The sequence below is a fragment of the Halorubrum sp. C191 genome (assembly GCF_002727095.1).
Classification (GTDB): domain Archaea; phylum Halobacteriota; class Halobacteria; order Halobacteriales; family Haloferacaceae; genus Halorubrum; species Halorubrum ezzemoulense.
Map to the genome: position 1 here is coordinate 1 of NZ_NHNZ01000179.1, position 41366 is coordinate 41366.

At 58.4% G+C, this 41366-nt stretch carries 46 protein-coding genes and 4 pseudogenes; 33 read left to right on the forward strand and 17 right to left on the reverse strand.

Features of this window, described 5'->3' with window-relative positions; all coding sequences use genetic code 11:
• A partial coding sequence (locus tag Z052_RS16410; RefSeq protein ID WP_206746949.1) for a hypothetical protein occupies positions 1-929 on the forward strand: 929 nt, incomplete at its 5' end.
• 274 nt (positions 930-1203) lie between these two features.
• Here the strand turns inward: Z052_RS16410 and Z052_RS16415 are convergent.
• The 5 genes from Z052_RS16415 to Z052_RS16435 form a co-directional block, all read right to left on the reverse strand.
• The gene (locus tag Z052_RS16415) at positions 1204-4128 is read right to left on the reverse strand and encodes a PAS domain-containing protein (RefSeq protein WP_158228713.1); all 2925 of its coding nucleotides are present in this window, start codon (positions 4126-4128) and stop codon (positions 1204-1206) included.
• Positions 4115-4714, reverse strand: a complete 600-nt coding sequence (locus tag Z052_RS20300) for a HalOD1 output domain-containing protein (RefSeq protein ID WP_158228714.1) — start codon at positions 4712-4714, stop codon at positions 4115-4117. The genes Z052_RS16415 and Z052_RS20300 overlap by 14 nt, the downstream gene beginning before the upstream one ends.
• A gap of 395 nt (positions 4715-5109) precedes the next feature.
• Positions 5110-6144, reverse strand: a complete 1035-nt coding sequence (locus tag Z052_RS16420; RefSeq protein WP_094519616.1) for a transcription initiation factor IIB family protein — start codon at positions 6142-6144, stop codon at positions 5110-5112.
• A 591-nt stretch (positions 6145-6735) separates the two neighbouring features.
• Positions 6736-8166 (reverse strand): Fe-S cluster assembly protein SufB, encoded by a 1431-nt coding sequence (sufB, locus tag Z052_RS16430; RefSeq protein ID WP_094519618.1) that lies wholly within the window; start codon positions 8164-8166, stop codon positions 6736-6738.
• 174 nt (positions 8167-8340) lie between these two features.
• Positions 8341-8637, reverse strand: coding sequence for a hypothetical protein (locus Z052_RS16435; protein ID WP_094519619.1), 297 nt, complete (start codon positions 8635-8637; stop codon positions 8341-8343).
• A 182-nt stretch (positions 8638-8819) separates the two neighbouring features.
• Here Z052_RS16435 and Z052_RS16440 point away from each other — a divergent pair, with 182 nt between their 5' ends.
• Positions 8820-9620, forward strand: coding sequence for a sulfite exporter TauE/SafE family protein (locus tag Z052_RS16440; protein WP_094519620.1), 801 nt, complete (start codon positions 8820-8822; stop codon positions 9618-9620).
• Between the two features lie 105 nt (positions 9621-9725).
• Here the strand turns inward: Z052_RS16440 and Z052_RS16445 are convergent, their stop codons facing one another.
• Together Z052_RS16445 and Z052_RS16450 are read right to left on the reverse strand one after the other, a co-directional pair.
• On the reverse strand, positions 9726-10412 hold the full coding sequence (locus tag Z052_RS16445) for an SCO family protein (protein WP_094519621.1): 687 nt from the start codon (positions 10410-10412) through the stop codon (positions 9726-9728).
• Between the two features lie 96 nt (positions 10413-10508).
• A complete protein-coding gene (locus Z052_RS16450; protein WP_094519622.1) occupies positions 10509-11012 on the reverse strand; it encodes a helix-turn-helix domain-containing protein in 504 nt (167 codons plus the stop codon).
• Positions 11013-11126: 114 nt separating this feature from the next.
• Between Z052_RS16450 and Z052_RS16455 the strand changes: the two genes are divergently transcribed.
• From Z052_RS16455 to Z052_RS16515, 13 genes and pseudogenes are all read left to right on the forward strand, one after another.
• A complete protein-coding gene (locus tag Z052_RS16455; RefSeq protein ID WP_094519623.1) occupies positions 11127-11486 on the forward strand; it encodes a hypothetical protein in 360 nt (119 codons plus the stop codon).
• A gap of 188 nt (positions 11487-11674) precedes the next feature.
• On the forward strand, positions 11675-12304 hold the full coding sequence (locus Z052_RS16460; RefSeq protein WP_094519624.1) for a nitrous oxide reductase accessory protein NosL: 630 nt from the start codon (positions 11675-11677) through the stop codon (positions 12302-12304).
• 119 nt (positions 12305-12423) lie between these two features.
• Positions 12424-12909, forward strand: a complete 486-nt coding sequence (locus Z052_RS16465; RefSeq protein WP_094519625.1) for a DoxX family protein — start codon at positions 12424-12426, stop codon at positions 12907-12909.
• A gap of 151 nt (positions 12910-13060) precedes the next feature.
• Positions 13061-13489 (forward strand): CopG family ribbon-helix-helix protein, encoded by a 429-nt coding sequence (locus Z052_RS16470; protein WP_094519626.1) that lies wholly within the window; start codon positions 13061-13063, stop codon positions 13487-13489.
• A 133-nt stretch (positions 13490-13622) separates the two neighbouring features.
• Positions 13623-14645, forward strand: coding sequence for an ABC transporter substrate-binding protein (locus Z052_RS16475; RefSeq protein WP_094519627.1), 1023 nt, complete (start codon positions 13623-13625; stop codon positions 14643-14645).
• The gene (locus Z052_RS16480; protein WP_008847095.1) at positions 14645-15487 is read left to right on the forward strand and encodes an ABC transporter permease; all 843 of its coding nucleotides are present in this window, start codon (positions 14645-14647) and stop codon (positions 15485-15487) included. Before Z052_RS16475 ends, Z052_RS16480 begins: the two co-directional genes overlap by 1 nt.
• On the forward strand, positions 15478-16266 hold the full coding sequence (locus tag Z052_RS16485) for an ABC transporter ATP-binding protein (protein WP_094580074.1): 789 nt from the start codon (positions 15478-15480) through the stop codon (positions 16264-16266). Before Z052_RS16480 ends, Z052_RS16485 begins: the two co-directional genes overlap by 10 nt.
• A gap of 98 nt (positions 16267-16364) precedes the next feature.
• Complete coding sequence (locus Z052_RS16490; RefSeq protein ID WP_049911851.1) at positions 16365-16775, forward strand: CopG family ribbon-helix-helix protein; 411 nt, start codon at positions 16365-16367, stop codon at positions 16773-16775.
• 136 nt (positions 16776-16911) lie between these two features.
• Positions 16912-17592 carry an energy-coupling factor ABC transporter permease gene (locus Z052_RS16495; protein WP_094519629.1) on the forward strand — a complete coding sequence of 227 codons (681 nt, stop codon included), beginning with the start codon at positions 16912-16914 and terminating at the stop codon, positions 17590-17592.
• Positions 17592-17915, forward strand: coding sequence for a cobalamin transport operon protein (locus Z052_RS16500; RefSeq protein ID WP_094519630.1), 324 nt, complete (start codon positions 17592-17594; stop codon positions 17913-17915). The genes Z052_RS16495 and Z052_RS16500 overlap by 1 nt, the downstream gene beginning before the upstream one ends.
• A gap of 2 nt (positions 17916-17917) precedes the next feature.
• The gene (locus Z052_RS16505) at positions 17918-18733 is read left to right on the forward strand and encodes an energy-coupling factor transporter transmembrane protein EcfT (protein ID WP_094580075.1); all 816 of its coding nucleotides are present in this window, start codon (positions 17918-17920) and stop codon (positions 18731-18733) included.
• Positions 18730-19617 (forward strand): energy-coupling factor ABC transporter ATP-binding protein, encoded by an 888-nt coding sequence (locus Z052_RS16510; RefSeq protein WP_094519632.1) that lies wholly within the window; start codon positions 18730-18732, stop codon positions 19615-19617. Before Z052_RS16505 ends, Z052_RS16510 begins: the two co-directional genes overlap by 4 nt.
• Positions 19618-19752: 135 nt before the next feature.
• Positions 19753-20001, forward strand: a pseudogene (locus Z052_RS16515) (CopG family ribbon-helix-helix protein); the annotation flags it as partial.
• A gap of 60 nt (positions 20002-20061) precedes the next feature.
• Here Z052_RS16515 and Z052_RS16520 read toward each other — a convergent pair.
• Positions 20062-21297 (reverse strand): RNA-guided endonuclease TnpB family protein, encoded by a 1236-nt coding sequence (locus Z052_RS16520; RefSeq protein ID WP_094519633.1) that lies wholly within the window; start codon positions 21295-21297, stop codon positions 20062-20064.
• A complete protein-coding gene (tnpA, locus tag Z052_RS16525; RefSeq protein WP_094519634.1) occupies positions 21294-21683 on the reverse strand; it encodes an IS200/IS605 family transposase in 390 nt (129 codons plus the stop codon). Before tnpA ends, Z052_RS16520 begins: the two co-directional genes overlap by 4 nt.
• 141 nt (positions 21684-21824) lie before the next feature.
• Between tnpA and Z052_RS16530 the strand changes: the two are divergent.
• A pseudogene (locus tag Z052_RS16530) lies at positions 21825-21977 on the forward strand (CopG family ribbon-helix-helix protein); the annotation flags it as partial.
• Positions 21978-21984: 7 nt separating this feature from the next.
• Here Z052_RS16530 and Z052_RS16535 read toward each other — a convergent pair.
• Positions 21985-22416: a CopG family ribbon-helix-helix protein gene (locus Z052_RS16535; RefSeq protein WP_094519635.1), complete on the reverse strand. Its 432-nt coding sequence runs from the start codon at positions 22414-22416 to the stop codon at positions 21985-21987.
• A gap of 97 nt (positions 22417-22513) precedes the next feature.
• On the opposite strand from Z052_RS16535, the gene Z052_RS16540 reads away from it, so the two are divergent.
• Genes Z052_RS16540 through Z052_RS16560 form a run of 5 tightly spaced genes read left to right on the forward strand, consistent with a single transcriptional unit; the run spans position 22514 to position 26690 of the window.
• Positions 22514-23731: a GTP-binding protein gene (locus Z052_RS16540; protein ID WP_094519636.1), complete on the forward strand. Its 1218-nt coding sequence runs from the start codon at positions 22514-22516 to the stop codon at positions 23729-23731.
• Entirely contained in the window at positions 23731-25062 is a 1332-nt protein-coding gene (locus Z052_RS16545; RefSeq protein ID WP_094553548.1) for a GTP-binding protein, read from the forward strand. The genes Z052_RS16540 and Z052_RS16545 overlap by 1 nt, the downstream gene beginning before the upstream one ends.
• Complete coding sequence (locus tag Z052_RS16550) at positions 25059-25631, forward strand: molybdenum cofactor biosynthesis protein B (RefSeq protein ID WP_094519638.1); 573 nt, start codon at positions 25059-25061, stop codon at positions 25629-25631. Before Z052_RS16545 ends, Z052_RS16550 begins: the two co-directional genes overlap by 4 nt.
• Positions 25632-26021 carry an iron-sulfur cluster assembly scaffold protein gene (locus tag Z052_RS16555; RefSeq protein WP_094519639.1) on the forward strand — a complete coding sequence of 130 codons (390 nt, stop codon included), beginning with the start codon at positions 25632-25634 and terminating at the stop codon, positions 26019-26021.
• A 3-nt stretch (positions 26022-26024) separates the two neighbouring features.
• Complete coding sequence (locus Z052_RS16560; protein ID WP_094519640.1) at positions 26025-26690, forward strand: cobalt-factor II C(20)-methyltransferase; 666 nt, start codon at positions 26025-26027, stop codon at positions 26688-26690.
• A gap of 47 nt (positions 26691-26737) precedes the next feature.
• Here Z052_RS16560 and Z052_RS21270 read toward each other — a convergent pair whose 3' ends face one another.
• Positions 26738-26872 (reverse strand): hypothetical protein, encoded by a 135-nt coding sequence (locus tag Z052_RS21270; RefSeq protein WP_275094164.1) that lies wholly within the window; start codon positions 26870-26872, stop codon positions 26738-26740.
• Between the two features lie 219 nt (positions 26873-27091).
• Between Z052_RS21270 and Z052_RS16565 the strand changes: the two genes are divergently transcribed.
• The 6 genes from Z052_RS16565 to Z052_RS16590 are packed head-to-tail and all read left to right on the forward strand — an operon-like array spanning position 27092 to position 32383.
• Positions 27092-28663, forward strand: a complete 1572-nt coding sequence (locus Z052_RS16565; RefSeq protein WP_094519641.1) for a metal ABC transporter substrate-binding protein — start codon at positions 27092-27094, stop codon at positions 28661-28663.
• Positions 28660-28881: a hypothetical protein gene (locus Z052_RS16570; protein ID WP_080510588.1), complete on the forward strand. Its 222-nt coding sequence runs from the start codon at positions 28660-28662 to the stop codon at positions 28879-28881. The genes Z052_RS16565 and Z052_RS16570 overlap by 4 nt, the downstream gene beginning before the upstream one ends.
• Positions 28878-29654 carry a metal ABC transporter ATP-binding protein gene (locus Z052_RS16575; protein WP_094580078.1) on the forward strand — a complete coding sequence of 259 codons (777 nt, stop codon included), beginning with the start codon at positions 28878-28880 and terminating at the stop codon, positions 29652-29654. The genes Z052_RS16570 and Z052_RS16575 overlap by 4 nt, the downstream gene beginning before the upstream one ends.
• Positions 29651-30709, forward strand: a complete 1059-nt coding sequence (locus Z052_RS16580; RefSeq protein WP_094519643.1) for a metal ABC transporter permease — start codon at positions 29651-29653, stop codon at positions 30707-30709. The genes Z052_RS16575 and Z052_RS16580 overlap by 4 nt, the downstream gene beginning before the upstream one ends.
• Positions 30706-31998, forward strand: a complete 1293-nt coding sequence (locus Z052_RS16585) for an FAD/NAD(P)-binding protein (RefSeq protein WP_241897974.1) — start codon at positions 30706-30708, stop codon at positions 31996-31998. Before Z052_RS16580 ends, Z052_RS16585 begins: the two co-directional genes overlap by 4 nt.
• Before the next feature lies 1 nt (position 31999).
• Entirely contained in the window at positions 32000-32383 is a 384-nt protein-coding gene (locus Z052_RS16590; RefSeq protein WP_094519644.1) for a hypothetical protein, read from the forward strand.
• Positions 32384-32836: 453 nt separating this feature from the next.
• On the opposite strand, the gene tsaA is transcribed toward Z052_RS16590, so the two are convergent.
• Entirely contained in the window at positions 32837-33328 is a 492-nt protein-coding gene (tsaA, locus tag Z052_RS16595) for a tRNA (N6-threonylcarbamoyladenosine(37)-N6)-methyltransferase TrmO (RefSeq protein WP_094519645.1), read from the reverse strand.
• A gap of 201 nt (positions 33329-33529) precedes the next feature.
• Between tsaA and Z052_RS16600 the strand changes: the two genes are divergently transcribed.
• A complete protein-coding gene (locus Z052_RS16600) occupies positions 33530-33937 on the forward strand; it encodes a hypothetical protein (protein ID WP_053770069.1) in 408 nt (135 codons plus the stop codon).
• 87 nt (positions 33938-34024) lie between these two features.
• On the opposite strand, the gene Z052_RS21425 is transcribed toward Z052_RS16600, so the two are convergent.
• The 3 genes from Z052_RS21425 to Z052_RS16610 all read right to left on the reverse strand — a co-directional run bounded on the left by Z052_RS21425 (position 34025) and on the right by Z052_RS16610 (position 35871).
• The gene (locus Z052_RS21425) at positions 34025-34177 is read right to left on the reverse strand and encodes a C2H2-type zinc finger protein (RefSeq protein WP_008439973.1); all 153 of its coding nucleotides are present in this window, start codon (positions 34175-34177) and stop codon (positions 34025-34027) included.
• Between the two features lie 138 nt (positions 34178-34315).
• A complete protein-coding gene (locus tag Z052_RS16605) occupies positions 34316-34582 on the reverse strand; it encodes a hypothetical protein (RefSeq protein ID WP_094519646.1) in 267 nt (88 codons plus the stop codon).
• Positions 34583-34584: 2 nt separating this feature from the next.
• Positions 34585-35871 carry a GTP-binding protein gene (locus Z052_RS16610; RefSeq protein ID WP_094519647.1) on the reverse strand — a complete coding sequence of 429 codons (1287 nt, stop codon included), beginning with the start codon at positions 35869-35871 and terminating at the stop codon, positions 34585-34587.
• Positions 35872-35935: 64 nt separating this feature from the next.
• Between Z052_RS16610 and Z052_RS16615 the strand changes: the two are divergent.
• From Z052_RS16615 to Z052_RS16635, 5 genes and pseudogenes are all read left to right on the forward strand, one after another.
• A pseudogene (locus Z052_RS16615) lies at positions 35936-36235 on the forward strand (NAD(P)-binding domain-containing protein); the annotation flags it as partial.
• Between the two features lie 35 nt (positions 36236-36270).
• Positions 36271-36447, forward strand: a pseudogene (locus Z052_RS16620) (30S ribosomal protein S14); the annotation flags it as partial.
• Positions 36448-36517: 70 nt separating this feature from the next.
• Positions 36518-37333 (forward strand): IS5 family transposase, encoded by an 816-nt coding sequence (locus Z052_RS16625; protein ID WP_099289261.1) that lies wholly within the window; start codon positions 36518-36520, stop codon positions 37331-37333.
• A gap of 267 nt (positions 37334-37600) precedes the next feature.
• Entirely contained in the window at positions 37601-38296 is a 696-nt protein-coding gene (locus Z052_RS16630; protein WP_176450690.1) for a nucleotidyltransferase domain-containing protein, read from the forward strand.
• Positions 38289-38798, forward strand: coding sequence for a DNA-binding protein (locus Z052_RS16635; protein ID WP_176450691.1), 510 nt, complete (start codon positions 38289-38291; stop codon positions 38796-38798). The genes Z052_RS16630 and Z052_RS16635 overlap by 8 nt, the downstream gene beginning before the upstream one ends.
• Positions 38799-39637: 839 nt before the next feature.
• On the opposite strand, the gene Z052_RS16640 is transcribed toward Z052_RS16635, so the two are convergent.
• On the reverse strand, positions 39638-40666 hold the full coding sequence (locus Z052_RS16640; RefSeq protein ID WP_094520704.1) for a Cdc6/Cdc18 family protein: 1029 nt from the start codon (positions 40664-40666) through the stop codon (positions 39638-39640).
• A gap of 278 nt (positions 40667-40944) precedes the next feature.
• Entirely contained in the window at positions 40945-41238 is a 294-nt protein-coding gene (locus Z052_RS16645; RefSeq protein WP_094580718.1) for a hypothetical protein, read from the reverse strand.
• Between the last annotated feature and the right edge of the window lie 128 nt (positions 41239-41366).

Sequence of the window (41366 nt, forward strand, 5' to 3'; positions counted from 1 at the left end):
GTACTTATGGCCGTGAGTATGAGTTGACTATGATGGTGTACGAGTATCTGAACCGGTCCACTGACCCCGCCGCGACTACGACGAGTGAAAATCGTTCGTCATGGGTCGACTCTTCCGTCTACGTCGACGACTACGGGAACAAGCTAGTCGACCGGCTTCTCGCAGCGGAAAGGCACCCCGGTGAGACCTTCGAAACCGTTTTACACCCGTCTCCAGAGACGATCATACCGGCTTTCATCGCCGATGTCGCGGTCCGCTACGACGACATCGTTGGATTTGCTGCGCCAAGCTCCCAATTATATGATGACCTGTTTTACGCCATGTACGCAGCAATGACCGAGATAGGCGCGGTGTTGACGACGAAGTACCCACGCCATAAGGTTCGCTCGCGGCTCTCAACGATGGACCCACTCGTCATTGATTCCACCCCTGGTGCCGAGACCGACGGCGGTGTTGACGTCGCGACTACCGACGCCGGACCGGTTCGGTGCGGTGACCTCACTTCACTTGGGGTCGCCGCCGAACGTGCGACGACGCAGCTCGCGACGGGTGATCGAACGGGAACGTTCGCGATCGCGACGTTGACGCAACTGCTAGCGCATCACGACCCGACTGCGCTTGACAGGTTCCTCCACGAACTGGTTGGCCAGTGGCGAAATCAGGACGTCGGCGGGCTCATCCACCTGCCACCAGCGAGCGATATCGACGGTTCCAGCTGGTTTGGGTCGGCACACTTCGATTACGTTGTTGAGATGCGAACCGGCGACGGCCAGATCGAGGCGCGAGTGTGTGGGAAGCGAGATGTTGCCCCCACATGGCAGGTGGTTGGCTCCGCGCTGTGCTCGGATAGTGAAGCATCGGCCCAAGCAGTGGAGCGACAGCCTTCCGGGATAGTCGATGAAGACGGCGGCGAGTCTACCCCGGAGTGAATACGGTGATATTACCCGACGAAGCCGCGCCACACTCCCGCCTCGATTGGTGGGTTTCGGATCGTTGACCCTCGTTGTGAGATTGCGCTTTGTTTATCGGCCTTTCTACACTTCTCGCGGTTTGTACACTACACCTACTAGGATATCTGCTCGGGTGCGACTAAACCCAGATTGCGGTTTGCTGACGACGTCGGAACGCGAAGCACGACTTCGGTACCTGTGTCGGTCACGTCGACGTCGATCTCTCCGCCGAGTACGGAGACTAACATCCGAATTAGCCAGATCCCGAGCCCACGAGACCGTGCTGTAACGGCGTCTCTTCGCCGGTGACGAGTACTTCCCGCTCGATATCTGGCATGCCAGGCCCGTCGTCGGTCACGACGATCTGGAGCCAGCCGTTGTCGACCTGTCTCACCGATACGTTGACGTACGGGTCTTCTCGGTCTCCTGCGGCCACCGCGTTCTTTATCACCTCGGTAAGTGGGTGTGTAAGCCATCGTGAGACAGTCTCGTCGGTCGCGTCGACAGAGACGGCGATCGTTGCGTCCGAGTAGTCATCCCGTACCGCCGTTGCGGCCGTTTCAGTGACCTCAGCGATGTTAACGGTCGACTCGTCGTGTGGTATCTCCCGTATCGCGCGATCAATCACCTGCATTTTGTTCGTAAGTCGTTCCCACCCGTCGAATATACGCGTCAGTCGGCGGAGATGATCCTGACGACAGTCAGCGTCCGGTTCTTCGGCGAGTATCGTCGTCCATCCCACGAGCTTGTTTAAATCGTTGCGGACGTTGTGTCGGACGACCTTCTGGAACACCTGTAAATGCTGTCGCTGTCGCGTCTTCACGGTGATATCTTTCCCCTCAACGGCGATCAGCGTGATTTCACCAGCGGCGTTACGAATCGGCTTGAACCACACCTCGATGCGTGCGAGACCATCTGGACCCTGTAGTTCTCCTTCGGTCTGGACGAGTTCACCGCCACCCGCGCGGTTGACCGCCTCACAAACCGTGAGTCCGTGGTTCGGGTCAAGGTCCAGCCACGGGAATTTGTCGATTGGTTCACCAACTATTGTCGACCGATCAACACCGATGCGTGCCACCAGCGTGTCGTTCACGTCAGTCACGATTTTGTTGGGGCGGACTAACGCGGTAAACTGGTGCGGGCTGTTAAACACTGCCTCCAGTCGCCGAGTGTACTTCTCGCGTTCAGAGATATCGATGAACAGCACATCGGTACCTACAACCTCGTCGTCGATGGTGCGCGGGATCGCCCGTAACAGACATGGGACCGTATCACCGTCCGTCGTCACGAGCATGCGTTCTGCGACGGTGAGATCGCCGCTAAGCGCGCGTTCGTAGCCGTCTGACTGGAGCGAATCAGTCGAGCTATCGTCATAAAACTCACTGAGCGGCTGTCCAACCACCGCCTCGCGCTCGTACCCCAGCGCGTCGGAAAACGACTGGTCACAGGCCTCAATGACTGCTTCGCCGCCAACGGCCCGAGTTTGAACGAACAGCAGCGGGCCCTGATCAAACAGTTTCGATGCCCATTTTACACGCTCGGAGCGCTTCGTCGCGTCTCGCCCCATCGCCAGCACACTGGCAGAGCTATTACCCGCATCACTCGCAACGGTGTGTAGATCTATCCACGTGACTTCGCTGTCATCCGCCCCGATTCGTATCGTCTCAGTAGCCGGGTCGCCGGTCTCGATCGGGCGCCGCAGGGCGTCAGCGGCACGCTCGCGATCCTCCGGGTAAACTATTGCTTGCCACTCGTCTATCGTTGTCGGGCTCGCTCCGACCGCCTCTCGTAAAGTGGCGTCCAACGTGACTGTGTTGGTACTGAAGTCCCACTCACCGATGCCCGTCTCCGTCCCGCTGAGAACGAGTTCTAGCCGCTCAGTCTGGTTTCTGAGCTCTCTGATCCGCCGTCGTTGCTCGGTAATATCGTGTTGAACCCCGATGTAGTTTGTCACGATTCCGTTTCCGTCTCGAACCGGCGTCACGGAGAGCTTCGCCCAGTACGGTTCACCCTCCGCGGTGTAGTTTCTCAGCTTAGTTGTTATCGGTCGCTCGGTTTCGATCGCCGTACGGATTCGCTTTGTCGTCTCCGAATCTGATCCGGGGCCCTGGAGGAATCTCGGGTTTCGGCCGAGAGCCTCTGACCGCTCGTACCCGGTTAGCTGTACAAACTCCTCGTTGACGTACACCAACGGGTTTCCCGGTTGGGTCAGATCCGTAATCTGGATGCTGATCCCTGCTTCGTCCAGCGCCCGCTCTTTTAATGAGAGCTCACGTTCCCGCGCTTCACGGTCGGTCACGTCACGTACCGTACAGACCATTCGGGACGGGGCGACCATCGTCAGGGACAGCTCCGCCGGGAACGTCGTTCCATCGGGCCGACTTCCCGTTACTCGCCCCTGCCAGTGACCATCACGTTCGAGCGCGTCGAAAGCTTCCCTCTCGATCCGTGCCGCTTCATCCGCAGCGTATAGCTCTCGCCAACTTCGACCGAGCAACTCCTGTTTGCTGTCGAATCCGTACATATCGACGTGCGTCTGATCGATATAGACGTACGCCTCGTCATCGAGGATGGCGACGCCATCGGCGGCGTCCTCAATCGCTTGTTGAAACGCACCGATGCGAATCTCCGAGTCGATCTCGCTTGTCGGGTCACGGGTCTGGGAGCTAATACGGTCGAGTGCCGCGGCGAGTAACCCCGCTACTCGCCCGAGAAGCTCACAGACACCGGCCTCGTCCAACACGGTCGTGAGATCGTGGTGATTCCAGCCAACCGATAGCACACGCTCGGAATCGATCGGAACGAAAAGTTCCTGACGCGGAAGCCAGCAGTGATCATCCGGTGCGATTGGTCCGGCCACCCCGTCGGTTCGAACCGGCGCATCAGCCGTGAAACATCGCTTGATTAGGGCTGCGTCGGGTGAAGGGGTTTGAACCGATTGGCCCGTATTGCGTTCGGAACTGAACAACGGTGGGGACGGCTGTGCCGGCGAGTAGGCATTCTCAAGGTTGCTAGCATGCTCGTTGCGGTTCCGCCACACGGCAATCGCTGTGTCCCCCAGTGTGGTACGGATCGCAGTCAGCGTCCGATCAATAGCGCCGCCTACTGTCTCCTCCCGGTTGAGATCGACGCCGAGGTTGAACAGTGCGTCATCGGTCACCTCGTCACAACTGGTCATCTGTCTGTGTTGCCAGCGGTTCAGTCGAAGACGACTGCGCGGTGAGGTCGTCAATCGATGTCTGAATGGCCCAGAGTTGCTCCACCACTGCCCAGAGCGGATCGCCGAGTTCAGTATCCGAAGTGTTGCTAGCGGCGGTCCAGACGTATTCTTCGGCCTCGGCGAACGCCGCTGCCGCCGCTTCGAGAGCCGCTTCGGTCGATTGCTGTGCGCGTGCGTCGGCCGACAGTCTATGGTGCGCTGGCCGTGTGCGGAACGCGTCTGCGTCGACGACCTCGATCCATCCGTCATGTGTCACAGTCACGAATACATCGTCGTATCGAAACGAAAGGGTCCCTTCTTCAATACGCGTTGTTGAACTATCCGGACCACCAAACAGGAGGTTGATTGTGTCGGCGTCGATATATTTGTCGAGACGCCGGAGATTTTTCGCATCTGTATCTTTAAACTTGGAGACAGCAGTGAATACAGCGTCGAGTGCTGACCGAGTAGTCGTTGGATCAAACCGAGTAACTGACGAGTCCGAGTTCATAGGTCTGTCAATATACATAAATAGTGGATCAATATATTTCGTCTCGCGGACCACTCCGCCTCTCATGGCCCATACCGGATATATACGTGTGCGCGACTCTCGACAGACATCCGCTGGTACACTTCATAAGACGACCGCTATTATCGAACCAGTCACAGATCGACTGGCTTGGAGCGGAAACCCGCGTGACTCGATGGTCCCTTCGAGCCACGCGTTTTGCCTCTGACAGATTCCCCACTTCGTCGATAGCGTCAACCTAGTCTAAAGGTCGACAGGTTTCAATCAGTCGAAGAAAAATTATTTTCTTTGGCGGAACAGTCCGGCATCGAACAAAAGAATCGAATATTTGGGGTAAGAGGCTGTGCTGAATCGCCATACAGCAGCAAGCTTGTATGTGGGTTAGCCAGATACGCCTCTGAGTTCGGGGGCAGCGTTGTCATTTACTGTGTCTACTCATCCTCCGTATCTGTTGCGGCCAAAATCTCAGGATACCGGTTCCGTATCGTCATCTCGCTCACGTCCGCAGCACGAGCGATATCTGCTTGTCGGAGCGACTCCTCGCATCGTTTAGCGGCCGCGTACAGTGCTCCTGCGGCGATACCTACCGGATGTTTTCCGCTGTGTACGCCGTTTTCAACCGCGGCTCCGGCGAGATGTCGTGCCTCCCGCTCCGTTGCGTCCGTACACTCTACGTCCGACGCGATCCGTCCGATGAACGAGCGGGGGTCTGTCGGAGCAATTTCCAATCCGAGTTCACGTGAGACGTGTCGATATGCCCGCTCGACGCGAATTTGTTCGACGCGGCTCACTGTTGAAACCTCGTCGATAGAGCGCGGGACGTCATCCATGCGACTCGCCGCGTACAGCACCGCAGTGGCGACGCTTTCAACGGCTCGACCCGGAAGGAGTCCGTCCGCAAGTGCGCGACGGTAGATGACGCCTGCCGTCTCTCGGGTGCTTTCGGGCACGCCGAGCGCGGAAGCCATGCGGTCGATCTCACCGAGCGCATGCATGAGATTCCTATCCGCCGATGAGCGTCGTCGGAAGCGCTCATCCCATCGTCGAAGGCGACGCATCTGTTGTCGCCGTTCTCCCGACAGCGCGTTCCCCTTCGCGTCGGTGTCTTGCCACCCGATCACCGTCGATAACCCCTTATCGTGTAAGAGGTTCGTGCTCGATGGCCCGACGCGAGAGTCCTGATCGCCGGTGCCGTCCGGCGTGTACAGTTTGATGTTCGTATCAAGCGTCGCGTCTGAAACGACGAGTCCACAGTCGTCACAGACCGCATCAACGTCATCATCGGCTCGACGAAGTCGTCCGTGACACTCCGGACAAGTAGTCTGACTGTGCCGTTCGTCCCCATTCTCCACCGAAACTGCGTCGGTAACAGACTGTCCGTCGCCAGTTTCGCTCGATGAGGGCGCATCAGTACCGTTTTTGCGGGAAACTGTGTCCGGTCGCTCTTCGTTAGTGCGCTTGTTCATCAAGTCGAATCACCTCTCGTGACCGGGGCAGAACAGACGCGTTCGACTGTGTGCCTGGCCAGTACCGTTCATTGTGGGCTCTGAGCCGGCGTCGAGTCGCTGATCCTGATACCGTGCGCGGTGACTCTCGTAGCAACGGCAGATGGAACTGACCACACTGTCTCGGTGGGTACTGTCACTCCGTCGATCGCGAGACAGACGAGTTTCCCTCGTCCCCGCCGCGCCGCAATGACAAATTCAAACCGGCGTGATCGGTTGTCAGTCGCCGTCACGTGGACCGTTGAGAGCCCGTTCGCGCTCTCCCATGTTGTTGTGTCGACGACGCTGAGGTCGCCTGCAGGAGTGACAGCGGTCGAGCCGCAGGCTGGACAGGACCCTTCGTGCGGGGCCGTTCCGAGGTACCCGTAATCGGTCTCACACGCAAAGCAGTGTTCCATGGTCTGAGACTAGTATCGATCCACGATCGTCTCTGCGATGTGTGCCCGACCGGAACATGCTGGACAGGCAACTACGTCACCACCGTCTAACCCGAACACGGTCACAAACTGTTGTGAGACGTGTGCTCCGCAGTGGGCGCACTCCGGCATCAGATCACCCCAGCGAACCCTCCATCTCGAGCTCGACGAGCCGGTTGAGCTCGACGGCGTACTCGATCGGCAGCTCCTCCGTGATGGGCTCGATGAAGCCCGAAACGATCATCTGTTTGGCGTCGTCGTCGTCGAGACCGCGCGACTGGAGGTAGAAGATGTCCTCGTCGCCGATCTTCCCAACGGTGGCCTCGTGGGCGACGTCGACCTTCGACTCGTTGATCTCCATGTACGGCATCGTGTCCGACGTCGACTCGTTGTCGAACATCAGCGCGTCACACTCCACGGCGGTTGAGGAGTTCTCGGCGCCGTCCGCGATGTGGACGAGGCCCCGGTAGTTGGTGCGGCCGCCGTCCTTCGCGATCGACTTCGACTCGACCGTGGACTTCGTGTCCGGCGCGTTGTGGTACACCTTCGCGCCGGTGTCGATGTCCTGGCCCTCGCCCGCGAAGGCGATAGTGATGTGATTGTCCGAGGCGCCGCGGCCCTTCAGGATCGTCGAGGGGTACAGCATCGTCGCCTTCGACCCCATCGAGCCGGAGATCCACTCCATGCGCCCGCCCTTGTCGGCGATGGCGCGCTTCGTGTTCAGGTTGTACGTGTTCTTCGACCAGTTCTGCACGGTCGAGTACTGAACGTGTGCGTCCTCGTCGACGAACACTTCGACGCCGCCGCAGTGGAGGTTGAACTTCGAGTACTTCGGGGCGGAACAGCCCTCGATGTAGTGAACTTCCGAGCCCTCCTCGGCGATGATGAGCGTGTGCTCGAACTGACCCATCCCCTCGGAGTTCATCCGGAAGTACGCCTGCACGGGCATGTCGACGGTGGTGTTTTCGGGGACGTAGACGAACGAGCCGCCCGACCAGATGGCGCCGTGAAGAGCGGCGAACTTGTTGTCGCTCGGGGGGACGCACTTCGTCATGAAGTGCTCCCGGACGAGCTCCTCGTGCTCTTGGACGGCCTCATCCATATTACAGAAGATGACGCCCTTCTCCTCCCACCGCTCCTGCATGTTCTGGTAGACGACCTCCGATTCGTACTGCGCGCCGACACCAGAGAGCGCGTTCTTTTCGGCTTCCGGGATGCCCAGCTTGTCGAAGGTGTCCTTGATGTCGTCCGGGAGTTCCGTCCAGTCGTCGACGCCCGCCCGCACGTCGACGTCCGGCCGAATGTAGGGAACGATATCGTCGACGTCGACCTCACTCAGGTCCGGCTGGCCGGGCCAGTCGGTGGGCATCGGCATCTCTTGAAACTGTTCGAGCGCTCGCAGGCGGCGCTCCAACATCCACTCCGGTTCGTCTTTGTCCTCCGAGATGACGCGGACCGTCTCCTCGGTGAGACCCTTCTCGGTCTGGAAGGCAGACTTCTCCTCCTTCTTGAACTCGAAACGGGCCTCGGTATTTGTCTCTTTAAGATCGTCTTGTTTTGAACTCATCAAAGTATTCTTCAGAGACTACGAATATAAGTGTGGTGCGCTGGAACACTCGTTAGTAACTTATAATAGTTTCTTTAACGAAAATGAATAACTTTGTGTAGTTTAATTCGGTTTCTCTACTCGGTAGAATTTAATATGTGGCAAGAGGACTATTCGGTAGAAACAGGGTCACCGTCACTCGTTACCGAGAATGACTTGACAGCACTCGATCGCTGCTTCAATGTGGCGGTCGGCGACCACGTCGCCCGTTTCGTCAGCCGACTCAAGCAGTGTAGCAACTTGCCGAACCCGTTTCTGTCTGGTTTGCGTGTCAAGATCATCACTGGCAGCATCGCGGGCGACGGCTTCAGCCTCTCCGAGCCATCGGTTCGTCACTGGCGGGACTGGGCGATCTGCGGTCGCAGTCAGATGGACTGCCAGTGCGTCGACCGCAGCCCGCGGCTCGGTTGGGATGTCGATTTCGTCCGTCATTGTTGGTATGTTGGCGCCCACTCTGAAGAATTGTTGCGCCAAGCCCCACTCCAGATGCTTTCGAACGTCTCCAGCCAAGTGCGACCTCTTGTTTGCCTATAGTAGCACGTCCTCGGTATCTGTCCGGGCTCGTTCGAGAGATACACCAGACGACACAAACCCGTACGCAACCGAGGACAACTATGATCGAGTCGCTCCTCCGGATTGATGTCGTCCTCTTCGTTCTCATCGGCGTGCTCGGCGGCGCACACTGTATCGGGATGTGCGGTCCACTTGTGACGATGTACTCGAAGCAGATGAACCCGCAGCCAGATGGCGGGACGGTGACAGCCAACGACGGGCGTGCCGGTCATCTCACGACCTACGAGGTTCGTCAGCACTTCCTGTTCAACGTCGGCCGAGCGACGACATACGCAATTCTCGGGGCCGTCTTCGGCGCGCTCGGAAGTGTCGTGTTCGTCACCGCTGACCAGCTGACACCGATCGCCGACCTCCTGCGAGGTGTTGTCGGTCTTGCCGTCGGAGGGTTCATTGTGGCGACGGGCGTTCGATATGTGATTGGAGGAAGCGGAGGCGATATTCGAATACCCGGCGTCCAGCGCGTTACGTCGTGGCTCGCAACGAGAGTCCATCGGCACGTCAACAGCCCGAGTATTGTCGGGCTCGGAGCCGTCCACGCGTTTCTTCCCTGCCCGATGCTGTATCCCGCGTATCTGTTCGCCTTCGCGAGCGGCTCCCCGACCACCGGTGGAATCGCTCTCGGTGCCCTCGGTATCGGGACGATTCCAGCCGTCTTCCTCTATGGGACGATTATCCAGTCGATCGACGTTGCCCACCGGCGACGCGTTCATCGGCTGCTCGGTGTGGTGTTCGTCGTGCTGGGGTACGTGCTGTTCGCGCACGGGCTGATGGCGCTCGGTGTTCACCTCCCACATCCGATGTTCCCGCATTACCAGCCCCTCGGGGGTGCGATGGGGCACTAACCGAGTACTGGTCACATTTCGCTGGCTCGATACAAGCGACGGGCTCCAATCAACAACTACGATGCGGAAAATGACAGTAGCTGGCCTCCCAGAGCCCAAGAACTGTCACGCGGTGGCCACTCGTTCGAGGTCGTCGACGAGCCGGTCGATGTCGGTTCGCGGGCCCCGTGGGTACGCCCGCTCGATGATCCCTTGCTTATTGGCAAGAATGATGAGCCCGTAGTGCGGGAAACGGTACTCTAGATTCTCGATGTCATCTGCTGGTTGCTTCTCGATCTTCAGACCGAAGTGCTCGTCGTGTATCTCTTGGGCCCGCTCGTAGGTCTCTGTCCGGAGGAAGTGCCAGTTACCCGCGTCGAGGTCAACCCCTTGCTGGCCGGCGTACTCACGGAGGGCCTCGGCGGTGTCCCGCTCGGGATCAAACGTGATGGGGAGAAACGCGACTTGGTCGCTGTACCCCGCCTCAGCAGCGGCCTCCTGTCCGCGACGAAGCCGGAGAATGAGTGCGGGACACACCCCATCCGGACAGTTGGTGTAAAATGATGTCCACAGCACCGCGCGCTCGCCCTCGAACTGGGCCGTCGATATCTCCTCACCGTGGATCGGGTCGGGGACAGTGAACTCGGGCATGTTGTCACCGTAGCTCGGGAATGACGCCTCGCTGAGGTCTTGCTCCGGCGGTCCGAGAATAGTTCCTTCGGCGCCACTACTACCAAGGACACCAAGACAACCGGCAGTGCCGGCGGTGACTCCCGCGACGCCGACCGTTTTACAGAAAATCCGTCGGTCCATACGTTTGCGTATCGGTCCCGCGGCTTTGAGGTATCTGGTGTGACCTTCGAATGCGCCACTTGCGTCCGATCTGGACGAGTCCAGCCAGTCAGCGCCTCATTCAAAGAGGTTGTCGACAGTCCGGATGAACCGGTCGACGAGCCGGTCTGGTAGCGAGGGCGACACCACATCAAGCAACTCAGCTGTGTGTTCCGGGCGGGTTAGCGTGATTGTCATCGGACGGTCGTCGGACTTCGTCACGATTCCAGCGTCGCCGAGAGTCGAGACGTGCCATGAGACCGTGCTTCGTGAGAGATCCAATTCTGTGGCAAGTGTTTCTGGACGACGAGGGCCGTCCGCATGGAGTCGCAACACGATCTCGCGGGCGGTCTCGCGTCGAAGGAACGCGAGCGCGTGTCGTTCCCACTGGTCGAAGGTGGGATCGAAGTAGTGAGCCCGACCAGCGATCCGCTCGACGATCAACTCCCCGTCGTTCACTAGTCGTCGGAGATGATACTGCGCCTGTCCGGTGGCGATGTCCAGATCGCGTTCCACCTGGTTGAAGTGGACACCAGGTGTCTCGCGGACGTGTCGTCGCACCCGATCTCTGATCGTCGCCATCGTGAGTATTCGCCTGTAATCGGCTGAGAGATAAAACCTGTCGGGGGCTTTCCTCCCATGAGAACGTTTCGCCCCGTGTCTTCTTATCACTCCCAACGCATACTGGCCAGTGTCGTGATCGCGTCGTTCATCGTTCGGGCCGTCTTCTCGGCTCTCGTGCCATTGACCGTTCAGGGGTCGCCCGTACTGCTGGCCGTCATCGCGTGTGCCGGAATCGGAACCAGCGCGCTCTTCGTCGTGAGCCTCGTCGCGTATCGACGCCGCCAGACCGGCCAGTACCGACTGATCAGCGCCGCGGTTGGGGTGCTTGTTCTACGGTCACTGATTGGCGCTGGGACTGTTCTGGGAGCTGTTCCGATGCCGGTTCACCACTTCGTCGAACACAGCCTCGACTTCCTGATCGCTGCGATGATCCTCTACGCCGTGTACGCTCACGCCCCAGGTTCGCTTGGTGAGGAGGTCACAAGCGACTAGCTTGGCTGGGTCCTAGCCAGCTTGACACCAGTACATACCAATCAGCGCCAGACATCGTCCACTCCAGACCGATCTGTACGCTCGTTGATCCGGAGCGAACGCCTCCTGTGAGTGGTTTATGTCCTCTGGCAAACGCCGTTCGACAGTCACACCAGAATCGTATTGACTCTATATGAAGAACTATAGCTATGAAATCTGAACCTGACTCGCATTTGGTATCGCGTCGACAGGTCGTTCATACAGTCGGCTTGGGAGCCGTAATTGGAACGGCTGGCTGCGTTGGAGGATCCTCTGGCTCAAGTCCTGAACCGGTGGATTTGTCGGGTCAAAAGACTGACTACCAAGGTGGAATGGTCATTGGAGACCATGGAGGCCCTAATGGGCAGGTGTTCTACGCCGATACAGAACCCGAACCCAGACAGGGCCCCGTCCAAGGCTCCGAAGGAACTGAGAACCTTGCTTGGTTTCACACGCTCGCACATGGTCTCTTCCCGTACCATCTTAACCTGGTAGCTGACGGCGCGGAGGCGACCGCGGTATACGTCACGGACTACTCCCGTGTTGATTGGGAGATCCCTGAAGACACTGAGCGAAAGAAGATACCAGCACCGACCGCCCCCGATACATTCGCCGATGCCACGGGCCTCACATACGTCATCGAATCGGATGTAATGGGTGGAATGGGGCCAGATCTCATGCCGTTCTCGGAACCCAGCGAAGCTGAATCGTTCGCTGATAATTACGGTGGACGGACGATCGGGTACGACGACATCGATCGGTCACTCGTTGATGGAATCCAGATGACTGGGATGAACTAATTGACTTTTCTCATAGTGGAGATAATGAGAACCACACAGGTTCTACTCAAAGAATCTGACACGGTTGATCAGGAGCTAGAAGCCTTTTGTCCGGCAAAATCGTAGCTATTACACACGCGATGGCAACCTCAGAAAACGAATCGAAAGACACGCTAACAGTGTATCAAGAGCGGTTAGACGCACTCGACGCGACACTGGCATCGAAAATGGACCGTTGGAGTGTTCCAGCGTTGCGAACCGCTGTCGGAGTGGTGTTCATCTGGTTCGGCGCACTCAAGATACTCGGCGTCTCGCCGGCCGGTGACCTCGTCGCCTCTACGGTGTACGTTCTTCCGCCTGAGTTTTTCGTCCCGGTACTTGGCGTGTGGGAGGTGATCATCGGGATCTGTCTGCTCTATCCACCGCTTACGCGTGTTGGATTGCTGCTGTTGGCACTCCAACTTCCGGGTACGTTCCTCCCGATGGTACTGCTCCCTGAAGTTGTCTATACCACGTTCCCGTACGGGTTAACGGTCGAGGGTCAGTATATTGTAAAGAATCTCGTAATCATTGCCGGCGCACTCGTTCTGGGAAGTACCGTCAGGGACGAATCTGTGTCGGCGTGAGTCAGAAAATTAACTGCTCGTGCTGAACTGCGAATTTTGAGCCAGAGCTGATGATGTCGAGACGTCCTGCTTCTCTATCAGAGGAACCTCGATCGGCGACCAGCGAATAAAAATAATAAATCTTAATATATTCTACCGGCTAAGTTGCTATATGAGCGTAGTAAGCGTCTCAATGCCTGAGGAATTGCTTGAGCGGATTGATCAGTTTGCCGACGACCACGGATACACTGGTCGGAGTGAGGTCCTTCGGGAGGCGAGTCGGAACCTCATGGGTGAATTCGAGGACAAGAAACTCGAAGGGCGCGAACTGATGGGAGTGGTCACCGTGTTATTCGACTACGAAACGACGACTGTAGAAGAGAAAATGATGCACCTTCGCCACGAATACGAGGACATCGTCGCTTCGAATTTCCATAGTCACGTTGGCGGACATCACTGTATGGAACTGTTTGTGCTCGAAGGGTCTCTCGAAGAGATCTCGGCGTTTGTTGGAAAGATTCGAGCGACTAAGGACACTCTCACAATTGATTACTCCGTATCTCCAGTAGATGATTTCAGCCCGCTGGCCGATCTGAGCTGATTCTGCTTTTCCTCCCTCGCTGAATTCACCCCCATCAATACCAATATCTCCGAACCCCATCCAGCAAAAGTATTAATCTCATTTAGAAGAATCACAGGTATTATTATGATTACTTTTAGTGTTAACAACACTGATGATTCACATCTCGCGCCGAAGACTACTCCAGACGGGCGCAACCACGATTGCTGCGACGGGAGTCGCTGGCTGTCTCGGTCAGGGAGGTGGGTCCCTCGATTCCGTCACGGTCGCGTACGTCCCTATTTACCCGAACATGCAACACTACGTGATGGAACAAGAGGGGTACTACGAGGACGTTCCGACGGATGTCACGATAGAGCGGTTCAGCTCCGGCCCCAGTGTTGTCAAGGCATTCGCGAGTGGGAACGTCGACGTTGCGCTCTTCGGGATCACTCCCGCAATGGTCCTTGTTGACAAAGGGACCAACGCTGGCATCCTCGCCGCGAACTCGAGATCCGGCTTCAAGATCATGGGGACAACCGAGCTCGTCGATCTCTACGAACAGGAGGGCCCAGCCGTGTTCGAGCGCTTCGAGGAAGAGCGCGGCCGCAAGGTCCGGTTCGGTGCCCCACCGGACGGGAGCGTCCCCGACATCGTCCTCAGATACTGGATCCAGGAGGACATAGATGTCGGGGAGATGGAGTCTGCGATCAACAAGTCGAAAGTACCGCCAGCGAAGGCGGTTCAGACGATTCAGTCGGGTGACATCGACGCGACGATCATCCAAGAGCCGTTTGCGACGGTCATCGGCCAAGCTGACGGGTTCGGGGAACTCGCCTGGTCCGGGAACATCCTGGACAACCACCCCGTCACGGTGCTGTTCGCGAACCAGCGAGTGCTCGACGACGATGAGGTCGCCCAATCGCTCGTCGAACAGCACGTCGCGGCGACCGAGTTCACGGGGAACTCCCCGGATGCCGCCGCCAGCCACGCTGCCTCGGTCATCGGCTCCGGCGTGAGTGAAGACCTCGCGACGGCCGCCGTGGATTCGAAGGCGTCGGAGTTCATCTCGGATCCCCACGCGATCACTGATCAGGCCGCGACGATGGGAGAGTTCGTCGCCAACGTCGGCAACATTGAGGAGTCAGTCGCGACCGAGGACCTGTTCGCGTTCGACCCCTACGACGCAATACAGTAATGAGCACGCAGACCGACACCAGTTCGAACGCGCTGACGGCCAAAACCTTCGAGGGGGACCTGCGGCGGTATCTTCGCGGCCTCGGCGGTCTCCTCGTGTTCCTGCTCGTCTGGTGGGTTGGCGCGATGACGACCCAGCCGTCGTATCTGGTGCCGGGCCCCCTCGATTCGGTGCGCGCGTTTATCGACCTGTTCGCGACCTCGACGGCGATTGTGGTCCCCATTCTGGGATCGAGTCTCGTACTCCCAACCGGGCTTGCACATCTCGCGCAGACGCTGTTCCACTACGTTCCCGGGCTCCTTCTCGGTGCGACCTGTGGGATCGGTCTCGGACTGGCGATGGGCTGGAACGGTGCGTTCGACGACTGGCTGCGGCCGCTCGTCCGGGTCCTGCGACCGATCCCGCCGCTGGCGTGGATCGTCTTCGCGATCGTCTGGTTCGGTATCCACCACACCGGTGCGGCGTTCATCGTCTTCGTCGGTGCATTTTGGATCAACTTCTACGGCGCGTATGGCGGCGTCGAGGGCGTTTCGACCGAACTGACCGACGCCGCGTCGACGCTCGGTGTCGAGCGCGACCTCTCGATGTTGAAACTCGTCGCGCTCCCGAGTGCGGCTCCCCAAGTGCTGACCGGATTCCGGACGAGCATCGGTCGCTGCTGGATGATCGTCGTCGGTGCCGAGCTGTTCGGCGCACCAGGCGTCGGCTACGAGATCATCAACGCCTCGAACAACCTCGCGATGGCGACCAGCGTCGCGTACATGTTCCTGATCAGCTTGGCGTTCCTCTGTATGGACGTCGGGTTCCGCCTGCTCGAACGGAGGGTCCTTGCATGGCGCTGAGTACGGACTCGTCCACCGACCGGGACTCCCGTGAGAAGATCACTATCCAGAACGTCAGCCGCTCGTACGAGTCGACGCAGGCGCTCGATGACGTCTCGTTCTCGGTGTCGGAGGGCGAGTTTTGCTGTGTCGTCGGTCCCTCGGGGTGTGGGAAGACGACGCTGTTGCGAGCGATCGCCGGGCTCGACGATCCCGATGGTGGTTCGATACTGGTCGGTGGAGACCCGGTTACCGGTCCTGGGCTGGACAGGGGAATGGTCTTTCAGGAGTACGCGCTGTTCCCGTGGCGAACCGTCCGCGGAAATATCCGGTTTGGCCTTGACCGGCCCGCCTGTGACTGTCCCGACTGCGAGGGACGAGTCGGGGAGTTAATCGACCTGGTAGGGCTCGACGGCTTCGAAGACGCGTACCCGAAGGAGCTGTCCGGTGGCATGAAACAGCGCGTCGGTATCGCTCGCGCGCTCGCCCCCGATCCGGAGATCCTCTTGATGGACGAACCGTTCGGTAGTGTCGACGCTCAAACGCGCGACCGCTTACACGCGGAACTGCTCGACATCTGGACGCAGACCGGACAGACCGTCGTGTTCGTCACCCACGACATCGACGAGGCAGTGACCCTCGCTGACCGCGTGATCGTCATGAATGCCGACCCGGGAACCGTACAATCAACGTTCTCCATTGATCTAGAACACCCACGTGAACGGACCGCCCGCGACTTCGTGGACCACGTCGCACAGATTAGGGATGAACTCGGGAGTCCTGTCGACACTAACCACTAACACGCTCCCACAGCAAGATTATTAATTTATTTTCTTTAGACCGCCATCTCTATTATGTTAGAATTAAATTTTAACATATGCCTATCGTGAGCTCCTCGATGACGGAGCGACTCCGAGAAGATCTCGATACGTTTGCGGAAGAACACGGCTACACCGGCCGGAGCGAGGTGATTCGTGAGGCCTGTCAATCACTGCTTGAGGAGTATCAAGAGAGCGACTACGAGGACCGGCGCGTATTGGCAACGGTCACTGCGGTATTTGGATACGACGAACCAGAGATTGAACGCCGAATGATGGATATTCGCCATGAGTTCGAAGGGGCCATCCGGTCGAACTCGCATAACTGCCTCCGAGAGAACGCCGGCTGTGTCGAGACGTTCGTCGTCGAAGCCGCGTATCAAGACGTTCTCCATTTTATCGGCACCGTTCGAGGAGCGGACGAGTCTGTCTCGGTGGAATACACTGTCGTGCCCGTCGACCGAAACGGCACAGAAGCGAGCGATACGTAGGCTCGGCATCGCTGTCACCGGCACGGGCACCCACATTTTGAATTAACCTACAGGCCAACCTTACATTCATCTTATTATATTATCTAGCTCGGTACAGCAAAGTTATTATATCTACATCTACAATTGCCAAACAGACATGCCGCACATTCACCTTGGAGAAGGGTCATTCCCCCTCTGGGCGCTCGTGCTGTGGACGCTGATCGGTGCTGGACTAATCTCCACTGTGGTCTATCGGATACGGAAGGGTGGAATAAAGACACACCAGATCGCACTCGCAGGTATTGGCGCGGCTGCGAGCTTTGCCGTCTTCCAGCTTAACATTCCTGTATGGGGCGGAATTCACATGAATCTCACCGGGCTCGTGGGTATCATCGCCGGACCGCTTCTCGGCGCGCTCGTCGCGCTGGTCGTCAACATCTTTTCGGCGGCGCTCGGACACGGAGCGGTCGGCCTAATCGGGGCGAACACGCTGATCAACGCCAGCGAAGCGATTGTCGCCTACTACGCGTTCAAGACGCTGATGGGGATGGAGTGGGACGTCTTCCCCGCCAGCGCGAGTGCCGCGACACTCGGCCTCTCAGTGGGGTCGTTCCTGATGGGGGCAATCATCGTCATCAGCGGGGTTAACGGGAGCGCGCTCCCGCGTGGTGACCTGCTAATCGCCGTTGGTGGACTCTCCGCTCTCAACCTCGGTGTCGCAGTCGTTGAGGGGCTGCTTACGGGACTTATCGTCCAGTTCTTGGCTTCTGTCCGCCCCGACCTCGTCGGACTTACTGACCGTGACACTCGCGATGAGCCCTCGGGGGTGACAGCCTGATGCAGCGCTGGAAGCAGTACGGTAGCATGGCTGCCGTCTTTTCGGTGTTCCTCGCCGTTGGCTACTGGGGGTTCACTGCGACTGGTGGTGCCGTTCCATGGGCAAAGCGGGCCTCGCAAGCGCTTCAACGCGGCGTCCAAGACGGCGGTGGCTCGCTCGTGAATCTTGGACGTGGTATCATCGTTGCCGGTCCCATCCGGAAGGGCGGACTGATGGTCGAATTCGGCGGAATTGTTCTCGCCTTCGCCCTCTTGGGTCTCGGGCTGTACGTCTACGTCGACCGTTACGGCGGCTTCGGTGATGACGAACGACCGACACGGTAACCGTGACAACGCTCTCGAATCACGTCCCTGATCCCCGGCTCATTACGGCGTTCGCCGAGCGGCGAGACGGACCGTTACATCGAATCAACCCGTGGACGAAGGTCGGCGTCGTCGGTGTGCTCGTTCTCGCCGTCACGGTGTTCGACCGCCTCGCGCTCTTGGCCGGTCTGTACGGAACCGTACTAGTGATCTACGGACTCGCGGACCTGCCATTTCGGCGGCTCATCGGCTGGTACACGCTCCCGATGCTGTTCATCATCTCGGTCGCCGGACCGCTTGCGTTTCTCGAACCGGGGACGCCGATCGGGGGCGCAGTCCCGACGCCCTTCGGCGGTTTCTCGGTCACGTGGGAGGGCCTCACCCTCTTTTTGGAGCTCAGTTGTCGGTCACTCACGGTCGTCACGTTCGCGCTGACGGCGTCGATGACGACCAAATACACCGATGTCGCGTACATGCTCGGGCGACTGCTCCCGCGACCGATCGACCAGATCGCCCTGCTCACCTATCGGTTCACGTTCGTTATGCTCGAAACGCTTGAGGACTTGGTGAAAGCCGCGCTCTCCCGCGGAGCGAACTTCTCGGAATTCTGGTCGAATAAACGGCTGTACGCCCGGATCCTCGGCATGACGATGCTGTCGGCGATCGAGCAGTCCGAACGACTCGTCAAGTCGATGGAAGCCCGCGGATACGACGGCGACCTCACGCTGTACGGGGACGTCCCGCGACCGCCCGCTCGTGAGCTCATCGTTATCGCCGCTTGCTACGCCGGCGTCGTCGCCTACGCCCTGGTCGGCGTCTACGAGGTGATTCCAGTATGAGTACGAATCATTCTGAAGACCGGCGGCCCCTGGTCGATTTACAGTGTGAAGCCCACACGTACCCGGACGGGACGGTTGGTATGCACGAGGTCGACTTCTCCGTGTATTCCGATGAGGTCGTGGCCCTCGTCGGTGGCAACGGCGCCGGAAAGTCGACGCTCCTCGAACATCTGAACGCTACCCTCATTCCCGATGACGGCGAGCTCGTCGTCGACGGCACCCCGATCACCGAGGACAACAAGCCACACGCGCGAAAAGAGGTCGGGTTCGTCTTCCAAGACGCCGATACGCAACTCGTCGCGCCCACAGTCCTTGACGACGTGATGTTCGGCCTTCAGAACTACGGGGTCCCCGGAGACGAAGCGAGGGAACGCGCTCGTGAAGCGCTGGCGACTGTCGACGCGAGCCATCTTGAAGACCGAATCCCACACTACCTGAGCGGCGGGGAGAAACGGCTCGCTGGCCTCGCCGGTGTGCTCGTCCTCGAACCAAGTGTGGTCGTGCTCGACGAACCGCTCGCGGGGCTCGATCCCGATCGGTCCCAGCTGGTCGCGGAGCGGATCGAGCAAATTCACGAGGACGGTATCAGTGTCGTCCTGTCGACGCACGACCTCGAATTCGCCGCCGAAGTCGCGGACCGCGTCTGCGTGATGGCCGAAGGCAACATCATCGGAGGCGGAACACCCCGAGAGGTTTTCTACGACGACGCCCTGTTGGCGGACGCGAACCTTCACCCACCGAGCGCGGTTCGTGTGGCTCGTGACGCGGAGCTGGGGGCGACGGCACAGCCGGTGACCGAATCGGACCTCGTGTCGCTCCTGACAGAAGCTGGGAATTCAAATACCGCACCGAAACCCTCCACAGACGGACACAGACATGACTGACCGCCTTCTTCGGCATCTCTTACGACTTCTTGATGAGACTCAGTCGAGTGGTCGGAGCCTACGTGAGCGATATCCTACGACTCGGGAGTACTGTGATATTCGAAGATAAATCACCGATAAAATAGAGAACAAATCATGCGCACAAGCTTCAACATTCCCGATGACCTCCTGTCCGAGTTCGATGAAACGTGGCAAGCAGAAGGATTAAAATCGCGTTCGCGTGGCGCCCGCGAAGCGATGCAAGAGTACATTGAGGCACACACCAGATTGGAAGATATCGAAGGCGACGTCGTCGTCGTCATGGCCTTCGATTACGAACACGAAGCGGTTATCGAAGACATCCACGACGTACAACACCAGTTTCAGGACGTCTTGACCTCCTCCCGCGCCTAAAGTCACGGGAATCCCATCATGGGATTTCAGGCCGAGCGCGGCCCTAAGGTTTCAAGACGCATACGTTCCAAGCGTCTCTTGCTGGGTGTCAGCATCGGCTTGGCTGTCTTGTGGGACGGTCAAACGTCCCCCTTCCTCAGCCGAGTCATCGCCACTCGTGTATTCTCTTGAGTGACTCTCTCCGCTGAGGTAGCGGTCTGCAATATTGAGCGCGGCATTAACGTCTGCTTGGTACTCTGAAACCCAACACTCCGAGTTGGAACACGTGAACATCGCCTGCTTCGGACGGTAGCCCTGTTCTCCGCAACAGTGGCACGTCTTCGAGGTGTACGCGGGATTCACCGTCTCCACACGAATCCCTTTCTCAGCCGCTTTGTAGCGAATCTGGGCGTGCATCTTGGCGAATCCCCATCCGTGGAGGCGGCGGTTCATGAACGCGCCGTAGTTCATGTTCTCACGGATGTGCGTCAAATCTTCCAGAACCAGTACGGGGTTCTCGATTTGGTCGGCGTAGGCGGTTACCTCCGATGTGACCGTGTGGAGGATGTGATCGATGTGTCGCCACAACTCGTCGCCGTAGGACTCTGCGATACGTTCGCTTCCGCGTTGCTGAAGGCGTCGAGTCGACGTAAAATACGTCTCACGGAGTTGTCGGACTCGCTTGCCTTCGTCGTTCCAGAGGTTGGGTGCAGTCGGGGAGCCGCGCTCGTCACGGTGACACACCGTTAACAAAGAGGCTTCCCCGATGTCTACCCCAATCGGCGTTTCCGCCGAACTGGCTTCTCGTTCCTCTACGTCTCGCGTAGCGACGATGTGGAAGTACCACTCACCGTCGCGGTTGAACAGCCGACATTCACCCATTTTCGCGTCTCCCGCGTGCAACGCTTCCAACCACTCCCGTTGTTCGGGGTTCGGTTGGGCGGGCAACCAGAGGTGGTAGTCGTCGTGGTGCGGGATTTTGACGTACCACTCAATTGCATTCTGTGGTTTGTGGTCGAGCTTCGGGCCTTCGTTCGTGAACCGAACAGGGTGGTCGTCGTGAAGCTCTTTCGCGTCGTAGCTTCCCCCACAGAGTTGCGGGACGTACTTCTTGAGCGCGTTCTTCGCGTAGCCGCTCAGGTCGTAGTTGACCACTACGTCGTTGGCCGCAGACTGTGTGGTGCAGTTGGCGTTGAACGCGGCTTCAAGCGCGTCTTGGTACGCTTTTTTCGTCTCACAGAGTTTGCGGTGCTTGTGGACGTTCGGTTCCACAAGCTTGAGTTCCAGCGTCTCGGTGAGTTCGGTCACTGTTCGTCCTCCTCGTGGCGCTGTATGTACTTCTCGACAGTCTCGCTCGAAACGTGTCCCGCTGTTCCTGCGTAGTAGCCGCGTGCCCACTTGATTTTCTCTCCGTCGTGGTCGGCGTGTCGGTGATTGTATTTCCGCGAACTGATGCCTTTGAACCAGTTGGCGAGAAGTGACGGGGCGTGTTTCGGCGGGCTACTGACGAACAGGTGGATGTGGTCGGGTTGGACGGTCAGGTCAATAATCTCCAACCCTTTCTCGTCGGCTATTTCGTGGAGGATGTCTCGCACACGGGTTGCAACGTCACCGACGAGTACCGATTGGCGGCACTTCGGTATCCACACTATGTGGTAGTTGAGGTTGTAGGTTGCGTGCCGTGTGGTCTTCATCCGTATTACACACTATGCCTCTGTGGTGAGTTAAAAATATCGTACACGGTGGGAAATCCAGCCGTGCTATCGTCGGTGGAGATGTACGCTATTGTCCGCTTGACCCGCGCCTGAAGACGCGGGTATGCGCTCGCACTATGTATCACGACCACGAATCATATCCATGAAGGAGAGTGGTGTCTCGAGACGCTCTTTTGTAACGGGCCAGCCTCGCGCGTCCGGACTCTCACCTATCGCTTGCGCGATTTCGATACGGTGAGTCGTGTTAAACTGATGCTCCTCGCTGAGCACTGAGCGGTGCTCAAGACTTGGTGCGCTGATCGATGTGAGCATCGCCCAGTGAGGCGATTGAGTAATCCACCGCTTGGACATTCGGCACTGCTCGAACGCTGTTGACGAATCCAGATAGTGCTTCTGTGGCCCCCTGTAAAACGTACAACTCCATACAGTACTGGTCTTTGACGTGTGTGTGGGTAGTTGCGGAGACGATAGCATCGTACTCGTGGCGTACTCTCGTGAGACGCTCTTGGACGGCAGGTTGACAGTACTCGAAGACGACCGTTACCGTACACATCTGCTTTTGTCCCTCGATACGTTGCTCTTGAAACTCTTCGAATAACGTGCGTGTGCCTTCGCGAACGACTTCGCTTCGGCCACTGTACCCGTGTTCTTCGGCGAACTCGTCGATGCGTTCCAGCAACGCCTCGGGCATCGAGATGCTAACAACGCTCATATATTAAAGTTTTATTCATTCTTATTAGTTTCTGTTATGACGATAGAGTATAAGCATAATAATTAGTATTTTAGTGTAGCAGATTCATAACCAGAGTATGCCGTCCAACAACGACCCGATCCCGGTAACAATTCTCAGCGGAAGCCTCGGAGCTGGCAAGACGACGACGCTCAACCACATTCTTAGTAGCGAACAGGAACTCAACGCCGCCGTTTTAGTAAACGATATGGGCGAAGTGAACGTCGACGCCGACCTCGTCGAACGCGAGTCGGATCTCACCCAGAACGACGATGAAATCATCGAGATGTCGAACGGGTGTATCTGCTGTCGGCTTCGCGGGGACATGCTTGACGAGGTAGGCCGATTGGCTGAAGAGCGAGACTTCGAGTACCTCCTCGTGGAGTCGTCTGGGATCAGCGAACCGATTCCGGTCGCACAGACGTTTGCTCGCGGGTTCGAAGACGCGGATTTCGACCCTACGGGGGTCTACGAACTCGATACAATGGTCAGCGTCGTTGACGCGCACAGCTTCTGGAAGGGGTTTGATTCCGGTCAGGCCCTCACGGATGAATCCATCGATCCACAAGGGAACCGCGTCCCCGAGGAGGCGCTGATGGATCAGATCGAGTTCTGCGACGTCCTCTTGTTGAACAAGTGCGATCTCGTCCCCGATGATGAACTTGAAGAGATGGAGGCAGTGTTACGGGCACTCCAACCGCGAGCAAATATTGTCCGAACCGAACACGGAGCAATAGACCCCAGAGAGATCCTGAATACGGGTCGGTTCGATTTCGATCGCGCAAGTCAGTCTGCCGGATGGAAGCGTGAACTCCAGCACGGCCATCACCACGAGTCGGCCGCCAACGAACACGGGGTCACTTCGTTTGTCTTCGAATCCCGCCGACCGTTCCACCCCGAGCGGATCGCTCGCTTCTTCGCCGACCTCCCCGACGGTATCATTCGCGCGAAGGGCTTCTTCTGGTCCGCCGGTCGCGAAGACATCGCGATGGGTCTCGACAAAGCGGGCCAGTCGGTTCGGGCCGGTCCGAAAGGGACGTGGATCGCCACGCTCCCAAAGGCCCAACAGGAGCGCTACTTCGCCGCCCGCCCCGGCATCAAAGAGGACTGGGACGACCAGTGGGGCGACCGGGGATCAGAGCTCGTGTTCATCGGCCGCGAATTCGATCAGGAGACACTAGTCGAGCGACTGGAAGACTGTGTCCTCTCAGACGCAGAAATGGAGGAGGACTGGAACGAGTATCCGGATCCTTTCACCGCCGACGAACAGCGCGAACTCGCACTGGCTGACGACTGATGGCCGTCGACGAGCAACCCCCGGTCACAATCCTGAGTGGCGGTCTCGGCGCCGGAAAGACGACCCTGCTGAACCACCTCCTTACCGTCGGCGGCGAGGAGTACGATATCGCCGTTCTCGTCAACGACGTCGGCGAAGTAAACGTCGACGCCAACCTCATCGAGAACGGCTCTGAGCTCTCGCTGGAAGACGGCGGCGTCACGGAACTGTCGAACGGCTGTATCTGTTGCGGCCTCCAGAACGAACTGGACCAGGAGTTGCTGCGTCTGGCCTTCGACGAGGAGTTCGATTATTTAGTCATCGAAGCCTCGGGGATCAGCGATCCGGTCCCCATCGCCCAGCGGTTCGTCTCGCCCGCACGTGCGTCGACGCTGTACGATCTCGATACGACCGTCACAGTGGTCGACGCCGCACAGTTCTATCAGGCGTTCGTCGACGGTCGTCCGATCAAGTCGACGGATGACGGCTCTCGACCGCTTTCGGACCTCCTCGCCGAGCAGGTCGAGTTTTGCGACGTACTCGTCCTCAACAAGTGTGACCTCGTCACGGAAGACGAACGCGAGGCGGTCGAACGCGTGCTCGAAACGCTCCACCCCGAAATCGACATCACCCGCACGACCGAGAGCGCCGTCGAACCCGACGACGTTCTCGGAACTGGACGATTCGACAGAGAACAAGCGAAAGGGTCCGCCCGGTGGAAGCAGGTGCTCTCAAACGACCACGGAGGGGCCGGAGAGCTGGAATCAGCAGAGATGGACCACGGTGGCGGTCATAGTCACGACGAGGGTTCCGAGCGTGACAATGGTCACGACGGTACCCACGATGGTCAGGGTGACGACCACGATCACCGTCACCCGCCGGAGGAGTTCGGTGTCGACTCGTTCGTGTACGAGCGCCACCGGCCGTTTCATCCGGAACGGTTCACCCAGTGGCTCCGCTCATTCCCCGAGTCCGTCGTCCGGGCGAAAGGACACTTGTGGGTCGCTGGACGCGAGCGATACGCGCTGGACTTGAGCCAAGCGGGTACGCAGACGCACGTCGAAGTCAACGGCCGATGGGCGGTCACGGTCCCCGAGTCCCAGCGTGAATCCTATCGGGAGTCACGACCGGATCTCCACTGGGACGAACAGTGGGGAGACCGTGAAATAAAACTCGTCTTCATCGGTGCTGGAATGGACGACTCGGCCATCGCTGCCGCCCTCGACGACTGTCTCCTCTCAGAATCGGAGATGGCAGAGAACTGGGACGAACTCGAGAATCCGTTTCCGGGGACGATGGACCGGTCTCAGCCACCGATGGAACAGCGTCTCGTGGTCGGTGAGGGACAGTGACCGGGAATCACTCAGAGCTCCCGTCGGCGGCGGACCGGCGGACGACGGATCAAGACGGTCACGACTGCGTCGATCCCCTCGGTGTCGCAATCGTAACCATCTCCTCGTCCCGAGGAACCGCCACGGAGGCGGACCCAACTGATCCCGGTGGTGACGCCGTCGCAAACACTCTCGTCGACGCAGGTCACGTCGTCACGTCACGCCGGACGGTTCCGGACGACTACGTCCGGATTAAGACCACCGTGAGCGAGTGTCTGGATCGGTCGGACATTGACCTCGTCGTGACTACCGGCGGGACTGGAGTCACTGTCGACGACGTCAGTCCGGACGCGGTGAGCGAACTCTTCGACCGCGAGCTACCAGGCTTCGGCGAGGCGTTCAGGCGGCTCTCGTGGGAGGAGGTCGGAACCCGAGTCGTCGCGACCCGCGCGACGGCGGGTATCGCCCGCGACGTCCCGGTGTTCGTGCTGCCCGGAAGCGTGAACGCCGCTGAACTCGCTACGGCCGAAATTATCGCGGAGGAAGCCCCGCATCTCGCCGGACTCGCGACGCGACACAGGGTGGAGTAGATGCAGGGGTCCAAAATGTATCAGGAGGTAATCCTGGATCACTACCGCAATCCTCGAAGGTGGGGGCGCCTCTCGCCAACTACCGTCTCTCACACTGGCGAGAACGCTTCCTGTGGCGACGAACTCACCTTCGACCTCAGACTCGCCGAGGACGGTGAAACGATCGAAGAGGTCACGTTTACTGGAGAGGGCTGTGCGATCAGCATTGCGAGCGCGAGCCTGCTCGCCGAAGAGCTCCCAGGAATGACGCTCTCGGAGGTTCATGACCTCGACCGTGAGGACGCCCTCGATCTCTTGGGAGTCGAGCTGACGCCAATGCGCGTCCCGTGTGCTGTACTCGCGGAGAAGGTGGTTCAGGACGGCATCGAGAACTATGAGGAGGGCACGTAACCGATGACACTGTACGGAATTGGGCTGGGGCCGGGCGCGACTGACCTGCTCACGGTTCGCGGCAAGCGACGGCTCGAATCGGCCGACATCGTCTACTCACCCGGACGACTGTCACGGCGCGTCGCGGCCGAGTACGTTCCCGACTCGAAACTGGGTGACCTCGAGTTCCCGATGACGACCGACCCACAAGAGCTGGAAGCGGCGTGGGAGGTGGCGGCCGCGGAAGTCGCGCCGAACGCACGCGACGCCGACGCGGCGTTCGTCACGCTCGGCGATCCCTGTATCTACTCGACGTTCGGACACCTGCGTCGGACGCTTCGCGAGCAGCACCCCAGCGTCGACATCGAAGTCGTCCCCGGTGTCAGCAGTGTGACGGCGTTCGCTTCGGTCCTCGGGGTCGACATCGACGCTGGCGCTGAACTGACGCTCCGCGAGGCGACCGACGGAGAAGCACCGATCGGTCCGAATCGGTTGATCCTGTTCAAAGTGACTGACGCACCGACGACCTACGAAAAGATGACTGAAGCAGGGTACGAGGTGACGTTCGGACGGCGACTCTTCATGGATACCGAAGAGGCCCTCGTTACGAACAATCCCGGAGAGGTAACTGATCGAGACTACTACACGCTCGCGTACGCAAAGAAACGGGCAGCGACTGGGTCTAAGTGACGGGCTGACGCTGTCGGTCGTCCGATTAAGACCAACGTGAACTAGCCTCAGGCGATAACGCCGAGGGTTTCTAGTTCTTCCGTGGAGTATTCCGCGCGGAGTTCTTTGGTCGAGTGTTCGCGGAGGATTTCCGTACGCTCTTCATCACTCATCTCGGCTAGGTCGCTGAAGCAGTGACACATTACATCCATTCATTCGGGCTACGAGTAGGAAAAACCTGTTAGCACCATTCTCAGGGTTGTGTAATACGGATTTCGAGGTAGCAATCATTAGTAATTCTACGACTCGCATTAGTTACCCCGACACCGGTTACTAAACTCAGATTTCAGTTAGTGCTTCTTATTAACTTAGATGTCTGAAATCACAGTCTTTATTATCTGGTCTGCTATTATTATCAATAGATGCCTCGATACACCCGACGTCGACTCATCGCAGCTGGACTCGGTACGGCAACCATCGGTGCGCTCGCGGGCTGTACATCGAACAATGGCGATTCCGGCGCGGCGGAGAATGACGGCTCAACAGCGACAGAGAATACCGTGCCGGAAGCCCAGTCTTCGTTCTTCGTATTCGGGGACTTGGCCAGCCAGGTTGCAGGCGACACCGCGACCGCAGAGACGCTCGTCCCGATCGGCCAACACGGCCACGGGTGGGAACCAGGGCCACAGATTCAGGGAGCAATCCTCGAATCTGACCTCTTTCTCTACGGAATGGAGGGCTTCCAGCCGTGGGCTGACGACCTCGTGACGAGTCTCGGTGACGACGACGCCGACGTCGATATCGTCGCTGCCGGTGCTGGTATCAACCTCATCGAAGGCGGACACAACCACGATCACGGTCACGAAGGAGATCATGAGGGCGAACACGAGGAAGGCCACGACGGTGAAGGAGAGCACGATCACGGTGGGGAGACTCCCTGGGAGTGGGCTGGCCTCTACCACCTCGAAGCTGGCACCTACACGCACACGTTCCACGAGGGCCCCGATCCGAGGATGCAGCTCGCCGTCATCGCGACCGACGAGGGTGGCGACCACGGCATTCACCACGTCGAGGAAACTGCGGCCGCCCTCTACGGCGACCACGACACGCACACACCGGTCGAAGGCGGCGAGACACTCACGCCGTCCAGTGAGTCACTCTATCACCTCCAGTTCGCGGACTCCGGTGAGACGACTTTCTCCATCGACATCGAAACAGAGGGTCACTATGTCCTCTTTGCCCAGCACGCTCCCGCTGAGTTCGACGCGACGCTCACCGACGGCAGTGGGTCGGTCATCGAACCCGAAGTGACCGAGAGTGCGGGCGGACACGGACACGAGGGCGATGGCGAGCATGAGGGTGAACACGGCCACGAGAGTGGAGAAGAACACGAAGGCGAGCACGAGGGAGAAGCCGATCACGAAGGCGAGGAGGGACACGGCCACAACCACTCTGGCGGGGCTGACCCACACTTCTGGCTAGACCCTGAGCGAGCGAAGCAGGCGGTCGACAACATCCGGAGCGGGTTCGTCAACGTCGACGGCGACAACGCCAGTGCCTACGCCGAGAACGCCGAATCGTACCGGAACCGCCTAGACGAACTCGACGAGTCGTTCCAGTCCGCGCTAGAGGGCGCCTCGAAAGACGTCGTGTTCGTCGCTGGTCACAACGCCTTCCAGTATCTCGGCCAGCGCTACGACTTCGAGGTCCGGACGCTGACAGGACTCTCACCGGACGACCAGCCGACGCCGAGGGACATCGAACGGGCCCAAGAGATCATCGCCGAACACGACCTCCAGTACGTCTGTGCTGACCCGCTCGAATCCCAGACAGCGGCGAACCAGCTCGTCGCAGAGACCGACGCCACCGAAGTCCTCCCGCTGACGCCGATTCCCGGACAGACCCAGGAGTGGGCCGATGAGGGCTGGGGCTACATTGAGATCATGGAAAACATCAATCTCGAGACCCTGAAGCAGGCCCTCGACGCAGAATGAGCGACACCACGTCTGGCGACACGGAACCGGAGTGGGACGGAAACGCCGAGCCCAGCCCATCCAAGAGCCCTCGTTCGGGACTGATGGCATTGGTCGTCGGCCCTGCGGAGAGACCCGTCTGTACGATTTATCCGCCGGACGTGGCTGTTCCGTATCGGACAACAACCTGGATTACGGCGTACGGGAACTCGTTCGTCGACCTCGACGACTACCGATGACGACAGCAACGATGGAGCGGCAACAGTCGGGGAACCCCCTCATCAGCGTCGATGACGTCACGTTTGGCTACGGAGAAGTCCCGGTTCTCGAGTCGGTGTCGATCGACGTCAAGCCCGGCTCCTTTCTCGGACTGGTCGGGCCGAACGGAAGCGGCAAGAGCACGCTGCTTGACTTGATGCTCGGACTTCGTCGACCAGACGAAGGCACGGTGTCGCTGTTCGGCGAACCTGCCCACAAGTTCGACGCCGGTGAACGGATCGGATACGTTGCACAGGAGGCGACGAAGGCGGCGCGCGATATGCCGATCACGGTTCGAGAGGTTGTTGAGATGGGGCGGTACCCGCGGCGGCTTTTCGGTCGATTCTCGGCAGCGGACCGGCAAGCGATCGAAGACGCGCTGGAACAGGTGGGAATCACAGACCTCGCGTCTCGCCGGGTCGGTCGACTGTCCGGTGGTCAACGCCAACGGGTGTTCATCGCCCGTGCGCTCGCCTCAGAGGCCGATCTGCTCGCACTCGACGAACCGACGGTCGGCGTGGATGCCGAATCCAGAGAGGAGTTTTACGGCCTCATCCATGACTTGAACGCGACCGGGCTGACCGTCATCCTGATCGAGCACGACATCGGTGTCGTTACCACACACGCGACGGACGTCGCCTGTCTCAACCGTCAGTTGTTCTTCGACGGCGACCCGGAGGAGTTCGTCGAGACTGATGCTCTCTCGCAGGCCTATGGGAAAGACCAACACATCCTCCAGCACGACCACAAATAATGTTCACACTACGTCGCCTCGGAGAGAGTGTTCCACTCGACAACGTGATAGCGACTCCGCTTTTTGCTGTCAACGTCTTCGCCCCTATCGAGTGGTTCCTCAACTACGTCTTTGGTCCCGGAATGGACGTGTTGGCCGACCTGCTCGGCATGCCGATGCTCGAATACCCGTATATGCAACGTGCCTACCTCGCTGCGTTGTGTATCGCTCTCATTGGGCCGGTCGTCGGGACGTTCCTCGTTCATCGAGAGATGGCGATGATCAGCGATACGCTCGCGCACACAGCCTTTGCCGGCGTCGCCGTCGGGTTGTTCCTCAATTCGGCCTTCTCGCTCACGCTATCGCCGCTGCTCACCGCATTCGTGGTCGCAATCGTCACGGCGCTACTCGTAGAGTTGCTCGTCGAACACGCCGGAGCGTACAGCGACACCTCGCTGGCGATCGTCCTGACGGGAGGATTCGCAGTCGGCAGTATCCTTATCACTGCCACCGACGGTGGCATCGCGGTCGGTATCGACGCCTACCTCTTCGGCAGTTTGGCGACTGTCTCGACAGAGAGCGTCGGTATCCTCGTGTTAATGAGTGTCCTTGTCGGTAGCCTCGTCACGCTGGCCTATCGGCCACTCTTGTACGTCACATTCGACGCGACGGCCGCCCGCGCGGCGCGACTGAACGTCCGCCTATACAAACGCCTCATGGTCGTGCTCACGGCGCTGGTCGTCGTCAGCGCGATGCAGATTATGGGCGTCATCCTCGTCGCTGCGATGCTCGTCGTTCCGGTCGCCGCTGCGGCGCAAGTCGCCGAGAGCTTCAAGCAATCCATCTTACTGGCGATCCTCGCCGCCGAGTTCGCGGCGATAGCCGGTGTGACGCTGTCGTACGTCTACGGAATTGCGGCCGGCGGCTCGATCGTCGTCGCGGCGATTGCAGTGTACGCCGTCGCGCTTAGTAGTCGAAAGTTGGGGTATCGGCTTCCGATCGTACAACGGTTCAGTGATCGTCAGTCCAATCACCACCGAAAAGAATTGGAAGTCGACGGAGGAAAACGAGAGTGACAGTCGTTAGGTTGACCGCTGATCACTCACTGAGTGGTGATCCCCCCTACGAGTACGTGATTGTTGGCGGCGGAATTCACGGCACTTGCCTCGCAAACCACCTCATTACGGAGAGTGAGTACACGCGCGACGAGATTCGGATCCTCGACCCGCGCGAGGAGTTACTCGCTTCGTTCGCCAAGAAGGCCAATCAGTGCGGCATGGAGACCCTCCGGTCGACGTTCGTCCACCACATCGACACCGAGTCGTTCTCGCTCGAGTCGTTCGCGGAAGGACACCACCGAGCGAACGAACTCGTGTCGACGAAGAACTACCCGGACCGACCGACTCTCGACCTGTTTCTTGACCACGCTCGCGACGTTATCGAGCGTCGTGAGCTTTCCGACTGTCATCATCGGTTGAAGATAACCAATGTTTCCCGGTCTGCGGGCACAGAGACGTATCTGGTGGAAGCGGACGCGGGAGCGATTGAGACCCACCGCGTCGTCTTGGCCGTCGGGCTCGGTGCGACACCGACGCTCCCAGAGTGGACGGCGTCGCTCCCGGACGACGCGCCGCTCGCACACGTCTGGGACGAAGCGTTCGACCCGGCGACGCCCGACCCGTTCGAGGGGCGAACGTTCGTCGTCGGAGGGGGTATCACTGCCGGGCACCTCGCCTGCCGTCTGGCAGAGCGGACCACGGTGACACTCCTGTCGCGTCACGAACTCGAAATCGAACTGACCGAGGCCGACCCGCACTGGATCAACTGGCGTCACATCGGCAAAGAGATCCACACGCTCCCGCCGGGATCGGAGGCTCGTCTCGATCGGATCCGGTCCGCCCGCAACGACGCCACGATCCCGCCGTACGTCGAACGACGACTGTCCGAAGCGCGTGACGGTGGTGCGCTTGAACACCGGCAAAGCGAAATCACGTCTGTGAACGCGACAGACGAGGGGCTATCCCTCCGCTTCGACGACGGCACGAAAGCGACGGCCGCACGCGTCGTCCTCGCGACCGGATTCGAACCGGTTCCCGAGCAGCCGCTGGTCGGCCGCGTCAGCGAGTCACTATCGCTCGCACGCGGGGCCGAGGGATTCCCCGTTCTCAACGATCGAACCCTCGCGTGGAGACGGACCGACGGTACTGAGTCCGCGGTGTACATTTCGGGCGCGCTCGCGGAGCCCAGCGTCGGTCCTTTCGCTCGCAATATCGTCGGTGCCCGCCGGGCCGCAGAACGGATTCTCGACCCACCAGATCAGGCGCAGACAGGCCCGCTCCCGATGAGCTCTCGAGGAGGATCGTGACGTGGCTTCGACCGATCTCACGCTCGCTGTCTCGCTTGGCGCACTCAATCGACTCGCACGGCCCGCCCACGCCCTCGAAGACGCCACTACCTGGAGCAGCTACGTCGGGATCGTCCCCTCGGAGCCGTCGTACATCGAACGACGACGGGTGCGAGAGGCCGGATACCACCAAGAGTTCCTGTCCGGACCACGTTCGATAGCGGAGGCGCTGACGGCGGTCCGAGGACACTTCGAGACGGAACGGTACGTATTCGTCGGGACAGACGAGACCGCGAGGGTGGTAGAGACAGTACCCGACTGGACGTTTCAATTAGTGACCGACGCTGCGGGCACTGCGGACTGGGAGATTGAGACTACGTCCTCAACTGGCGGCAACTGGCCGTAGCGAGATGAATGAAGCTGAATATATAAAGCGCTCGCCTGTCGCGGTAAGACAACTCGTTTGTAGGACTGGAAACTCACTCAGAATATCCACGAGTAGCGACCGGGAATTGACCTCCTCCTCCGCGTAAACGCGGAGGAATCCGACCATCGGATTCGGGCGGTCGTCGCCATTTGGTTCCAACCCGCACTCGGAGGGAACCGGCGACACACCGGGGAAACTCTCGTTTGTCTCCCTCGTAGGGCTGTGGCCCGGCCAATGAGGCCCCGTCGGAATCCGTGTCATTGCCGTGTGGACCACCGTTAGTTCACCACCCCTTGTGGTTCGGGGACGGCCTCTCACCGATTCCGTAGCATCCGTGACAACTGGAGGCCACAGGCTTCAAACTACCGGAACAAACGAGCCGAGTGTCGCTCGACCTCCGCCTGAAGACGGAGGTATGCACTTGTATCTTTATCAGAGAAACCGCTTGTCGGCCTGTTCTGATCGGATCGTCGATTCCGACGCATCGAGCCAGCCTGTCTCCACCTCGGACGGAATATCGAACTCGGGAACGAACGGTTTGATATCAAGCAATGGTGTCCCGTCGACGACGTCGATACCGCTCACGGTCAGTTCTTGTTCTGTGACGGACTCGATTGCCACAACGGAGAGGCCAATCGGATTCGGACGTTGTGGCGCCCGTGTCGAGAAGACTCCTCGCTGTTCGTCATCGAGAAACGGTTCGATCCGTAGGGGAGCTTCATCGCTAGATGCGTGAAAATGGTACAACAGCATACAGTGCGAGAACTCGGCAAGATCCGCTAATCCGTCCGCATACGACGCCTCGATTTCGACAGTTCCTGTGACTGAATCTGCCCCGATCGGTTGAATCGGCATTCCTTCTGCTGATTCGAACGACGTCCGAATCACTCCAATCGATTCGTAGCTGAATGTGTCTTTGGGCACATTCGTTGCTTCGTCTTCTACCGAAAAATCAGTATCGTGACCGAGACAGATATTTTCCGCGGCGTAGTGATTGGTGAATAGCACCACAAGTCAATAGATATTGGACACAAAACCAGCCTATCCTCCGAAACAGTGGACAGCTGATTCCCACGATGCTATATAATAACGTTCACTTTTATATGTTCAGATAGTATTGTGTGTATGGGTACGAACCATACAACAAAGTCAGACAGTATGCTTCAGTGGCCGTCGGAATCGATCGGGTATGTGGCGGTTCTTTTGGCCCTCATTACGGGACTCATCCATCTCGTGGCGACGACGCGAGCGATTGAAATGAGCGTTGTGCTGGCGGTTCTCTTCGTGCTTAACGGACTAGGTTTCCTTGGCGGAGCAGCACTGTATTTCACCCGGTTTTGGCGACGCTCATTTTTCCTGGTGGCTGCAGTGTACTCGTTGGTGACAATTCTTGCGCTATTCCCGTTCCGGGGTTGGGGGATTGAAGCATTCTACATGAACGGGGCGATTAATCCAATTGTCACCATCACGAAGGTTGCGGAAGCTTTCCTCGCGATCGTGTCGGTTTACCTGTACAGCAGCACAAGCGATTAACAGCTTCACCGGTTCGAATTTGCTCTGCGGTTCAATTCCCTTTGACATTCCCCTCGCGCTGAAGCGCGAGGCTTTCTCCTTGATCGCTCAGTGGTTCTCGTGGATGTGGTTGCGCAACGAATCGGTGTCGTCGAAATTCTCGTCGCACTCGGCACACGTGTTGTGGTGAAGCGCGACATGCTGGGTCACGCCGGCAGCGCTCTGGAACTGTGCATCGCAGCTGGAGCAGGTGTACGACATTACATTAACAACTCAGGACCATATATACAAGAGTATTATTAAAAAACGGAGTGTGAAAACTGCTTTAGAATATTAAATTGGAACACTTACTAACTAAGTTCCGAGCTCAAAACGAGATTTGACCAACCGCATCGAGCGCTAGCGAAGCTGGTCCGCCCGCTCTCGGAGCGCTGTCGGTAGGCTTGCGTCGTCGACCAGCGCACCGAGTTCTGTCGTCGCTCGGCATCGACCGAGCGCGTTCAACGCGTTCCGGCGGAACGACCCGTTGAGGCCGTCTGCGACGACGATAACGCGAAGCTGTGTCGTCGCGTCTATCTCGGCGAGCTCACCGATCGCCGCTTTACGGGTCTCGTGTGGTGCGTTCTTGTTGACGACAGTCCGGAAGAGGGATCGTGGCGAGGACATCGTCAGTCCGCGAGGCCGACCTCCTCGGCGCCGTCGTCGGTCGTCTCGGTCGGCTCCTCGGTCCCCTCTTCAAGTGTGGCAGAGTCTCCGTCGTCCCACGTCGGGAACCGGTCGTCGAAGGCGGTCCAGTCGGCATCCATTTCCTCGTCGGTCAGCAGGGCCGCATCGAGGTCGGTGCGGAGCGCGTCGTGGTCCATGTCCGTACCAATGAGCACGAGCTGGGTCCCCCTGTCACCCCACTTGTCGTCCCATATCTCTTCGAGCTCCGGATTGGCCTCGAAGTAGCTCTCGCGCTCGTTCTCCGGCAGCGTCGCAATCCAATTACCGGCCGACCCAACTCGGATCGACTGTCCCGCGACGTTCAATCCGAGTGCCATTTTTTCGCGACCCGCCAGCCAGAAGTGACCCTTCGAGCGGACGACGTTCGCGGGGAACGAGTCGAGCAGATCAGCGAACCGTTCAGAATGGAACGGACGGCGCGACGTGTAGACGAACGACGTGACGCCGTGTTCCTCTTCGGCGGACTCGTGCGGCTGCTGGAGTTCCCGTAGCCACCCCGCGGACTGGCTCGCTGCTTCGAAGTCGAACCGTCCTGTATCGAGGATCTCGCCGGGATCGACCGCGCCGTGTTCGGTTCGGATGATCTTCGCGCGCGGTTGCAGCACTTCGATCATCTCTTCGATCTCGCCGAGCGTCTCCTCGTCGACGAGGTCGCACTTGTTCAACAGCAGGACATCACAGAACTCGATCTGTTCGATCAAGAGGCTTCCGAGGTCTTTCTCGGTGTCGCCGTCCATCAGCGATTCCTTCGAATCGAACGTTGTCCAGAACAGGTGGGCGTCGACCACAGTGACGGTCGTGTCGAGTTCGTAGTAGTCCATCACTTCGATGCCGGTCTCCTCGTAGAACTCCGTGGGGTCGAGGTCTCCCTGGTCGAATCCCATGGTGAGCGTCTGGGCGACCGGCAACGGTTCGGCGACGCCCGTCGATTCGATTACCAAGTAGTCGAACTCGCGGGCTTGTGCGAGCTTCGCGAGCGCGTCCAGCAGGTCGCCGCGTAGCTCACAGCAGATACAGCCGTTCGACAGTTCGATCAGGTCCTCGTCGTCCTCCGAGATGTCCGAGTGTTCGGCGACGCGCTCGGCGTCGACGTTCACCTCGCCCATGTCGTTGACGAGGACCGCGACGTCTAGGTCCGTTCGCGTGTTCAGGAGGTTGTTCAGCACGGTCGTCTTGCCCGCGCCGAGGTTGCCGCTCAGCACGGTGACGGGAATCGTCTCTCGACTCATCTGTTATTAAGACTAGAGCGTATATTATTTATAATTGGCTATCTACTACCCTATATTGTTAACAGTGACATCCGAAGAAGCCCGTAAACACGAGTCGCTCGACGTAGCGATTGTCGGGGCAGGTGCCGCAGGCGTCGGTCTTGGGGCCGTCCTCGCGGATCTGGGTCTCGGCTCCTACGCCATCCTCGAGCGAGGCGAAGTCGGGGCGGCGTTCCTACAGTGGCCAGAAGAAATGCGCCTCATCACGCCATCGTTTCCTAGCAACAGCTTCGGCTGCCGCGACCTCAACGCCGTCACCACTAACACCTCGCCCGCATTTGCGCTCGAAGAGTATCCTGACAAGAACATGTTCCTCGAGGACTTGTCCTACTGCGAATCCGACATGTGCGACTGCTAATCATGACACGAGATACTCCGCAGAAAGATAGTGGGATCGATCAGCTGAACGATTCGAGAGACGACCGACACGTCTGCCGCATGACGGGACGCGAACAAGGTCTCGTCGGTAAGTACGACATCTGGCTCTGCCGACAATCGTTTCGGGAGCTGGCTCCGAAGATGGGGTTCAAAAAATGGCTCTGTAGTTTCGCTAGACGTGAAGCCGACGACTCCGTTATTGCTGTAGAAAGCGAAGAGACAGATCGGTGTGACATCCGAAATCCGTCTCTTCACGCGTGTTACGGTGGCTAAGGCTAAATCAGTTGTCGCTAATCCGGACGAACCCGCCGACCCCGAAGGGGGGGGCGGGTTCGCAGAGTGGGCGATGCTCACCGTGCATGCACTCCGCATCGAGCTGGCCAAATCCTACCGCGTCGCCGTGGATTTGCTCTCAGAAATGCCCGGCGTTCTTGAAGAGATCGGACTCACCAGACTTCCACACTACACGGTGCTTCGCACGTGGTTTGAGCGGATTCCAACTAAGACGTGGCGTGTGTTTCTCGGCGCGTCAGCCGAGAAACGCACCGGCCACGCTGCTATCGATTCGACTGGCTTTGACCGTGATCAGCCTAGCCGCCACTACGCTAACCGCACGAACTACCGCGTCAGAGCGCTGAAAGTCACCGCACTCGTGGATGTCGAAACGCTGTACATCACCGACATCCACTCGACCGCCTCGAAGAAGCACGATGCGAAGATCGGCCCGCAGGTCGCCCGACGCAACGCTGGCGACCTGCGGAGCCTCGCTGCTGATCGCGGCTACGACGCGAAATCATTCCGCGACGAACTCCGCGAAAATGGCATCAGACCGCTGATTAAACACCGGATCATGAATCCACTCGATCACGCCCACAACGCCCGCATGGACGGTGATCGCTACCACCAGCGCTCCATGTCAGAAACCGTCTTCTCGTCGATTAAGCGCACGCTCGGCTCCGCCGTGCGTGCGCGTAGCTGGTGGTTAGAGTTCCGAGAAATGCTGCTGAAAGCCACCGTATACAATCTTCGCCGGAGCGTCCGATAGCCGTGAAATCCGCCGCCGTGTACCGAAACTACAGAGCCGATTATTCAGAATATTTTATCTCACATCCATAATTCAGTGCTACTCGATATTTGGATAACTCCGAAGAGATGGTTCGGAAACGGTACTCACATATTGAAGCTGGAGAGCTCGGTGATCCCGCTGCTGAGGCGATCGAAGACATCGACAGATAACTGGTGTTTCGATTATTTTTAAGTACTGCCCGTATTTCATATAATGTTTATATAGTAGTGAGCCGTAGCATGGTACATGAGCCGTGAGACGGAATCGAACGCCACCCAGGGTGTGTCCATATCCGTTCCAATACCCGCCGCAGACGCGGATTTGTTCAAAAGCAAGGCAACGAACGACATCTTGCTATTTTTAACGAACCACCGATTCAAACAGTTCTCACAGCGCGAAGTGGCTGATCAGATTGGCCATTCCCAACAGACGGTTCGGAGAGCGATCAATACCCTCGTCGAGAACGAATTAGTGGTTGAATCGCCCGAGAACAATCAACGGCTCGTTCAGATCAACCGAGAGCGACTCGCTATTCCGGACGACCCTCTCCTCCGAATACCGCAACCAGAGTTCCAGAAGCCCGTGAAGGCCGCGGTCGATGAACTCACTGACCGTCTCGAGGGCGTCATCGGGATCGTTCTTTACGGAAGTGTGGCGCGCGGCGAAGCCGATCGGCGCAGCGACATTGACCTCTGGGTGCTCACGACGAACGATCGAGCCCCAAACCAACGAGAGGCGAACGCTGTTGGTCGCGACCTCGAAGACGCCGAGTTCGACGGGAATAGGTATGCTTACGACATCGACGTTGAGGCGGTCCAAGCGATTCCCATGTACACAGAAGACATTCGGGAAATTGTCGTTTCAGGAATCCCAATCTACAGCACTACCAAGTTTGAGACGGTCGAAAAGCTCCTCCTCGAGGGAGGTGATAGCGATGAGTAACAGGTCTGATCCAACTGACATCCTCGAGTCCCTGGAGCGGGCACAAGACGCCTTCAAGATGGCGGGCCGTGATCGAGCAGAGTTCGAGGAAGGGATTAGTGCCGACGATGACTGGAAGACTCAACTGACGAAAGCGTGCCGGCTCGTTGAGGTGACTAACACGCTTCAGGCGCAGGGAGACTACTACACAGCGATCATCGAGGTGAGTTTTGGAACCATAGAGAGATCCATCGAAGCGTACGCGCTCGCGATGTCGAACGATGAACTTCAGGACTTCAAAGATCACGAGTTCAGCTACAAACGCGCATACCAGATTGGCCTGTTCACCAAAGAAACAGCAGAAGATATGAAGGATCTGTATAGCGAGAACCGGACAGAGAGCTACTACGGCGGCGGGAGACCGACAGAAGAGCAGGCAGACGCAATGGCCAGTCTTGCCCTCGCCGTCCACCAATTCAGCGTGAACCAGATTCGGGAAGGGGGGGTCTGTCTCTGCGACTGACGGCCGCTCCGTCTTTGCCGTATATGGTATATCACTGTACCGGCTCTGATGGGATGAAAGCCTGCTAAGTCCCCAGCGTGCGTGAAGAGGTACTGGGGTGGTCAAAGGCCGATGATTCAACAGCGTCTTCGAACGCGTGGCTCTGATTGGCCTACGTGCCAAGGAAGCACCATCATGGGAGGCCGCCCGGATGCTAGCGGCATCCGGGCGGCGAGCCCGAATAGGTGTTGCTCCATTTACGCACATACCACCCATCAGCGCAGCAGCTCGTATCGATCTTCCAGATGCTCGACCGCATGGAGGAATCTGATCCACAAGAGGTGAGTTACTGAGGGCCGCCGGCTCGGCGGCCCTCATCGGCCGGTCGCAGCGGCCGTCAGCCACAGCTATAGCATTCACGTTTTGACCGCCTGCCGGACGATTCCTGAGCTATCACCGTGACTGCTTGCGATCTCTCTCCATGGACACGATCGGGTCGATCTTGACGAAAAATATAGTATTGCAGACGTGGTTTGTTGCGCTAGCAGGCTTTCATAGGTGTTGAAATCCTTAGAAAGTGACATATTCTGTTTAGGGTGTGGTCAGTACAGGGTACATATTTCGCACTCTGGTCAGTAGTGTATTGACACGGGGTTCGTTACAATAACAGCAGTTTCAGACGGGGTTTGTTGTAGTGAAGCAGGGGATAGTACACTTGGATGATGACCAGCCGCTAGGTCCTGTTAGTATGGCCTATTTCTGAATTCGCAACCTGCCCCGAACATCTATTTCGGAGGTGAATATATCTGGAGAAGGGGAATTGTACAAAGCCACGAAATACCTACTCCACGGCCTCTGAGTCACTGTATCGGCGATGTAGATGCTGAATCGACGAGTGAGTACTCACGATCTCGGCTCGTGCCTTCTGCTTCAAGAAGGTTGTACTGTGCCATCTTCGAAAGGTAGGTCCGGACCGTGCGCTTCGTCCGCGGATCGTCGACCGCGTCAGTATAGCGGTCGTGAATCTCGCTGGGTCCAAGTGGGCCGTGGTCGCGAACAATATCGTAGACGACTCGCTGATGCGGCGTGAGCGAGTCGAGACTCTTCTGCTTAATTTGAGCCCGAGCATCTTCAGCAGCGTCTCGGAGGATGTCGTTGGTGACCTCCTCGTGATTTTCGCGGTCAGCTGTGCTGGCTGCGCTGCGAAGCATCCCGATCGCGAGACGGGCATCACCAGCAGCGGCATCAGCGATCTGATAAAGCTGCTCGTCGGTGATAACGCCGTTTTCAAGCCCCCATTTCGTTCGAGCACTCAGAATGTCGTAGAGTTGCTCGTTGTGGTACTTGTCCATCCGGACGTGTTCGCTGGAGCGCAGCCGGCTCACAAGGCGGTCGTCGACGCGGCTGAACAGCTCTTCTTCTTTGTTTGCGATACAGATCACTGCGAACTGCTCCATACTGTGGAGGTCGTAGATGAGGCTCGGGTCTTCGAGTTGGTCGACCTCGTCGAGGATGACGACGGTTCGAGGACCGTCGTACTGTTGGAGGCGATCAATGAGCTCGTCGTGAGGTGTCGACTGGCGATGGATGTCTATCGTCGCGCCGATGTCGTCGAGAATCTGGTACAGCGTCCGGAAGCGACTATAGTTTCGCCAGCAATTCACGTAGGTGGCCTCGACGTCGAGTACTTCCTCGCGGAGCCGTTCGGTAACGAACTTCGAGACACAGGTTTTACCGACACCGCTCGGGCCGGTGACGATGGCCGTGTCAGCCGGCTCGCCGTTCGTGATCGGTTCAAGAACGCTCGAGAGGTGGTTGACTTCGGCGTCGCGATGCTCGACTTCTCGAGGGACGAACCCGGCGCGGAGGACGCGAGCATCACGGATCATCGGTCGGTGGGTAGTTATTCTCAGCGTGAGTGATATAAGTGTGACTGGGGAGATTCCGGAAAAGCTCTGATCGCAGTGATATATTCACCTCGATTGCTCCGCCGTCTCTCGATTCTGATTGTGGAACCACACTGTTTCCGGAAACGTCCAGAAACCCAATCAACGGTGTGGAGCTCGCTCTATACTGATCATAGTAGTTCGAGCCGGCTGGACCTCATGAAGAACACTGTCTGACGTGCTCATCGAGGTCGCTAGGTCGTAGATACAGACAGACAGCTTTAGCTCTGGTTGCCTGCGTCAAATACGGCGGCAAAGTCCTCGAGAAGCTCCTGAGGTGATTGCTCATCACCCTGAGACGGGAGTGGTGCTTCCCAGCAGTCGATCTGAAGTGTGTGCCCATTCGATACTGTCCCCGACTCAGTTACCACATTGAAGATGCCGGTGCGATAGATAGCCAGTAGTCGCTGGTCATGAACACCGACATAATCGATACCAGCCCGATCCAGGACTGCCGGAATGTCAGTGGGCTCAGATAGCGAGACAGAGGCGCTTGGAGACGCCGAGTCGCTCATACCTTGGCTTAGTCTATCACATAAATAAAGACCCGTCTCGAGAAAGGCCGCACTCTCAACGATTAACCAACAAAAGCAACAGCAACGGGATTTTGTTGGTTAAGTGACCTCGCTCTTATGTAGAACTA

Coding starts and splice junctions, on each gene's coding strand:
- Z052_RS16415 (WP_158228713.1), bottom strand. CDS start 4,128: ATGACCAGTTGTGACGAGGTGACCGATGACGCACTGTTCAACCTCGGC.
- Z052_RS16420 (WP_094519616.1), bottom strand. CDS start 6,144: ATGAACAAGCGCACTAACGAAGAGCGACCGGACACAGTTTCCCGCAAA.
- sufB (WP_094519618.1), bottom strand. CDS start 8,166: ATGAGTTCAAAACAAGACGATCTTAAAGAGACAAATACCGAGGCCCGT.
- Z052_RS16435 (WP_094519619.1), bottom strand. CDS start 8,637: ATGACGGACGAAATCGACATCCCAACCGAGCCGCGGGCTGCGGTCGAC.
- Z052_RS16440 (WP_094519620.1), top strand. CDS start 8,820: ATGATCGAGTCGCTCCTCCGGATTGATGTCGTCCTCTTCGTTCTCATC.
- Z052_RS16445 (WP_094519621.1), bottom strand. CDS start 10,412: ATGGACCGACGGATTTTCTGTAAAACGGTCGGCGTCGCGGGAGTCACC.
- Z052_RS16450 (WP_094519622.1), bottom strand. CDS start 11,012: ATGGCGACGATCAGAGATCGGGTGCGACGACACGTCCGCGAGACACCT.
- Z052_RS16460 (WP_094519624.1), top strand. CDS start 11,675: ATGAAATCTGAACCTGACTCGCATTTGGTATCGCGTCGACAGGTCGTT.
- Z052_RS16465 (WP_094519625.1), top strand. CDS start 12,424: ATGGCAACCTCAGAAAACGAATCGAAAGACACGCTAACAGTGTATCAA.
- Z052_RS16470 (WP_094519626.1), top strand. CDS start 13,061: ATGAGCGTAGTAAGCGTCTCAATGCCTGAGGAATTGCTTGAGCGGATT.
- Z052_RS16475 (WP_094519627.1), top strand. CDS start 13,623: ATGATTCACATCTCGCGCCGAAGACTACTCCAGACGGGCGCAACCACG.
- Z052_RS16480 (WP_008847095.1), top strand. CDS start 14,645: ATGAGCACGCAGACCGACACCAGTTCGAACGCGCTGACGGCCAAAACC.
- Z052_RS16485 (WP_094580074.1), top strand. CDS start 15,478: ATGGCGCTGAGTACGGACTCGTCCACCGACCGGGACTCCCGTGAGAAG.
- Z052_RS16490 (WP_049911851.1), top strand. CDS start 16,365: ATGACGGAGCGACTCCGAGAAGATCTCGATACGTTTGCGGAAGAACAC.
- Z052_RS16495 (WP_094519629.1), top strand. CDS start 16,912: ATGCCGCACATTCACCTTGGAGAAGGGTCATTCCCCCTCTGGGCGCTC.
- Z052_RS16500 (WP_094519630.1), top strand. CDS start 17,592: ATGCAGCGCTGGAAGCAGTACGGTAGCATGGCTGCCGTCTTTTCGGTG.
- Z052_RS16510 (WP_094519632.1), top strand. CDS start 18,730: ATGAGTACGAATCATTCTGAAGACCGGCGGCCCCTGGTCGATTTACAG.
- tnpA (WP_094519634.1), bottom strand. CDS start 21,683: ATGAAGACCACACGGCACGCAACCTACAACCTCAACTACCACATAGTG.
- Z052_RS16535 (WP_094519635.1), bottom strand. CDS start 22,416: ATGAGCGTTGTTAGCATCTCGATGCCCGAGGCGTTGCTGGAACGCATC.
- Z052_RS16540 (WP_094519636.1), top strand. CDS start 22,514: ATGCCGTCCAACAACGACCCGATCCCGGTAACAATTCTCAGCGGAAGC.
- Z052_RS16545 (WP_094553548.1), top strand. CDS start 23,731: ATGGCCGTCGACGAGCAACCCCCGGTCACAATCCTGAGTGGCGGTCTC.
- Z052_RS16555 (WP_094519639.1), top strand. CDS start 25,632: ATGCAGGGGTCCAAAATGTATCAGGAGGTAATCCTGGATCACTACCGC.
- Z052_RS16560 (WP_094519640.1), top strand. CDS start 26,025: ATGACACTGTACGGAATTGGGCTGGGGCCGGGCGCGACTGACCTGCTC.
- Z052_RS21270 (WP_275094164.1), bottom strand. CDS start 26,872: ATGTGTCACTGCTTCAGCGACCTAGCCGAGATGAGTGATGAAGAGCGT.
- Z052_RS16565 (WP_094519641.1), top strand. CDS start 27,092: ATGCCTCGATACACCCGACGTCGACTCATCGCAGCTGGACTCGGTACG.
- Z052_RS16570 (WP_080510588.1), top strand. CDS start 28,660: ATGAGCGACACCACGTCTGGCGACACGGAACCGGAGTGGGACGGAAAC.
- Z052_RS16575 (WP_094580078.1), top strand. CDS start 28,878: ATGACGACAGCAACGATGGAGCGGCAACAGTCGGGGAACCCCCTCATC.
- Z052_RS16600 (WP_053770069.1), top strand. CDS start 33,530: ATGGGTACGAACCATACAACAAAGTCAGACAGTATGCTTCAGTGGCCG.
- Z052_RS21425 (WP_008439973.1), bottom strand. CDS start 34,177: ATGTCGTACACCTGCTCCAGCTGCGATGCACAGTTCCAGAGCGCTGCC.
- Z052_RS16605 (WP_094519646.1), bottom strand. CDS start 34,582: ATGTCCTCGCCACGATCCCTCTTCCGGACTGTCGTCAACAAGAACGCA.
- Z052_RS16610 (WP_094519647.1), bottom strand. CDS start 35,871: ATGAGTCGAGAGACGATTCCCGTCACCGTGCTGAGCGGCAACCTCGGC.
- Z052_RS16630 (WP_176450690.1), top strand. CDS start 37,601: ATGAGCCGTGAGACGGAATCGAACGCCACCCAGGGTGTGTCCATATCC.
- Z052_RS16635 (WP_176450691.1), top strand. CDS start 38,289: ATGAGTAACAGGTCTGATCCAACTGACATCCTCGAGTCCCTGGAGCGG.
- Z052_RS16640 (WP_094520704.1), bottom strand. CDS start 40,666: ATGATCCGTGATGCTCGCGTCCTCCGCGCCGGGTTCGTCCCTCGAGAA.
- Z052_RS16645 (WP_094580718.1), bottom strand. CDS start 41,238: ATGAGCGACTCGGCGTCTCCAAGCGCCTCTGTCTCGCTATCTGAGCCC.